The organism is Bradyrhizobium sp. MOS003 (assembly GCF_003020125.1).
Taxonomy (GTDB): Bacteria; Pseudomonadota; Alphaproteobacteria; order Rhizobiales; family Xanthobacteraceae; genus Bradyrhizobium.
This window is the reverse complement of the sequence record NZ_PYFW01000011.1, coordinates 115,344-172,507: the sequence shown is the minus strand read 5'-3', so window position 1 is coordinate 172,507 and position 57,164 is coordinate 115,344. Positions and strand designations below refer to the sequence as shown.

51 protein-coding genes and 2 tRNA genes (2 of these 53 cut by a window edge) are annotated in these 57,164 nt (G+C 64.3%); 38 read left to right on the top strand and 15 right to left on the bottom strand.

Features of this window, described 5'->3' with window-relative positions; translation table 11 throughout:
• The 7 genes from clpX to C7G42_RS31380 form a co-directional block, all read left to right on the top strand.
• A protein-coding gene (gene clpX / locus C7G42_RS31410; protein ID WP_094891775.1) for an ATP-dependent Clp protease ATP-binding subunit ClpX crosses the window boundary here: on the top strand, positions 1-854 show its 3' portion. The gene continues 418 nt to the left of window position 1, outside the view; the window shows 854 of its 1,272 coding nt (coding positions 419-1,272); the start codon falls outside the window, past its left edge; it ends in the stop codon at positions 852-854.
• Positions 855-1,179: 325 nt separating this feature from the next.
• Positions 1,180-3,603 carry an endopeptidase La gene (lon, locus tag C7G42_RS31405; protein ID WP_094977649.1) on the top strand — a complete coding sequence of 808 codons (2,424 nt, stop codon included), beginning with the start codon at positions 1,180-1,182 and terminating at the stop codon, positions 3,601-3,603.
• 73 nt (positions 3,604-3,676) lie between these two features.
• The gene (locus C7G42_RS31400; protein WP_106952751.1) at positions 3,677-4,081 is read left to right on the top strand and encodes a GFA family protein; all 405 of its coding nucleotides are present in this window, start codon (positions 3,677-3,679) and stop codon (positions 4,079-4,081) included.
• 49 nt (positions 4,082-4,130) lie between these two features.
• Positions 4,131-4,207, top strand: a tRNA-Val gene (locus tag C7G42_RS31395).
• Positions 4,208-4,407: 200 nt separating this feature from the next.
• Positions 4,408-5,268: a class I SAM-dependent methyltransferase gene (locus C7G42_RS31390; RefSeq protein ID WP_106952769.1), complete on the top strand. Its 861-nt coding sequence runs from the start codon at positions 4,408-4,410 to the stop codon at positions 5,266-5,268.
• Between the two features lie 89 nt (positions 5,269-5,357).
• Positions 5,358-6,383 (top strand): acyltransferase family protein, encoded by a 1,026-nt coding sequence (locus tag C7G42_RS31385; protein ID WP_106952750.1) that lies wholly within the window; start codon positions 5,358-5,360, stop codon positions 6,381-6,383.
• A gap of 158 nt (positions 6,384-6,541) precedes the next feature.
• A complete protein-coding gene (locus C7G42_RS31380) occupies positions 6,542-8,086 on the top strand; it encodes a hypothetical protein (protein ID WP_147250310.1) in 1,545 nt (514 codons plus the stop codon).
• Positions 8,087-8,092: 6 nt separating this feature from the next.
• Here the strand turns inward: C7G42_RS31380 and C7G42_RS31375 are convergent, their stop codons facing one another.
• From C7G42_RS31375 to C7G42_RS31355, 5 genes are read right to left on the bottom strand one after another with little or no spacing between them, the layout of a single operon-like run.
• A complete protein-coding gene (locus tag C7G42_RS31375) occupies positions 8,093-9,049 on the bottom strand; it encodes a cation diffusion facilitator family transporter (protein ID WP_199581237.1) in 957 nt (318 codons plus the stop codon).
• A gap of 2 nt (positions 9,050-9,051) precedes the next feature.
• Positions 9,052-12,282: an efflux RND transporter permease subunit gene (locus C7G42_RS31370; RefSeq protein WP_106952748.1), complete on the bottom strand. Its 3,231-nt coding sequence runs from the start codon at positions 12,280-12,282 to the stop codon at positions 9,052-9,054.
• Positions 12,275-13,249, bottom strand: coding sequence for a divalent metal ion exporter adaptor subunit IhpB (ihpB, locus tag C7G42_RS31365; RefSeq protein WP_106952747.1), 975 nt, complete (start codon positions 13,247-13,249; stop codon positions 12,275-12,277). Before ihpB ends, C7G42_RS31370 begins: the two co-directional genes overlap by 8 nt.
• Complete coding sequence (ihpA, locus tag C7G42_RS31360; RefSeq protein WP_106952746.1) at positions 13,246-14,520, bottom strand: divalent metal ion exporter subunit IhpA; 1,275 nt, start codon at positions 14,518-14,520, stop codon at positions 13,246-13,248. Before ihpA ends, ihpB begins: the two co-directional genes overlap by 4 nt.
• A gap of 55 nt (positions 14,521-14,575) precedes the next feature.
• Entirely contained in the window at positions 14,576-14,938 is a 363-nt protein-coding gene (locus C7G42_RS31355; protein ID WP_106952745.1) for a hypothetical protein, read from the bottom strand.
• A 396-nt stretch (positions 14,939-15,334) separates the two neighbouring features.
• Here C7G42_RS31355 and C7G42_RS31350 point away from each other — a divergent pair, with 396 nt between their 5' ends.
• Complete coding sequence (locus C7G42_RS31350; protein WP_106952744.1) at positions 15,335-16,225, top strand: hypothetical protein; 891 nt, start codon at positions 15,335-15,337, stop codon at positions 16,223-16,225.
• Positions 16,226-16,295: 70 nt separating this feature from the next.
• Here C7G42_RS31350 and pepT read toward each other — a convergent pair whose 3' ends face one another.
• The 4 genes from pepT to C7G42_RS31330 form a co-directional block, all read right to left on the bottom strand.
• Complete coding sequence (gene pepT / locus C7G42_RS31345; RefSeq protein ID WP_106952743.1) at positions 16,296-17,546, bottom strand: peptidase T; 1,251 nt, start codon at positions 17,544-17,546, stop codon at positions 16,296-16,298.
• Positions 17,547-17,648: 102 nt separating this feature from the next.
• The gene (locus C7G42_RS31340; RefSeq protein WP_106952742.1) at positions 17,649-17,963 is read right to left on the bottom strand and encodes an HU family DNA-binding protein; all 315 of its coding nucleotides are present in this window, start codon (positions 17,961-17,963) and stop codon (positions 17,649-17,651) included.
• A gap of 208 nt (positions 17,964-18,171) precedes the next feature.
• Positions 18,172-18,248, bottom strand: a tRNA-Asp gene (locus C7G42_RS31335).
• Positions 18,249-18,408: 160 nt separating this feature from the next.
• Positions 18,409-18,612, bottom strand: coding sequence for a hypothetical protein (locus C7G42_RS31330; protein WP_106952741.1), 204 nt, complete (start codon positions 18,610-18,612; stop codon positions 18,409-18,411).
• Between the two features lie 340 nt (positions 18,613-18,952).
• Here C7G42_RS31330 and C7G42_RS31325 point away from each other — a divergent pair, with 340 nt between their 5' ends.
• The 23 genes from C7G42_RS31325 to mtnK all read left to right on the top strand — a co-directional run bounded on the left by C7G42_RS31325 (position 18,953) and on the right by mtnK (position 42,224).
• The gene (locus C7G42_RS31325; protein ID WP_199581239.1) at positions 18,953-21,208 is read left to right on the top strand and encodes a TonB-dependent siderophore receptor; all 2,256 of its coding nucleotides are present in this window, start codon (positions 18,953-18,955) and stop codon (positions 21,206-21,208) included.
• Between the two features lie 562 nt (positions 21,209-21,770).
• The gene (locus tag C7G42_RS31320; protein ID WP_106952739.1) at positions 21,771-22,136 is read left to right on the top strand and encodes an NADH-quinone oxidoreductase subunit A; all 366 of its coding nucleotides are present in this window, start codon (positions 21,771-21,773) and stop codon (positions 22,134-22,136) included.
• Complete coding sequence (locus C7G42_RS31315; protein ID WP_408612855.1) at positions 22,133-22,714, top strand: NuoB/complex I 20 kDa subunit family protein; 582 nt, start codon at positions 22,133-22,135, stop codon at positions 22,712-22,714. The genes C7G42_RS31320 and C7G42_RS31315 overlap by 4 nt, the downstream gene beginning before the upstream one ends.
• A gap of 11 nt (positions 22,715-22,725) precedes the next feature.
• Entirely contained in the window at positions 22,726-23,340 is a 615-nt protein-coding gene (locus C7G42_RS31310; RefSeq protein ID WP_106952737.1) for an NADH-quinone oxidoreductase subunit C, read from the top strand.
• Between the two features lie 2 nt (positions 23,341-23,342).
• Positions 23,343-24,539, top strand: a complete 1,197-nt coding sequence (locus C7G42_RS31305; protein WP_106952736.1) for an NADH-quinone oxidoreductase subunit D — start codon at positions 23,343-23,345, stop codon at positions 24,537-24,539.
• Entirely contained in the window at positions 24,539-25,504 is a 966-nt protein-coding gene (locus C7G42_RS31300; protein WP_106952735.1) for an FkbM family methyltransferase, read from the top strand. The genes C7G42_RS31305 and C7G42_RS31300 overlap by 1 nt, the downstream gene beginning before the upstream one ends.
• A 12-nt stretch (positions 25,505-25,516) precedes the next feature.
• Positions 25,517-26,128 (top strand): NADH-quinone oxidoreductase subunit NuoE, encoded by a 612-nt coding sequence (gene nuoE / locus C7G42_RS31295; RefSeq protein ID WP_094977666.1) that lies wholly within the window; start codon positions 25,517-25,519, stop codon positions 26,126-26,128.
• Complete coding sequence (locus C7G42_RS31290; RefSeq protein WP_015685764.1) at positions 26,128-26,328, top strand: hypothetical protein; 201 nt, start codon at positions 26,128-26,130, stop codon at positions 26,326-26,328. The genes nuoE and C7G42_RS31290 overlap by 1 nt, the downstream gene beginning before the upstream one ends.
• Before the next feature lie 15 nt (positions 26,329-26,343).
• Entirely contained in the window at positions 26,344-27,669 is a 1,326-nt protein-coding gene (gene nuoF / locus C7G42_RS31285; protein ID WP_106952734.1) for an NADH-quinone oxidoreductase subunit NuoF, read from the top strand.
• Between the two features lie 5 nt (positions 27,670-27,674).
• Complete coding sequence (nuoG, locus tag C7G42_RS31280) at positions 27,675-29,750, top strand: NADH-quinone oxidoreductase subunit NuoG (protein ID WP_106952733.1); 2,076 nt, start codon at positions 27,675-27,677, stop codon at positions 29,748-29,750.
• Positions 29,751-29,756: 6 nt separating this feature from the next.
• Entirely contained in the window at positions 29,757-30,824 is a 1,068-nt protein-coding gene (gene nuoH / locus C7G42_RS31275; protein WP_106952732.1) for an NADH-quinone oxidoreductase subunit NuoH, read from the top strand.
• 8 nt (positions 30,825-30,832) lie between these two features.
• A complete protein-coding gene (gene nuoI / locus C7G42_RS31270; RefSeq protein WP_502694244.1) occupies positions 30,833-31,327 on the top strand; it encodes an NADH-quinone oxidoreductase subunit NuoI in 495 nt (164 codons plus the stop codon).
• Between the two features lie 9 nt (positions 31,328-31,336).
• Positions 31,337-31,975: an NADH-quinone oxidoreductase subunit J gene (locus C7G42_RS31265; RefSeq protein ID WP_106952731.1), complete on the top strand. Its 639-nt coding sequence runs from the start codon at positions 31,337-31,339 to the stop codon at positions 31,973-31,975.
• Positions 31,972-32,280: an NADH-quinone oxidoreductase subunit NuoK gene (nuoK, locus tag C7G42_RS31260; protein WP_008547737.1), complete on the top strand. Its 309-nt coding sequence runs from the start codon at positions 31,972-31,974 to the stop codon at positions 32,278-32,280. The genes C7G42_RS31265 and nuoK overlap by 4 nt, the downstream gene beginning before the upstream one ends.
• Before the next feature lie 8 nt (positions 32,281-32,288).
• A complete protein-coding gene (gene nuoL / locus C7G42_RS31255; RefSeq protein WP_106952730.1) occupies positions 32,289-34,379 on the top strand; it encodes an NADH-quinone oxidoreductase subunit L in 2,091 nt (696 codons plus the stop codon).
• The gene (locus C7G42_RS31250; RefSeq protein ID WP_106952729.1) at positions 34,380-35,888 is read left to right on the top strand and encodes an NADH-quinone oxidoreductase subunit M; all 1,509 of its coding nucleotides are present in this window, start codon (positions 34,380-34,382) and stop codon (positions 35,886-35,888) included. It begins immediately after the preceding gene.
• Positions 35,889-35,910: 22 nt separating this feature from the next.
• A complete protein-coding gene (nuoN, locus tag C7G42_RS31245) occupies positions 35,911-37,347 on the top strand; it encodes an NADH-quinone oxidoreductase subunit NuoN (RefSeq protein ID WP_106952728.1) in 1,437 nt (478 codons plus the stop codon).
• Between the two features lies 1 nt (position 37,348).
• Positions 37,349-38,155 carry a biotin--[acetyl-CoA-carboxylase] ligase gene (locus C7G42_RS31240; RefSeq protein ID WP_106952727.1) on the top strand — a complete coding sequence of 269 codons (807 nt, stop codon included), beginning with the start codon at positions 37,349-37,351 and terminating at the stop codon, positions 38,153-38,155.
• Complete coding sequence (locus tag C7G42_RS31235) at positions 38,155-39,825, top strand: ribonuclease J (RefSeq protein ID WP_106952726.1); 1,671 nt, start codon at positions 38,155-38,157, stop codon at positions 39,823-39,825. Before C7G42_RS31240 ends, C7G42_RS31235 begins: the two co-directional genes overlap by 1 nt.
• Positions 39,826-39,837: 12 nt before the next feature.
• The gene (gene mce, locus C7G42_RS31230; protein ID WP_106952725.1) at positions 39,838-40,242 is read left to right on the top strand and encodes a methylmalonyl-CoA epimerase; all 405 of its coding nucleotides are present in this window, start codon (positions 39,838-39,840) and stop codon (positions 40,240-40,242) included.
• Between the two features lie 8 nt (positions 40,243-40,250).
• Complete coding sequence (locus C7G42_RS31225; RefSeq protein ID WP_106952724.1) at positions 40,251-40,526, top strand: DUF1467 family protein; 276 nt, start codon at positions 40,251-40,253, stop codon at positions 40,524-40,526.
• Positions 40,527-40,557: 31 nt separating this feature from the next.
• Positions 40,558-40,905 carry a hypothetical protein gene (locus C7G42_RS31220; RefSeq protein ID WP_106952723.1) on the top strand — a complete coding sequence of 116 codons (348 nt, stop codon included), beginning with the start codon at positions 40,558-40,560 and terminating at the stop codon, positions 40,903-40,905.
• Positions 40,906-40,937: 32 nt separating this feature from the next.
• Entirely contained in the window at positions 40,938-42,224 is a 1,287-nt protein-coding gene (gene mtnK, locus C7G42_RS31215; RefSeq protein WP_106952722.1) for an S-methyl-5-thioribose kinase, read from the top strand.
• A gap of 130 nt (positions 42,225-42,354) precedes the next feature.
• On the opposite strand, the gene C7G42_RS31210 is transcribed toward mtnK, so the two are convergent.
• Positions 42,355-43,239 carry a hypothetical protein gene (locus tag C7G42_RS31210; protein WP_106952721.1) on the bottom strand — a complete coding sequence of 295 codons (885 nt, stop codon included), beginning with the start codon at positions 43,237-43,239 and terminating at the stop codon, positions 42,355-42,357.
• 269 nt (positions 43,240-43,508) lie between these two features.
• Between C7G42_RS31210 and C7G42_RS31205 the strand changes: the two genes are divergently transcribed.
• The 5 genes from C7G42_RS31205 (at position 43,509) to C7G42_RS31185 (ending at position 49,173) form a co-directional block, all read left to right on the top strand.
• Complete coding sequence (locus C7G42_RS31205) at positions 43,509-45,095, top strand: ABC transporter substrate-binding protein (protein WP_106952720.1); 1,587 nt, start codon at positions 43,509-43,511, stop codon at positions 45,093-45,095.
• Positions 45,096-45,155: 60 nt separating this feature from the next.
• On the top strand, positions 45,156-46,079 hold the full coding sequence (locus tag C7G42_RS31200; protein WP_106952719.1) for an ABC transporter permease: 924 nt from the start codon (positions 45,156-45,158) through the stop codon (positions 46,077-46,079).
• A 250-nt stretch (positions 46,080-46,329) separates the two neighbouring features.
• Positions 46,330-47,151: an ABC transporter permease gene (locus C7G42_RS31195; RefSeq protein WP_106952718.1), complete on the top strand. Its 822-nt coding sequence runs from the start codon at positions 46,330-46,332 to the stop codon at positions 47,149-47,151.
• On the top strand, positions 47,148-48,128 hold the full coding sequence (locus C7G42_RS31190; protein ID WP_106952717.1) for an ABC transporter ATP-binding protein: 981 nt from the start codon (positions 47,148-47,150) through the stop codon (positions 48,126-48,128). The genes C7G42_RS31195 and C7G42_RS31190 overlap by 4 nt, the downstream gene beginning before the upstream one ends.
• Entirely contained in the window at positions 48,121-49,173 is a 1,053-nt protein-coding gene (locus tag C7G42_RS31185) for an ABC transporter ATP-binding protein (protein ID WP_106952716.1), read from the top strand. Before C7G42_RS31190 ends, C7G42_RS31185 begins: the two co-directional genes overlap by 8 nt.
• A 143-nt stretch (positions 49,174-49,316) precedes the next feature.
• On the opposite strand, the gene C7G42_RS31180 is transcribed toward C7G42_RS31185, so the two are convergent.
• The 5 genes from C7G42_RS31180 to C7G42_RS31160 all read right to left on the bottom strand — a co-directional run bounded on the left by C7G42_RS31180 (position 49,317) and on the right by C7G42_RS31160 (position 54,255).
• Positions 49,317-49,733, bottom strand: coding sequence for a c-type cytochrome (locus C7G42_RS31180; protein WP_106952715.1), 417 nt, complete (start codon positions 49,731-49,733; stop codon positions 49,317-49,319).
• 403 nt (positions 49,734-50,136) lie between these two features.
• Positions 50,137-51,165, bottom strand: coding sequence for an ABC transporter permease (locus C7G42_RS31175; RefSeq protein ID WP_106952714.1), 1,029 nt, complete (start codon positions 51,163-51,165; stop codon positions 50,137-50,139).
• A gap of 12 nt (positions 51,166-51,177) precedes the next feature.
• Complete coding sequence (locus C7G42_RS31170) at positions 51,178-52,680, bottom strand: sugar ABC transporter ATP-binding protein (RefSeq protein WP_106952713.1); 1,503 nt, start codon at positions 52,678-52,680, stop codon at positions 51,178-51,180.
• Between the two features lie 6 nt (positions 52,681-52,686).
• Positions 52,687-53,709 carry a sugar ABC transporter substrate-binding protein gene (locus tag C7G42_RS31165; protein WP_199581236.1) on the bottom strand — a complete coding sequence of 341 codons (1,023 nt, stop codon included), beginning with the start codon at positions 53,707-53,709 and terminating at the stop codon, positions 52,687-52,689.
• Positions 53,710-53,850: 141 nt separating this feature from the next.
• Positions 53,851-54,255 carry a globin gene (locus C7G42_RS31160; RefSeq protein WP_199581235.1) on the bottom strand — a complete coding sequence of 135 codons (405 nt, stop codon included), beginning with the start codon at positions 54,253-54,255 and terminating at the stop codon, positions 53,851-53,853.
• Positions 54,256-54,720: 465 nt separating this feature from the next.
• On the opposite strand from C7G42_RS31160, the gene C7G42_RS31155 reads away from it, so the two are divergent.
• Both C7G42_RS31155 and C7G42_RS31150 read left to right on the top strand, forming a co-directional pair.
• A complete protein-coding gene (locus C7G42_RS31155) occupies positions 54,721-55,107 on the top strand; it encodes a DUF2946 family protein (RefSeq protein WP_106952710.1) in 387 nt (128 codons plus the stop codon).
• A 342-nt stretch (positions 55,108-55,449) separates the two neighbouring features.
• Positions 55,450-57,164, top strand: the 5' portion of a protein-coding gene (locus tag C7G42_RS31150; protein WP_106952766.1) for a TonB-dependent receptor family protein. The gene runs 427 nt beyond the window's last position; 1,715 of the gene's 2,142 nt are visible here — the first part of the coding sequence; its start codon is at positions 55,450-55,452; its stop codon lies beyond the right edge, outside the window.

The following is a 57,164-nucleotide window of genomic DNA, read 5'->3' as shown; positions in this document are numbered from 1 at the left end:
CGATGGCGGATGCGACGACGCTGACCGAGGCCGGTTATGTCGGTGAGGACGTCGAGAACATCATCCTGAAGCTGCTCCAGTCGGCCGACTACAATGTCGAGCGCGCTCAGCGCGGCATCGTCTACATCGACGAAATCGACAAGATCAGCCGCAAGTCCGACAACCCCTCGATCACGCGCGACGTGTCGGGTGAGGGCGTGCAGCAGGCGCTGCTGAAGATCATGGAAGGCACGGTGGCTTCGGTCCCGCCGCAGGGCGGCCGCAAGCATCCGCAGCAGGAATTCCTGCAGGTGGACACCACCAACATCCTCTTCATCTGTGGCGGCGCGTTCGCCGGCCTCGACAAGATCATCTCGGCGCGCGGACGGTCGACCTCGATCGGTTTCGCGGCCCAGGTGATGGCGCCGGAAGACCGCCGCACCGGCGAGATCTTCCGTCACGTCGAGCCTGAGGACCTCCTGAAGTACGGCCTCATCCCCGAGTTCGTCGGCCGTCTGCCGGTCGTGGCGACGCTCGAGGACCTCGATGAAGCCTCGCTGAAGAAGATCCTGACCGAGCCGAAGAACGCGCTGGTGAAGCAGTACCAGCGGCTGTTCGAGATGGAGAACATCGAGCTGACCTTCGCCGACGAGGCGCTTGGCGCGGTCGCCCGCAAGGCGATCGAGCGCAAGACCGGTGCGCGCGGGTTGCGTTCGATCCTCGAGGCGATCCTGCTCGAGACCATGTTCGACCTGCCGGGCCTGGAAGGTGTGGAAGAGGTCGTGATTTCGCGCGAAGTCGTGGAAGGAACGGCGCGTCCGCTCTACATCTACGCTGATCGGTCCGATCGCGCCGTCGAGAACGCCAGCGCCTGATCTTCGGCGCTGGAACGCTCCAATTGTACTCTTGAGGTGGGGCTGCGGAAGTGTATTTCCGCAGCCGGTGTTGCGTCGCTTACCGCGTTGCGTAAGCGCCTGATGGCGCGCGTCTTTCAATGACTTGACACCCCCCGGGTCGATAGCCACCTAATGTCGGCGGCGAGCAAAAATTCTCTACCAGATTCGCCTCAGTTCCGATCCGGCGAGCCGGTCCAACGCGCAAACGGACCGACCGGTTTTGCGGATCACCTCGGCACCTTGTGGCGGTTGCGCATGAGCATGGCGGGCTGCGTGCAAGGGGGCAAAGCAAAAGGAAAAGGCCATGACTAATCCAAAACCCCGGCCGACCATCGTTCATGGCGAGACACACGCCTATCCCGTGCTGCCGCTGCGCGACATCGTCGTCTTCCCGCACATGATCGTTCCGCTCTTCGTCGGTCGCGAGAAGTCGATCCGCGCGCTCGAAGAGGTGATGAAGAACGACGCGCTGATCATGCTCGCAACGCAGAAGAACGCGTCCGACGACGATCCGGCGCCTGACTCGATTTACGAGACCGGTACGCTTGCCAGCGTGCTGCAGCTCTTGAAGCTTCCCGACGGCACCGTGAAGGTGCTGGTCGAAGGGCTCGAGCGAGCGCGCGTGCAGAAATACACCGATCGCGCCGACTATTACGAAGCGACCGCCATTGCGCTGGCCGACACCGATGCGAAGTCGGTCGAGGCGGAAGCGCTGTCGCGCTCGGTCGTGTCCGACTTTGAGAGCTATGTGAAGCTCAACAAGAAGATCTCGGCCGAGGTCGTCGGCGTCGTTCAGGCGATCACCGATTTCGCCAAGCTCGCCGACACCGTTGCCTCGCATCTCGCCGTCAAGATCGCGGATCGCCAGGGCATCCTGGAGACGTTGTCCGTCACCACGCGCCTCGAGAAGGTGCTGGGCCTGATGGAAAGCGAGATCTCGGTGCTGCAGGTCGAGAAGCGCATCCGCTCGCGCGTCAAGCGCCAGATGGAGAAGACTCAGCGCGAGTACTATCTCAACGAGCAGATGAAGGCGATCCAGAAGGAACTCGGCGACGACGAAGGTCGTGACGAGCTCGCCGACCTCGAAGAGAAGATCTCCAAGACCAAGCTCTCCAAGGAAGCGCGCGACAAGGCGCAGCATGAATTGAAGAAGCTGCGCCAGATGTCGCCGATGTCCGCGGAAGCGACCGTCGTGCGCAACTATCTGGATTGGCTGCTGTCGATCCCGTGGAACAAGAAGTCCAAGGTGAAGAAGGATCTGGAGGCGGCGCAAGCCGTGCTGGATTCCGATCACTACGGGCTGGAGAAGGTCAAGGAGCGGATCGTCGAGTATCTCGCGGTGCAGTCGCGCGCCAACAAGCTGACCGGACCGATCCTCTGCCTCGTCGGCCCTCCCGGCGTCGGCAAGACCTCGCTCGGCAAGTCGATCGCGAAGGCGACGGGGCGCGAGTTCGTGCGCGTCTCGCTCGGCGGCGTGCGCGACGAGGCCGAGATCCGCGGTCACCGCCGCACCTATATCGGCTCGATGCCCGGCAAGATCATCCAGTCGATGCGGAAGGCTAAGTCGTCAAATCCGCTGTTCCTGCTGGACGAGATCGACAAGATGGGCGCCGATTTCCGCGGCGATCCGTCGTCGGCCTTGCTCGAGGTCCTCGACCCCGAGCAGAACGCGACCTTCAACGATCACTATCTCGAGGTCGATTACGATCTCTCCAACGTGATGTTCATCACGACCGCGAATACGCTCAATATTCCGGGCCCGCTGATGGACCGCATGGAGATCATCCGGATCGCGGGCTACACCGAGAACGAGAAGGTCGAGATCGCGCGCAAGCATCTGATCCCGAACGCGGTGTCCAAGCACGGCCTGGACTCCAAGGAGTTCTCGATCGACGACGACGCGTTGCTGCTTCTGATCCGCCGCTACACTCGCGAAGCGGGTGTGCGTAACCTGGAGCGTGAGCTCTCCACACTCGCCCGCAAGGCGGTGAAGGAGCTGATGATCTCCAAGAAGAAGTCGGTCAAGGTCACCGAGAAGACTCTCGAAGAGCTTCTGGGCGTGCCGAAGTACCGCTACGGCGAGATCGAGAGCGAACCGCAGGTCGGCATCGTCACCGGCCTTGCCTGGACCGATGTCGGCGGCGAGCTGCTGACGATCGAAGGCGTCATGATGCCCGGCAAGGGCAAGATGACGGTCACGGGCAATCTGCGTGACGTCATGAAGGAGTCGATCTCCGCGGCGGCGTCCTACGTCCGGTCGCGCGCGATCAACTATGGCATCGAGCCGCCGCTGTTCGACCGGCGCGACATCCACGTGCACGTGCCGGAAGGCGCGACTCCCAAGGATGGTCCGTCGGCGGGCGTCGCCATGGCCACCGCGATCATCTCGGTCATGACCGGCATCCCGGTCCGGCACGATGTCGCGATGACGGGCGAGATCACGCTGCGCGGTCGCGTGCTGCCGATCGGCGGCCTGAAGGAGAAGCTGCTGGCTGCGGCCCGCGGCGGTATCAAGACGGTGCTGATCCCCGAGGACAACGCCAAGGATCTCACGGAAATTTCCGATGCGATCAAGGGCGGCATGGAGATCATCCCGGTCTCGCGCCTCGACGACGTCGTCGCCAAGGCGCTGGTGAAGAAGCCGGTGCCGATCGTCTGGGAAGAGGACACCAAGGTGACGGTGAAGCCGGACGGCGACGAAGCCGCCGGCGGCCTGACCGCCCACTAGGCTTCAGCGAAAAGATGATAAAACGGCGCCTTCGGGCGCCGTTTTTGTTTTCGGCGGGCAAGGGAGGAGGCCGATGCAGATCGACGGGCAATGCCATTGCGGGAAGATCACCTTCGAGGCCGATGTCGATCCGGGGGAGGTCTCGGTCTGTCACTGCACCGATTGCCAGACGCTGACCGGCTCGCCATTCCGGGTGACCGCGATCTGCACCAAGGCCGACGTCAAGCTGACCGCCGGCACGCCCAAGGTCTACGGCAAGCGCGGCGACAACGGCCGGATGCGCTTCCAGCACTTCTGCGCCGATTGCGGTTCCCCGCTGTTCACCAGCGGGGAGGCCGACCAGGCCGACGATTGGGGCATCCGTTGGGGCTCGATCCGCCAGCGCGACAAACTGCGCCCCGTCAGGCAGATCTGGTGCCAGTCGGCGGCGGTGTGGATCGATGCCGTGCCGTTGCTGCCGGGGAGGCCGCAGGATTGAGGTCGGGCTTGCCGACCAAGGGCGGGTAGGGATAAAGAGGCGAGGCGAGGGGCGGTTAGCTCAGCTGGTTAGAGCATCTCGTTTACACCGAGAGGGTCCGCGGTTCGAATCCGTGACCGCCCACCAGCCTTCGCCCGCTTCGCGAGCTACGGCTCGGCAAGCCCGCGTAGCCCAACATCAGCTTCAGAGCCGCGCGTTCGGAGAAGCGGCGCACAAGCCGCTTTGGCTCCCGAAAAGGTGCGCTGGACATCCGGACGTGGTATCGCCGCGGTGTGGTTGCAGAGCTGCGACGAGCGGCATCGCGAATGGGAATGACCGGGGACACCATGCAACAGCCCAGCGGACACGAGCAAAACGCCGACCAGATCGCCTATTGGAACGGCCCGAGCGGCCAGCGCTGGGCCGATCGCCATGCGGCGCAGGAGAGCCTGCTCGGACCGATTGCCGAGGCGCTGATCGACCGCGCAAAACCGAAGCCAGGCGAGCGCGTCCTCGATGTCGGCTGCGGCTCCGGTGCGACGACGTTCGCGTTCGCCAAGGCGGTGGCGCCCGACGGGTTCGCGCTTGGCCTCGACGTCTCCGAACCGATGCTGTCGCAGGCGCGCGCGTTTGCGCCAAAAGGCCTGCCGCTCGATTTCGTGCTTGCGGATGCGACGGTGCATCCGTTCGAGCCGGCGAGCTTCGATCTGCTCGCCTCGCGGTTCGGCGTGATGTTCTTTGCCGATCCCATTGCGTCCTTCACAAATCTTCGCCGCGCGCTGAAGCCGACCGGGCGCCTCGCCTTCGCCTGCTGGCGCGAGCCCAAGGAGAACCCGTGGATGATGGCGCCGCTGATGGCGGTCTACAAGCACGTGCCGAAGATGCCGCCGGTCGGGCCGGAGGAGCCGGGCCCGTTCGCCTTCGCCTTGGAAGAACGTGTGATGCGCATCCTGAAGGGCGCCGGCTTCGTCGACATGGCGATGGAGCCCCATAATTTTCCGATGGACGTCGCGATCGGCGGCGGCCTCGATGCCGCGGTGGATGGCGCCTTGCAGATCGGCCCCGCCAGCCGTGCGCTGCAGGGACATCCGCCGGAGACGTACGCGGCCGCAAAAGCCTCGATTCGCGAGATGCTCGCGCCGTTCCAGAAGGGGCAGAGCGTCGCGTTGCAAGGCGCGATCTGGATCGTGACCGCGAAGGCGGCGTAGGGCTGCAGGGCCTCGGGAGTTCTCATGAGCGGCCAGGCCGAGTTGTGCCTCGTTGCGCGAGGTTGTGTGCGCTGCTAGGACGAGACGGGATGGGAAAGGCTCCGCTTCACGGTCGGCTGCCGGGCGTGCAGCTTGGGCGCGCGATCGCTGCTCTGGCGGTGTTCTACTTTCACACGCACCTCGCGCTGGTCTATTTCGACCCGTCGCAGCTAGCCACCTGGAAGTTTCTGGCAGCTCGCGGCGCCGACGGCGTTGACCTCTTCTTCGCTATCTCAGGATTTATTGTCTGCTACGTCTCGGCCGCGCCGGACTACACGAATTTCAGTTTCCTCGCCAAACGCTTCTTCCGCATCTACCCTCTCAATGCGCTCGCGACTCTGGTCATGATCGTGTTCTTTAGCCGCAGCATCGGAGGGCCGCCGCAGGAGATCGAGCTGGGACGGATAGTGTGGTCGCTGCTGATCGTTCCGCAGCCCGCCCCGATGAATGCCGTGGGCTGGACGCTCGAGTACGAGGTGATTTTCTATCTCGTCTCCGCCGTGCTCATCCCGCTTGGCGGACCCCGGCTGTTGTTCGTCTGGTGCATCGCCGCCACTTGGATCGGACGCGGCATCGAGCCGCAGCCGCCGATCATATCTCGTGTCGCCGACGGTCACTACGCCGACTTCGCCGCGGGCGTGTTCGCCTACATGATGGTCTCACGGCTGTCGCAGCGCTGGATCTCCAGTCTGGGGTTTCTCGCTCTGGCGAGCGTCGCCTACATTTTTGGTCCGCAACTGACGATATGGTCGACGCCGCTGGCGTGCTGTCTGGCCGTTGCCGGCTTGGCGCTCCTGCCATATGCGCCGCGCTTGTTCGTCTGGCTTGGGGACATCTCTTACGGCATTTATGTGTGGCATTGGCCTGTGTTCATGTTCCTGCCGTGGCTGGCTGCGTGGAGGCACTTCGACACGGCGAACGGCGAGGTCTGGCGCTGGAGCCTGCTGGTGCTGGTCCTCGTTATCGCGTCGGGGTCCTGGATCTTATTCGAACGGCCGATCAATCGTTGGGCAGCTCGCTGGCTGGCGCGCCGTTCAAAGGTCTCGTCCTCGCCAGCGAGCCAGGCTTCAGCATAACCTAACATCGCGGCAAGACTTATCGAGCGAATCGCTTGCGGAGATTGATAGTGAATCGAACACCGGGCCAGCGCCGTGGTCTTCTGCCTCCCTTGCTCGCGTGGGCAAACTCCGTCGCGTGGTTCTGGATCTGGGCGTGTGCAATCGGCTTGGCCCTGATGGTTCACTTGGCTTTCATGATGAACTGGCCGGATCACTTCATCCATGAGGACAGTGCGGCCTATATCATCCAGACCGAATCCATCCTGAGAGGACAATATCTCGAGGATGTGATGAAGCGGCCGTATGGCGTGGCCGCCTTCCTTGCGCTGCTATCGAAACTGTTCGGCCCGCACATCCTCGTGTTCGTCATCGCGCAGCACCTGATGAGCGTCGGCACCGCGCTTTTCGTTGCAGGGGTCGTGCGTTTTGCCGGCGCGCCGCGCTTCTTCGCGCTGCTGGCTTTTTGTCTTGCGGCGCTGCATGGGCGTATCGTCCATTACGACAATACGATCGGGGCGGAGACGATCTCCAACTTCCTGGTCAGTCTTGCGGCCTTCATCGCCGCGGGCGCGGCATTGAGGAAGTGGCCGGCGTTGCCCGCGGCTGCGGCCGTGGGCTTGACGCTCGGTGCCGTGATGACCTGCCGGTCGGCGGCGGTAGGACAGGCTGCCATCATTCTGTTGTGGCTGGTGGTGGTGCTGGACGCAGGGCTCCCGCGCCGGCTCGGCGTGCTTGCCCTGGCAGGCCTTCTCGCATCAGTCGTCTATCTGACGCCGGCGGCGATCAATCTGGCGATCAGCAAGCGCCCCGCCGGCAACGAGACCCTGGCCGTGATGGCCTTCGTGGTCGGCTATTCCGGCGATTTCGAGCACGGCGTTCATCTCGACCGGAAGGCGCAGGCGCGGGGGTACGTCGAGCAGATGCGTGCCGAAGACACGCCTCGGGGATGGCCCGACATCGAGGTCTATCAGTGGCCGTTCGGGGCGATGCACCGGCTGGCGAAGGCCGGCGACAGCGATACGGATCTCGAGAGGGTGGTGCGTGACATCTTCGTGGAAACGCTGACGACGCCGTCGACGCTCTATCGACACTTCACGAAACACTTTCTCCGGGAGATGTTCTTCCTGCTGTTCGACGCAAATTCGGTCGCGCGGCGGACGCCCAGTCCGCAGGGCTACGAGTTCTTCACGGAACGCGACAGGTTCCCGTTTTTTGGCAGCCCGACCGGGTTGAAGCCCGGACAGCTGATTCAGGACTATTACAAACCCTACGGGCCATTGTCGCGGCTGCTGCCGACCGCGGATCGGTTTCAGCTCAACCTGAACCGTCTCTTTGCGCGTGGCTACGCGCCGAGCTCGGATCTGGTCGCGCTGTGCTGCGGGTTGCAGGTTTCGACCGAATACGACGATTTTCCGGGTCTGATCTGGTGGCTGTCCTCGGCGACACTCGGCCTCGCTCTCGTGTTTCTGATTGGCGTCCCTGCGAGCCATGCGGGTTTGGTTCGGTGGCCGAGCGGCCGCCTCGTCGCCGGTGGCACATTAATGATCCTGCTGGCGATGGTCAGCGCCGCGTTTCCGACCTTTCTCATTTATGGGCTCAATCGCTACGCGTATTACGTCATTCCCTTCCTCGCCGGCTCGAGCGCGATCCTGGGGAGTGTGGTGTTCGATTGGCTCGGAGCCAGGGCCAGAGCCGGCCGGGCCGATCGCGACAAAGCCTAAGCGCGGTCACACCACATCATCCGGCGCCAGCGCGCAGCCATTGTCCGGATGGGTCTCGACCTGAAGCGTGGCGTGGCCGATGCGATGGATCGTCTTCAGCAGTTGCGCCGTCTCCATCAGGAAGGCATCGCCGGCCCCGGTGGGCATGACGAGGTGGCAGGTCAGGGCCGTCTCGGTGGTCGAGATCGGCCAGACGTGGAGATCGTGGATCGCGGACACGCCGGGACGCGCGAGCAGGAGGCCTCTGATCGCGGCAAGATCGGTGCCCCTGGGGGCTGCCGCCATCGACATGTCGATGGAGCCGCGCAACAGGCTGGTCGTGCTCCAGAGGATGGTGGCGCAGATGACGAGGCTGGTGAGGGGATCGAGCCAGAGCCAGCCGGTCCAGATGATCAACGCCGCGGAGACCACGACGCCGAGCGAGACCGCGGCGTCGGCGGCCATGTGCAGATACGCGCCCTCGATGTTGATGTCGTCCTTGCGCCCGCGCGCGAACAGCATGGCGGTAAAACCGTTGATGAGGATGCCGATCCCGGCGACCACCATGACAGTGACGCCTGCGACCGGCTCCGGCTCGCGCAGCCGCAGGATTGCCTCCCAGCCGATCGCGCCGGTCGCGACCAGCAGGAAAACCGCGTTCGCCAGCGCCGCCAGAATCGTGGAGGCGCGAAAGCCATAGGTGAAGCGGCCGCTCGGCGCCCGCCGCGCCGCGATCGAGGCGCCCCAGGCCACGACCAGGCCGAGCACGTCGGACAAATTATGGCCGGCGTCCGCGAGAAGCGCAGTGGAATTGCCGAGATAGCCGTAGATCGCTTCGGCCACGACCAGCGCGGTGTTGAGCGCAATGCCGATCGCGAACGCCTTGCCGAAATTCGCGGGCGCATGGACATGGCCTCGACTGTGGTCGTGACCGTGATCGCCATGATCATGGTGGTGATGACCGTGATGGTCGTGGCTGCCCACTTCTAGCGCTCCCCGGACGCCGCCAAATCAGGCGCCATTGTAGGCGTTTCGCGTGCCACGTCACGGCGGAACAACACGTAGAGCGCCGGCAGCACCAGCAATGTCAGGATGGTCGAGGAGATGATGCCGCCGATCACCACGGTCGCCAGCGGCCGCTGCACCTCGGCGCCGGCACCGGTCGCAAGCGCCATCGGCACGAAGCCGAGGGAAGCGACCAGCGCGGTCATCAGCACCGGCCGCAGCCGCGTCAGCGCGCCCTCGCGTACGGCCTCCGCGACGGGCCGCCCCTCGCTGCGCAGCCGCTCGATGAAGGCGATGATGACGAGGCCGTTGAGCACGGCGACGCCCGACAGCGCGATGAAGCCGACACCGGCGCTGATCGAGAGCGGAATATCGCGCAGCAGCAGCGCCGCCACGCCGCCGGTCAGCGCCAGCGGCACGCCTGAGAATACCAGCGCCGCATCGGCCACCGATCCCATGCCCATGAACAGCAGCAGGAACACCAGTAGCAGCGCCACCGGCACCACGATCGTCAGCCGCTTGGTGGCGGAAACCAGCTGCTCGAACTGGCCGCCCCAGCCGATCCAGTAGCCGGGCGGCAGCTTGACCTTCTCTGCCACCGCCGCCTCGGCGTCAGTGACGAAGGAGCCGAGATCGCGCGCGCGGACATTGGCGGTGACGACGATGCGCCGCTTGCCGTTCTCGCGGCTGATCTGGTTCGGCCCGGGCGTCGCGTCGACGGTGGCAACCGACGACAGCGGCACATAGCGCATCTGGGCGAGGGGAGAGGCGGCCAGCGCGGTGCGAATGGCCGTGCCGGTTGCGGCGTCCTCGCCGGGCGGCAGCGGAATCGGGATCGCCCGGATCGCCTCGAGATTGCCGCGCAAATATTCGGGCAGGCGCACCACGATGTCGAAACGGCGATCGCCTTCGAACAGCTTGCCGGCCGACTTGCCGCCGACCGCAATCTCGACGATGCCCTGCACCTCGCTGACGCTGAGGCCGTAGCGGGCGAGCGCCTGGCGATCGAGGCGGACGGTGAGGATCGGAAGCCCTGCGACCTGCTCGATCTTGACGTCGCTGGCGCCGCGGATACCGCGGATCGCGGCCTCGACCTGCTTGGCCGCGCCTTGCAGGATGTCGAGGTCATCGCCGAAGATCTTGACGCCGACGTCGGTGCGCACCCCCGAGATCAGCTCGTTGACCCGGAACTGGATCGGCTGGGAGATTTCGTAGGCGCTGCCGGGAATCTCGTCGGCGGCCTTGTCGATCGCCTCGATCACCTCCGTTTTCGATTTGCCCGGGTCGGGCCATTCGGCGCGCGGTTTCAACATGACGTAGCCGTCGGTCTGTGCCGGCGACATCGGGTCGGTAGCGATCTCGGCGGTGCCGATGCGGGTGAAGAACTCCTTCACCTCCGGAATCTGCATGACGCGCTTTTCCAGCGCCTTCTGCAGGTCCAGCGATTGCGTCAGACTGGTGCCGGGAATCCGGATCGAGGCCAGCGCGACGTCACCTTCGTCCAGGCTCGGAATGAACTCGCCGCCCATCCGCGACGCAGCGATTCCGCTTGCGACCACGATGAGTGCGGCCATGACGGCGACCGCGACCCGGTTGTCGATGGCGAAGCGGAGCAGGGGGAGATAGGCGCGCTTGGCCATCCGCATGAACAGATTTTCGTGCTCGGACACCTTGCCGGTGACGAAGATGGCGACCGCCGCCGGCACGAAGGTGACGGAGAACAGCACGGCCGCGCCGAGCGCCATCAGCACGGTCAGCGCCATCGGCGTGAACATCTTGCCCTCGACGCCGGTCAGCGTCAGCACGGGCAGATAGACCACCGCGATGATCAGCGTTCCGAACAGGCTCGGCTTGATCACCTCGCCCGACCCGCGCAGGATCGCGCGCAGCCGCTCAGAGGTCGTGAGCAGCCCGCCTTTCTCGCGTTGCGCCTCGGCCAGCATGCGCAGGCAATTCTCGACGATGATCACGGCGCCGTCGACGATGATGCCGAAGTCGATGGCGCCGAGGCTCATCAGGTTCGCGCTGACTTTTGTCTCGACCATGCCCGATATCGTCATCGCCATGGACAGGGGAATGACGCAGGCCACGACGAGCGCGGCGCGGATGTTGCCGAGGATCAGGAACAGCACGGCCACCACCAGGGCCGCGCCTTCCAGCAGGTTGTTCTCGACGGTGCGGACGGTGGCTTCCACCAGGTCGGTGCGGTCGTAGACGGTCCGCGTCACCACGCCGTCGGGCAGCGATTTGGCGATCTCGTCCAGGCGAGCGGCGACGCGGCGCGCCACCGTGCGGCTGTTCTCGCCGATCAGCAGCATGGCGGTGCCGAGCACGGTCTCCTCGCCATTGCGCGTCGCAGCGCCCGTGCGCAGGTCGCGGCCTTCCGTGACAGCAGCGACGTCCCTGATCCTGACGGGATTGCCGCCGCGCGAGCCGATCACGACGTCCTGGATTTCACTGAGGTTGCCGACCTGGCCCGGCGAGCGAACCAGATATTGCTCGCCGTTGCGCTCGATATAGCCGGCTCCGACATTGGCGTTGTTGGCGGCGAGCGCCGTCATGACGTCGCGGAAGCCGAGCCGGTAGGCCATCAGCTTGCCGGGGTCCGGCAGTACGTGGAACTGCCGCTCGAAGCCGCCGATGGTGTTGACCTCGATCACTCCGGGCACGTTGCGAAGCTGCGGCTTGATGATCCAGTCCTGCACGGTGCGCAGATCGGTCAGCGAATAGTCGTGGCCGCCTTGCGTCTTCGCGTCCGTCTTGTCGTCCCTCTTGGCTTCGACGGTGTACATGAAGATTTCGCCGAGCCCGGTCGAGACCGGCCCCATCGCGACCTCGACGCCGGCCGGAAGCTGGTCCTTGACCTGCTGAATGCGTTCGCCGACGAGCTGGCGGGCGAAGAAGATGTCGGTGCCGTCCTTGAAGACGACCGTCACCTGGCTGAGACCGTAGCGCGACAGCGAGCGGGTGTAGTCGAGCCTGGGCAGGCCGCCCATTGCGGTCTCGACGGGGAAGGTGATGCGCTGCTCGGTTTCGAGCGGCGAATAGCCGGGTGCGCGCGTGTTGATCTGGACCTGGATGTTGGTGATATCAGGCACCGCGTCGATCGGCAGGCGCTGGAAGTTCCAGGCCCCGAAAGCGACGGCGCCGAGCGCGAGCAGGAGGACCAGCCAGCGCTGTTGCAGCGAGGCGGCGATCAGGCGCTCAATCATGTTCGGCCTCGCCCTTGCCCATCTCCGCCTTCACGACGAAGCTGTTCTCGGCGACGTAATGCTCGCCGGCCGACAGGCCCGCCTTGATCTCGACATGGCGCGGATCGGAATCGCCAAGCTCGACCGGCCGCGCCTCGATCTTGTCGCCGTCCTCGCGGACGAACACGATGGTCCGGTTCTCCAGCGTCTGGATCGCGCTCCTGCGCACCGCGACCGCGACGTTGCGGGCGGTGAGGATCAGCTTGGCCGTGACGAACAGCCCGGGCCGCAGGCGCCCGTCGGGATTTTGCAACACCACGCGTGCCAGTGCGGTCTGGGTCTCGCTGGAGCCGATCGGCGCCATGTAGGAGATCGTCCCCTTGATCTCGCCGCGGCCGTCGTCGGGATCGATCAGCACCTCGTCGTTGAGGCGGACGCGCCTCAAGTCCTGCCGGTAGATCGATAGGTCGACCCAGATGGTGGAGAGGTCGGCGACGACGAAGGCCGGCTTCTGCTCGGAAGCGTATTCGCCGAGCGAGATCTGCCGCTCGATGATCGTGCCGGCAAGGGGCGCCTTCAGCTCGTAGACGGTGAGGCTCTGGTTGCTCTCGATTGCGGCGAGCAGATCTTCCTTGCCGACCTTGTCGCCGATGCGCTTCTGGATCGATTTGACAAGGCCCGGGAAGCGCGGCGTCACCTGCACCACGGCTTCCTGGTTGGCGCGCAGTATGCCGTTGAAGGCGAGCGTGTCAGTCAGCGTGACGCTCGCGGCCTCGGCAAGCGTGACGCCCGCGGCTGCGAGCTTGACGTCGGAGATGCGGATGCGGTCGGCACCATGCTCGTCCTGCTCGACATGGTCGTTCGGCTTCTTTTCGGAATGCTCGGTGTGCTCGTTATGCGCGGGCGTGGCGGGCGCCAGCAGCGAGTAGCCGTAGGCGCCGAGTGCGGCGGCAACGATGGCGACGAAAATGGTGGAGGACGTCTTCATCGTGCGCTCTCCCGCGCCAGCGTAAAGGGATTGCCGACGAGGCCTTCGATGGTCGCAACGCCAGCGTGGAAATTCTGGAGCGCCTCTTGCTCGCGCAGGCGCGCCTGGCTGACGCTGGCCTGGGCGTCGAGCACCTCGAGCAGGGTGAAGCGGCCCTGGCCGTAGCCTTGCGCAATCGCGTCGGATGCCTCCGTGGCCTTGGGGATGGCGGTCTCGCGCAGCACCGCGAGTTCGCGCAGCGAGCCCTGCAGAGAGTCGTAGGCGCGGCCGGCGATCACGATCAGCGTGTTGCGGTTGGCTTCGCGCTCGGCCCTGGTCTTGGCGAGGCTTTCCTGCGCCGAGAGGATGTTTCCCTGGTTCTGGTCGAACACGGGGATCGGCACCGAGAGGGAGAGCCTGACGGCATCGTCATTGGACTCGTTGAAGTGGCGCCAGCCGGCTGCGATCCGCACGTCTGGATAGGGCTTGAGCCGTGCCAGCAGCAGCTCGGCATTGCGCTGGGCATAGACCGCCGTCCAGCGCACCAGCTGCGGATTGGCATCGATGGCGGCGACCACCGACTGGAACGTCGGCGTTTTGCCCAGGATGTCGAGCCGGCCGGAGACTTCGCCGAATTTGGCGTTGGGATCGCCCATCAGCACCGCAAGCTCGCGTCGGGCGCTGGACAGAATTGCCTTGAAGCGCTCGCGGTCGGCCTTCACCAAGGCGGAGGCGACTTCGGCGCGGCCGGTCTCGGCCGGTGAGGAGGCGCCGGCCTCGACGCGGCGGCGGAGCAGCGGCGTCAGGCGGTCGATCGCCTCAATCTGCTCGTCGAGGATATGGATGCGCCGCTGCGCGCCGAGCACGCCGAGGAAGGCGATCGCGGTTTCCGACAGCACCTCGAGCCTGATCGCCTTGCGCTGGATCGCGGCGACCTCGATGCCGGCAGCGCCGGCCGCGATCCGCGCGTCGCGCTTGCCGAACAGCTCGAAGGCCTGGCTGATCTGGAGCGTCGTCTCGGCCGATCGCGTCCCGCGGTACTTGCCGGAGCCGAATGAATCGTCCTGCTCGTACGAGAGTTCCGGATTGAGCAGGGCGCCCGCCTGGATGCGCTGGCCCGTGGCGATGCCGACGTCACGCTCCGCCGCCGTTAGCCGCGGGCTCGCGGCCAGCGCGCGCGACAACGCGCTCCGCATCGTCAAAGTCTGGGCGTGAGACGGCGCAATCGCCGATCCCGCAATCAGACACGCTGCCGCGCACGCCAGGCGCGCGGCCATTCCCCTGCGAAACATGAAACCGACCTGTGAAGGATGAACCTAATGGGCGCTGGACGCCCGACCAATCCGTTCAGGCAATAGGTTTGGGAGGGGGAGAGTCGGTATCGGGGACAATTCCGGCGAGCCGGGGCGCACGATGCGGACTCGATGCGGATGCAAGCGCGACCGTTACGGCCGCCGGCGCCGGCTGTGTCACCGTCAGGGAGAAGCAGCCGTGGCAATGATGTCCGCCGATCGCCCAGTGGTCACTGTGGTCCGAGGGGCCATCCAGGACCGCGGCGATCTCCGAGCCGCCCCCGGGCGTGGTGACATCGATGTCGTGCGAGCCATGCAGCACGCCCGCGAGCAGGTAGATGACAGCGATCAGCACGGACAGCAGCCCGCGCCAGTCACGCCGGCGGCAAGTTCCTGAGGGCTGGCGGTTCGCGGGCACGACGTCACTCTGGTTGCGGTCTATGCCCGGCCTAGCATGGGGGCGGGAATAGTGTCGACCCGCAACATTGTTACGTCCGCGAAACAATTGCGGCAGCAGTAGGCCACGGCCGCCTCTTACTGGCGGGCGCGGCGCAAACGGAAAGGCCCCAACCCGGACGGACCGGGCTGAGGCCTTCATGCTCACGATCTTCATCCTTGGGACTCGAACCGGCAACGCCCTGTCGGCCCATTCGTTCCAGCAGTTTCGTCCAGTTTGGAACGTTCCTCATTCTTCGTGATTAGCGACGAGGAACATTGAGGAGGACGGACTATGGATGGACTGATTTATCTGATCGGCTTGATCGTCGTGATCATGGCTGTTCTGTCGTTCTTCGGCCTGCGTTGAGAAGCCGCGATGACGATTGAAACTGTCATGCGGGAAGAGATCGTGGAAGGCGGCCTGGAGGCCAACGGAGGCCGGACCATTCAATGGAGTTCGGTGTTCGCAGGCGCGCTTGCCGCTGGCGCCATGTCGTTCATCCTGATCGGCTTTGGCGTCGCGGTCGGCCTCGGCGTCAGCTCGGCCTCGCCGACTTGGCGGGATTCCTCTGCCGCGCTAGCCCTGCTGTCAGGGCTGTATCTGATCATCCAGGCGATCATCAGCTTCGGCTTCGGCGGTTACATCGCCGGTCGGACAACGCGGCCGGCGCCTGCGTTGACGACGATCGAGGACGACGTCGAGCGGCGGGATGGCCTTCAAGGGCTGACGTCCTGGGCGCTGGCGGTGCTGTTCGGCGCCGCTCTCCTCGCAATGCTTGGCGCATCGGCGATCGACCGTTCGCCGATGCGAAGCTCGGCCAGCAATACGTCCGCCGCCGAGCCACTGTTGAGCTACGAGTTGGACAAGCTGTTCCGCGCGCCGCGCCGACCGCCTAACACCGACCTCCGGGAGGCCCGCGCCGAAGCAGGACGCATCCTGATGACGTCATCGAGCCATAGCGGGGTCAGTACCGACGATCGGGTTTACCTGATCCAGCAGGTGGCGGCCCTGACGGGGCTGGCAGCGCCCGACTCAGAGCGTCGCGTGGATGCACTGATCGCAGACGCGAAAACGGCCATCAATCGCGCGCGGCGCAACTCGATCATCGTTGCGTTCTCGGTGGCGGCGGCGACCTTGATTGGAGCCGTGGTGGCATGGGCGGCAGCGGTCGCCGGTGGGCGGCACCGCGATGGTGCGCCGTTGCCCAACTGGATGGCGAGTTCGAATCGCTTCCACCGCAGTCCGCGCGCAATGCCGGTGCCGTAAACCTTCAAGCCAATGGACCTTCAAGCAAATGGCCGGGCGCAAGCCCGGCCATTTGACGATTGTGGAGGCCTTAAGCTTTCTCCTCCCAGATCATCGCGAGATGCACGATGGTCTGCACGGCCTTTTCCATGTCCTGTCGGCTGACCCATTCGAGCCGCGAGTGAAACGCGTGCTCGCCGGCAAAGATGTTGGGGCAGGGCAGACCCATGAAGGACAGGCGCGAGCCGTCGGTGCCGCCGCGGATCGCGGTGCGCATCGGGCGCAGGCCGGCGCGGCGGATCGCTTCGATGGCATATTCGAGCACGTGCGGGTGACGGTCGATCACCTGCTTCATGTTGCGGTACTGCTCCTTCACCTCGAACGCGTAGGTTGAGCGCGGATAGTCCTTCATCACGTCCTTGACGATCGTCTCGAGCAGAACTTCCTTTTCCTTCAGCCCTTCCTCGGTGAAGTCGCGCACGATGAAGGAGAGCCTTGCCTGCTCCAGCGCGCCCTCGATGCCGATCGGATGCAGAAAGCCCTGCTTGCCCGAGGTCGTCTCCGGTGAGCAGCCTTCCTTCGGCAGCCGCTCGACGATCGCCGCTGCGATCTTGATCGCGTGCTCCATCTTGCCCTTGGCGTAGCCGGGATGGGCGCTGACGCCGTTGATGGTGATGGTGGCGCCGTCGGCCGAGAAGGTCTCGTCCTCGACGCAGCCAGCGCTCTCGCCGTCCATGGTGTAGCCGAAATCGGCACCGAGCTTCTTGATGTCGACATTGTCGACGCCGCGGCCGATCTCTTCGTCCGGCGTGAACAGGATCTTGATGGTGCCGTGTTTCACGTCGGGATTGTTGATGAAGAACTGCGCGGCATCCATGATCTCGGCAACGCCCGCCTTGTTGTCGGCCCCCAACAGCGTGGTGCCGTCGGTGGTGATGATGTCGTTGCCGATCTGGTTCTTCAGCGCCGGGTGTTCGGCGAAGCGGATGACCTGGCTGGTGTCGCCCGGCAGCGTGATGTCGCCGCCGCGATAGTTCGTCCAGACCTGCGGCTTGACGTCCTTGCCGGTGACGTCGGGCGAAGTGTCCATGTGCGAGCAGAAGCAGATCACCGGCACCTTCTTGGTCGTGTTGGCCGGGATCGTTCCGTAGACGTAGCCGTAATCGTCGAGATGCGCGTCGGCGACGCCGATGGCTTTCAGCTCGGCGGCCAGCACGCGCCCGAGATCCTTCTGCTTCTCGGTCGAGGGCGAGTGAGGAGATTCCGGATCGGACTGGGTGTCGATGGTGACGTAGCGCAGGAAGCGCTCGGTCACGGTATGCGAAAAGGTGAGGGAGGACATTTCTGGTCAAACCGCCGGGGTCAGGGGAGCAGCCGGTATACCAGAAAAGCGGGCCGCGTTGCGGCAGCAAGGTCGTGGGATCAGGCTTAACGAAAGGTAGCCTCAGATCGCCTCTTTCAGTTCCTTGACCGGACGGAAGGTGACTTTCTTGCTGGCCTTGATGTGGATCGGCTCGCCGGTGGCGGGATTGCGGCCGGTGCGGGCGGCGCGCTTGCGGACCTGGAGGATGCCCAAGCCCACGATGCGGACCCGGTCGCCCTTCCTGAGGTGCCTGGCGATCAGATCGACCATGTCGGTCAGGACCGCCTCGGCGCGCTTTTTCGACAGGTCCTGGCTCTCGGCGATATCGGCAGCGAGCTGCTTGAGCGTGATGGTGGCGGGAGCGGCTGCCTTCTTAGCCGAATCCTTCTTAGACATGGCTGGCCTCCTCGGTTGTCCAATGACAGGGAATCCCTGAAAAAGCCGAGAATGCGCGGGGTCCCTCTAAGTCCTTTGAGACCTAGACGATTCGGGCGCGGGCTGACACCGCCGCAGGTCCCCGGCCGTACGAACGTCGTTCACGGCTCGCCGCAGTTGCCGCAGGCCTCAAGGAGTTCAAGCTAACACTATGAAGGGATTGCCAAAATGGCGCGAGAGACGGGGCTCGAACCCGCGACCTCCGGCGTGACAGGCCGGCGCTCTAACCAACTGAGCTACTCCCGCGTGGTTCGCTCGATGCGCGCGGAACGAGGGGGGAATTAAAGGCGGGGCTGAGTGAAGTCAAGGACGTTGCGCTGACACGGTGTATCTCGGCTAAGTATTGCTCTGGAAAATGAAAAAGGCCGCCCGGAGGCGGCCATCGGTCAGCCCGGACTAGGACGTCTCAGCGAATCTCGGACGCCCCCGCGCTTGTCACCACCACCGGCTTGCCGGCCTTGATCACGTGGCTGGACTGGGCGGTCTGGCTGTAATCGGCATTGGTGCGGGCTGCGATCCCGAAGCCGGCCACCATGATGCCAGCCACCAGCGCCACCACCACGATCTTCAGGTGGGTCGCACGATCAGCAGAGTGTATTGAGTGGTTCATCTGAGCCTCCCGACGGGCTTTGCCGCCGTCTATGGCTCTGTCTTACGGACCGTCTGTTTCCGGATCGTTTCGCGGGTTCCGCAAAATGGTTTCGTCTTGCCGCCTGGCTGGTTTCGCCGGTGGCTGTCGGAACGTCCCTCAGCCCGGCTGTGTCATGCCGCGAGGCGCAGTTCCCGCAGCAATCTCCGGACATGTGGAGTGCCTCTAAGAGCGCCTCTAAGAGGCTTTCAATTAGGGAAATCGTGCGCCTCTGCATAAGCCTCTCCCCAATGCAGCCGTCACGGGACTGACGGCATGACACATGCAGTTTGGTTTGGGGTGGCACGTGAATAGTCTTGGAATGCTGCGGTCGGTCGTATTGGCGACCGCGTCCGCTTGGATTTTGATGCCGCAGGCATCGCTTGCACAATCTGCCCCGCAAGGTGGTGCAACGAGCCTGCCGCCGGTGACCGTCACCGCACCGGAAGCGCGCCGGCGCGCCGCTACGGCTCCTCAGCGCCGCGCACCGCGCTCGTCGGAGCAGGGCGCCGACAGGAACAGGCCGCAGCCGCAGCGCAATGTCGGCTTCGTCGAGACGCCGCGCGGCCCGGTGAAAGGGTACGTCGCGGGCCGCAGCTCGTCCGGCACCAAGACCAACACGCCGATCATGCAGACGCCGCAATCGGTGTCGGTCATCGGCGCCGAGCAGATCCGCGACCAGAAGCCGAACAAGCTCGACGAAGTTCTGCGCTACACCGCCGGTGTGCGGGCAGGGACGTTCGGCACGGACACCCGCAACGACTGGTGGCTGATCCGCGGCTTCAAGTCCGAGGATATCGGTCTGTTCCTCGACGGCATGCAGCTGTTCTACACATCCTATGCGAGCTGGAAGCTGCAGACGCCGAACATGGAGCGGGTCGAGGTGCTGCGCGGTCCATCCGCGGTGCTCTATGGCGGATCGAGCCCGAGCGGCATCGTCAACGTCATCAGCAAGCTACCGCCGGCCGAGCCGATCCGTTACGTCGAGACCGGCGTGAACAATTTCGGCAACGCCTATGTCAGCTTCGATTTCGGCGGGCCGGTCGCGACCAGCCCCGAGAACGGCAAGCTGCTTGCCCGTGTGGTCGGCCAGGTCCAGAACGGCGGCACACAGGTCAACTTCACGCCTGACAACAACTACTTCATCGCACCGTCGCTCACCTGGAAGCCGGATGCCGACACGAGCTTCACGGTGCTGGCCTCGGCCTCGAAGCAGGACACCCGCGGCATCAACTTCCTGCCCTATCAGGGCACGGTGACGAACGCGCCGTTCGGCAAGATTCCGACCAGCTTCTTCGTCGGCGATCCCAGCGTCGACAAGTTCACGCGCGAGCAGGAGATGCTTGGCTATCAGTTCGCGCGTAATCTCACCGAGGACCTGACGTTCCGTCAGAATGCCCGCTTTGCGCATGTGGACATCACCTACCGCGGCTATGTCGGCAACGATTGGGCCAACGTCAACACGGCGACGCTCAATCGGTACAATTGGTATGCGAAGAACACCGCCAATCAGGCCAATCTCGACAACCAGCTCGAGTATCGCTTCGACACCGGCCCGGTGAAGCACACGGTGCTGTTCGGGGTCGATCTGAAGGGCTACCAGATCGACGACTATCAGGCCTTCGGCTTCGGCGTGTCCTCGATCAACGTCTTCAATCCCTCCTATGGTGCGGCCGAGGTTCCGCTTCCAAGCGCCCCCTTCCGGAATTTCCAGATTACACAGAAGCAGGCCGGGACCTATCTTCAGGACCAGATGAAGCTCGGCAATTTCACGCTGGTGCTGAGCGGCCGCAACGACTGGGTCGAGACGACGCAGGACGCGCGTGACACCGGTGCCACCGTCGGAAGCCGCGAGGACAGCAAGTTCAGCGGCCGCGCCGGGCTGATCTACAATTTCGACAACGGCATTGCGCCCTATGTCTCCTATTCGACGAGCTACAATCCGATCATCGGCCTCAACGCCCAGAACCAGCTGTTCCTGCCGGAGACCGGCAAGCAGGCCGAAATCGGCGTCAAGGTCGCGCCGAAAGGCTTCGACGGTTATTTCACGGTCTCGGCTTTCGACCTGGTCCGGCAGAACGTCGCGACGACATTGCCGGGCAGCGTTCCGGTCCTGCAGAACCAGACCGGCGAGGTGACTTCGCGCGGTATCGAGCTCGAAGCGGTGGCCAATGCCACCAGGGAGCTGAAGTTCATCGGCTCCTTCACGGCCTATCATCTCTTCAACAGCCGGGATCTCGATCCGTCGCTGGTCGGCAAGACGCCGACCAACACGCCTGAGCTGCTGGTGTCGGGCTGGGCCGACTACACCTTCAAGGACGGGCCGCTGGAGGGCTTTGGTTTCGGCGGCGGCGTTCGCTACATCGGCGCGTCCTGGGCCGACACCGCCAATACCCTCGAGGTTCCCGCGGTGGTGCTCGGCGATCTCGCGGTCCACTACGAATGGCAGAACTGGCGGACGGCGCTCAACGTGATCAACCTGACCGACCGGATCTATGTCGCGAGTTGCGCCTCGGCCACGTCCTGCTTCTACGGCGACCGCCGGCGCATCACCGCCAGCGTTTCCTACAAATGGTGAGGACGGGTGAGGGCGGCGACATCGCGGGCGGCCGATCCTCCGCCACGAGATAGATGAGCATCCGGGCTATGCCCCCCGGCCCGAAGCTCATCCGGGCGCGGCGCGCGCGACGGACCTCCACGTCGCCGCCGCCGCGCTCGCGACCGGTCGGGCTGCAAGATATCGCAGGAGCCGGGGGCTCGGCCTCGTGTGATGCATGGCTCGTGCTCACTCTGCCTGTGGATAGGCGGCTCGGAGCGGCTCGGGGCTTGTTCGGCCGGATTGCCGCCGACCGGGGCCTATCCTCCTTGTAATGTGGATTTTGCTGCGGCGCGGCCTACATAAGGTGGGCTTTCCCAGACAACGGACGTCACTGCCGCAAGCGCGGACCGCCCTTGCTGGGTTTGGCGATCTGCTCCATACCAGCGCGGGGTGATTCCGGGATTTTCATACTGCTGGGGGCGGCAAAGGGCCTAAAAAGAGCGTGTCTTGCGCCCATTGGTGCACTGCGCTAAGGCTCAGAATAATTCCAAATCGGACGAATCCGTGGCTGTCCCGAGGCTGCGGGAAAAAGGGCTCGCCAATGAGCGGCATTCTGCAGAACTATCTTCCACTCGTCGTCTTCATAGCGGTAGCGGCTATCATCGGCCTGGTGTTGTTGATCGCGCCCTTCATCGTGGCGTTCCAGCAGCCGGACCCGGAAAAACTGTCGGCGTATGAGTGCGGTTTCAACGCCTTCGACGACGCGCGCATGAAGTTCGACGTCCGCTTCTATCTGGTCGCCATCCTCTTCATCATCTTCGACCTCGAGGTGGCGTTCCTGTTTCCCTGGGCGGTGGCGTTCGGCAAGCTTGGCGCGACCGGCTTCTGGTCCATGGTGGTGTTCCTCGGCGTGCTGACGGTCGGGTTCGCCTATGAATGGAAGAAGGGAGCACTGGAATGGGATTGAACCCTGCGCCGTCCACAGGTCCGGCGATCGCGCCGGCCCCCAAGGGCATCCTGGATCCGTCGACCGGCCGGCCGGTCGGAGCCAATGATCCGTTCTTCCTCGAGGTCAATTCCGAACTGTCCGACAAGGGCTTCTTCGTCGCCGCGACCGACGACCTCATCACCTGGGCCCGTACGGGCTCGCTGATGTGGATGACCTTCGGTCTCGCCTGTTGTGCGGTCGAGATGATGCAGGTGTCGATGCCGCGCTACGACGTCGAGCGCTTCGGCTTCGCGCCCCGTGCCTCGCCGCGCCAGTCCGACGTGATGATCGTCGCGGGCACCCTGACCAACAAGATGGCGCCTGCGCTGCGCAAGGTCTACGACCAGATGCCCGAGCCGCGCTACGTCATCTCGATGGGCTCCTGCGCCAATGGCGGTGGCTATTATCACTATTCCTATTCGGTCGTACGCGGCTGCGACCGCATCGTGCCGATCGACATCTATGTGCCGGGCTGCCCGCCCACGGCGGAAGCGCTGCTCTACGGCGTGCTGCTGCTGCAGAAGAAGATCCGCCGCACCGGCACCATCGAACGCTAAGGTTTTACGTCATGGACGACGCCAAGCTCGACGCCTTGGGGCAGACGATCGTTAGCGCGCTTCCGGGCGCCGCTCTCGGTCATTCGGTGGCCTTCAACCAGCTCTCGGTCGATGTCGAGGCCAGCAAGATCGTCGAGGTGGTCAAGTACCTCCGCGACGATCCGAACTGCCGTTTCATCAACTTCACCGACATCACGGCCGCGGACTATCCGTCGCGCGAAAAACGCTTCGACGTGATCTATCACTTCCTGTCCCCGACGCTGAACGCGCGGATCCGGCTCAAGGCGCAGGCCGACGAGACCACCCAGGTTCCGTCGCTGATCGAGGTGTTCCCCGGCGCCGACTGGTTCGAGCGTGAGGCCTACGACCTCTATGGCGTGTTCTTCGTCGGCCATCCCGACATGCGGCGCCTGCTGACCGATTACGGTTTCGAGGGCCATCCGCTGCGGAAAGATTTCCCGACCACTGGCTTCGTCGAGGTCCGCTACGACGACCAGGAGAAGCGGGTGGTGTACGAGCCCGTCCGGCTCAACCAGGAATTCCGCAAGTTCGACTTTTTGTCTCCGTGGGAGGGAGCCGATTATCCGGTCCTTCCGGGTGACGAAAAAGCGGGACCGAAGGTCTGATCATGAACGAGCAACCCGAAAACCTTCGCAACTTCACCATCAACTTCGGGCCGCAGCATCCGGCGGCCCACGGTGTGTTGCGTCTTGTGCTCGAATTGGATGGCGAAGTCGTCGCGCGTGTCGACCCCCATATCGGCCTGCTGCATCGCGGCACCGAGAAGCTGATCGAGCAGAAGACCTATCTGCAGGCGATCCCGTATTTCGACCGGCTCGACTACGTCGCGCCGATGAACCAGGAGCACGCCTTCTGCATGGCGGCCGAGAAGCTGCTCGGCATCGAGGTGCCGCGCCGCGGCCAGCTCATCCGCGTGCTCTATTGCGAGATCGGCCGCATCCTGTCGCATCTGCTCAACGTCACCACGCAGGCGATGGACGTCGGCGCGCTGACCCCGCCGCTGTGGGGTTTCGAAGAGCGCGAAAAGCTGATGGTGTTCTACGAGCGCGCCTCGGGCAGCCGTATGCATGCGGCCTACTTCCGCGTCGGCGGCGTGCATCAGGATTTGCCGCAGAAATTGGTCGACGACATCGAGGCCTGGTGCGATCCGTTCCTCAAGGTGGTGGACGATCTCGACCGCCTGCTCACCGCCAACCGCATCTTCAAGCAGCGCAACGTCGACATCGGCGTGGTGCCGCTGAAGGAAGCCTGGGAGTGGGGCTTCTCGGGCGTGATGGTGCGCGGCTCGGGCGCGGCCTGGGACCTGCGCAAGTCGCAGCCCTATGAATGCTACGCCGAGATGGATTTCGACATCCCGATCGGCAAGAACGGCGACTGCTACGACCGCTATCTGATCCGCATGGAAGAGATGCGCCAGTCCGTGCGCATCATGAGGCAGTGCATCCAGAAGCTGAACGCGCCCGAGGGGAAGGGACCGGTCGTCGTCGAAGACAACAAGGTCGCGCCGCCGCGCCGTGGCGAGATGAAGCGCTCGATGGAAGCGCTGATCCACCACTTCAAGCTCTACACCGAAGGCGTCCACGTCCCCGCCGGCGAGGTCTACGCCGCGGTCGAGGCGCCCAAGGGCGAGTTTGGCGTCTATCTGATCTCCGACGGCACCAACAAGCCCTACAAGTGCAAGATCCGCGCGCCGGGCTTTGCGCATCTCCAGGCCATGGACCACATCTGCCGCGGCCATCTGCTCGCCGACGTCTCCGCCATCCTCGGCTCGCTCGACATCGTGTTCGGAGAGGTCGATCGGTGATGGGGCAGCAGGCGCCAATCCAGTTCGACCGCGCCTCGGGGGCCCTGGAAGGGGCCAACCTGTGGGAGCGGACGGCTGCCTTGGCGCTGGTGACGGGATCGAAGATCTCCTCGCACTTCTCGCACATGGGCTACATCGCCTGCGCGAATTTGCTGCGGAAGACGCTGCCGGAGCGCAACATCGCGATCCGGCTCAATCCCGACGCCGTGTTCGAATTCCCTTACGGCGACGGCTATTGGAGCAAGCTGCTCAACCGGTCCTACAATTACGAGGACGAGCTCGAGCTGCTGTTCGCCGATAGCGTCGACGTCGACTACACGCTGCTCGATTGCGGTGCCAATTACGGCTATTGGTCGGTGCTGGTGTCGAGCAAGCCGTTCGGCTCGCACAAGGCGATCGCGATCGAGCCGTCGGGGCAGAACTACCCGAAGCTCGCCAACAACGCCCGCGTCAACGGCAATCGCTTCGAGACCATGAAATGCGCGATCGGTGCCAGCCGCGGCACCGCGCGTCTGTCGGGCACCAAGCACGAAGCCTTCAGCATCGCTGGCGCTCCGTCCGCGGGCGGCGAGGAGGTGCCGGTCATCGCACTCGACAATCTGATCGAGGACGGCAAGGTGGCGAGCGCCGGCAAGTACCTGATCAAGCTCGACGTCGAGGGCGTCGAGATCGAGGCGATCAAGGGCGGCGCGCGTCTGCTCCAGGCCGACAGCGTCATCATGTGCGAGGAGCACGGCAGCGACCGCTCTCATGCGGTGTCGCGCTTCATCCTCGAACAGACCCCGCTGAAGCTGATCGTGTTCGATCCGCGCAGCAATCGGATGGAGACCGTGACCGAGCTGTCGATCCTCGACCGCATCAAGGTCTCGACCCACGTCGGCTACAACGTTTTCGGCACCGCAAGCGCATTTTGGCAGGACAGGATCGAAGCCCTGAATGCGAAATCCGCGCGCCGCATGCAGTGAGAGATTGAAGAGATGTCCGTTCGCCGATTAGCACCGAAGGAAGTTCAGCCCGCGAGCTTTGCGTTCACGGAGGAAAACCTCGCTTTCGCCAAGCAGCAGATCGCGAAATATCCGGCCGGCCGCCAGGCCTCCGCCGTCATCGCCATCCTCTGGCGCGCGCAGGAGCAGCACGACGGCTGGGTCTCGGAAGCCGCGATCCGCGTCATCGCCGACATGCTCGACATGCCCTATATCCGCGTGCTGGAAGTCGCGACCTTCTACACGATGTTCCAGCTCGCCCCCGTCGGCAAGAAGGCCCACGTCCAGGTCTGCGGCACCACGCCGTGCCGGCTGCGCGGCGCCGAGGATCTGATCCACGTCTGCGAGCACCGAATCCATCACGAGCCCTTCCATCTGTCCAAGGACGGCAATTTCAGCTGGGAGGAGGTCGAGTGCCTCGGTGCCTGCGTGAACGCGCCGATGGTCATGATCGGCAAGGACACCTATGAGGACCTGACCAAGGAAAGCTTCGGCAAGGTGCTCGACGGTTTCGCTTCGGGCAATCCGCCCAAGCCCGGTCCGCAGAACGGCCGCCAGTTCTCGGCGCCGATGGGCGGGCCGACCACGCTGAAGGAGAGCACCTGATGGGTGATCTCCCCGCAATTGGAGGGAACGAGGCCGTGAAGAAATGGGGCTTCGTCGCCATGCACGCCGCGGTCGCGGCCGCCTTCATGTTCCTGCTGCAGCGTTTCATCATGAACGCGACGCAGGAGACCAGTCTGCTCTGGGCGCTGATCTTCGCCGTCTGCGCCGCCGGACTTGCCTACAAGCAGTCCATTCGTTGATCGGAAAGCACTGATATGCTCGAGGACAAGGACCGCATCTTCAAGAACCTCTACGGCCTCCATGATTGGGGGCTCGAGGGTGCGCGGCGCCGCGGCGCCTGGGATGGCACCAAGAACATCATCGACAAGGGCCGCGACTGGATCATCAACGAGATGAAAGCCTCCGGCCTGCGCGGCCGCGGCGGCGCCGGCTTCCCGACCGGCCTGAAATGGTCCTTCATGCCGAAGGAATCCACCGACGGCCGTCCGAGCTATCTCGTCGTCAACGCCGACGAATCCGAGCCGGGCACCTGCAAGGATCGCGAGATCATGCGGCACGATCCGCATCTCCTGATCGAAGGCTGCCTGATCGCGAGCTGCGCGATGAACGCGCATGCCTGCTACATCTATGTCCGCGGCGAATTCATCCGCGAGCGCGAGCATCTCCAGGCCGCGATCGACCAGGCCTATGAGGCCAAGCTCGTCGGCAAGGATAACGTCAACGGCTGGCCGTTCGACATCTACGTCGCCCACGGCGCCGGCGCCTACATCTGCGGCGAGGAAACCGCGCTGCTCGAAAGCCTCGAGGGCAAGAAGGGCCAGCCGCGGCTGAAGCCGCCGTTCCCGGCCAATGTCGGCCTGTTCGGCTGCCCGACCACCGTCAACAACGTCGAGTCCATCGCGGTCGCGCCGGACATCCTGCGCCGCGGCGCGGGCTGGTTCGCCGGCATCGGTCGTCCCAACAACGTCGGCACCAAGCTCTTTTGCATCTCCGGTCATGTCGAGCGGCCCTGCAACGTCGAAGAGGCCATGGGCATTCCGTTCCGTGAGCTGATCGACAAGCATTGCGGCGGCATCCGCGGCGGCTGGGACAACCTCAAGGCCGTGATCCCCGGCGGCTCGTCGGTGCGCATGGTGCCGGCCGAGCAGATCATCGACACGCCGATGGACTTCGACAGCCTCAGCAAGCTGCGCTCGGGCCTCGGCACTGCGGCCGTGATCGTGATGGACAAGTCGACCGATCTGATCCGCGCGATCGCCCGCATCTCCTATTTCTACAAGCATGAGAGCTGCGGCCAGTGCACGCCGTGCCGCGAGGGCACGGGCTGGATGTGGCGCGTGCTCACCCGCATGGCCGAGGGCCGCGCCCACAAGCGCGAAATCGACATGCTGCTCGAAGTGACGAAGCAGGTCGAAGGCCACACCATCTGCGCGCTCGGCGACGCCGCGGCATGGCCGATCCAGGGCCTGATCGCGCATTTCCGTCATGAGATCGAAGCGCGCATCGACGAGTATTCGCACAAGTCCGACATCGACGATATCGGCGTCCGCGATCCCGTGAACATGGTCGCGGCGGAGTAAGAGACATGACCAAGCTCATCATCGACGGCAAAGAGATCGATGTCCCCGCCGAATACACGCTGCTTCAGGCGTGCGAGGCGGCTGGTGCCGAGATTCCGCGCTTCTGCTACCACGAGCGGCTGTCGATCGCCGGCAATTGCCGGATGTGCCTCGTCGAGGTGAAGGGCGGCCCGAAGCCGGTCGCAAGCTGCGCCTGGGGCGTGCGCGACTGCCGTCCGGGCCCCAAGGGTGAGCCGCCGGAAATCTCGACGCGTTCGCCGATGGTAAAGAAGGCACGCGAAGGCGTGATGGAATTCCTTCTGATCAACCATCCGCTGGACTGCCCGATCTGCGACCAGGGCGGCGAGTGCGATCTGCAGGACCAGGCGATGGGCTATGGTGTCGACACCAGCCGCTTCGCAGAGAACAAGCGCGCGGTCGAGGACAAATATCTCGGCGCGCTGGTCAAGACCTCGATGAACCGCTGCATCCAGTGCACGCGCTGCGTCCGCTTCTCGGCGGAAGTCGCAGGTGCCCCCGAGATGGGCGCCACCGGCCGCGGCGAGGACATGGAGATCACGACCTATCTCGAGCACGCGCTGACCTCTGAATTGCAGGGCAATCTCGTCGACATCTGCCCGGTCGGCGCGCTGACCTCGAAGCCTTACGCGTTTGCCGCGCGCCCGTGGGAGCTCGGCAAGACCCAGTCGATCGACGTCATGGACGGCGTCGGGTCCGCGATCCGCGTCGACACCCGCGGCCGGGAAGTGATGCGCGTGCTGCCGCGCATCAACGAGGCCGTGAACGAGGAGTGGATCTCCGACAAGACCCGTCACATCGTCGATGGCCTGCGCACCCAGCGGCTCGACCGGCCCTATATCCGCGAAGCCGGCAAGCTGCGCGCGGCGAGCTGGCAGGAGGCCTTTGCCGCGATCGCTGCGAAAGCGGCGCGCACCGACGGCAAGCGCATCGGCGCGATCGCAGGCGACCTCGCCGGCGTCGAGGAGATGTTCGCGCTGAAGGATCTGCTCGCCAAGTTCGGCTCGAGCAATCTGGCGGTGCAGGGCGGCGATGCCTTCGATCCCGCGCTCGGCCGCGGCTCCTACATCTTCAACCCGACGCTGGCCGGCGTGGAGCAGGCGGATGCGCTTCTCATCATCGGCGCCAACCCGCGGAAAGAAGCGGCTGTGTTCAACGCCCGCATCCGCAAGCGCTGGCGCAGCGGCGGCTTCAAGGTCGGCGTGATCGGCGCCAAGGCCGATCTGACCTACGATTACGATCACCTCGGCGCAGGCACCGAGACCCTCGGTGAGCTCGCCGCCGGCAAGCACTCCTTCATGGACGTGCTGAAGAACGCCAAGAACCCGATCATCCTGGTCGGCGCGGGCGCGGCCTCGCGTCACGACGGCGCCGCCATTCTCGCCAGCGCCGCCAAGCTCGCGCTCGATGTCGGCGCGCTCAAGGACGGCTGGAACGGCTTTGGCGTGCTGCACGAGAGCGCTTCGCGCGTCGGTGCGCTCGACATCGCCTTCGCCGCAACCGGCGGGGGCTTGAACGCCGCGCAGATGACGACGTTCGGCACGCTGGACCTGCTGTTCCTGCTCGGTGCCGACGAGATCAACGCGCCTGACGGCACCTTCGTCGTCTATATCGGCACCCATGGAGACCGCGGCGCGCATCGCGCCGACGTCATCCTGCCGGCCGCCGCCTACACCGAGAAGTCCGCGATCTACGTCAACACCGAAGGCCGGGTCCAGATGACGGGACGGGCCGCGTTCCCGCCGGGCGAAGCCCGCGAGGACTGGGCGATCATCCGCGCGCTGTCGGAGGCGCTCGGCAAGAAGCTCGGCTACGACTCGCTTGCGGCGCTGCGCCAGGCGATCTTCAAGGCCGTGCCGCATTTGATCCGTCTCGACCAGATCGAGGCCGGCTCGGCCGACCAGATCAAGAAGCTGGCGGGGAAGGGCGGTTCGCCCGAGAAGGCGCCGTTCAAGCCGCGGGTCGAGGACTTCTATTTGACCAACCCAATCGCGCGCGCGTCCGCCGTGATGGCGGAATGTTCGCGGCTTGCCTCCGGGCAGATGCTGACCGCAGCGGAGTGAGCTAGAATGGAATTCTTCGAAAGCGCATTCTGGACCGGTTTTCTCTGGCCGCTGATCATCATGATCGCGGAGAGCGTCCTGGTGCTCGTCGTCCTGCTGATCGCGATCGCCTACATCCTGCTCGCCGACCGCAAGATCTGGGCGGCGGTGCAGATCCGGCGCGGCCCGAACGTGGTCGGCCCCTGGGGCCTGCTGCAATCCTTCGCGGACCTTTTGAAGTTCGTGCTGAAGGAGCCGATCATCCCGGCCGGCGCCAACAAGGGCGTGTTCCTGCTGGCGCCGCTGGTGTCGTGCGTGCTCGCGCTTGCGGCCTGGGCGGTGATCCCGACCAATCTCGGCTGGGTCATCGCCGACATCAATGTCGGCATCCTCTTCATCTTCGCGATCTCGTCGCTGTCGATCTACGGCATCATCATGGCCGGCTGGTCGTCGAACTCGAAGTATCCGTTCCTGGCCGCGCTGCGCTCGGCGGCGCAGATGGTGTCCTACGAAGTTTCGATCGGATTCGTCATCATCACGGTGCTGCTCTGCGCCGGCACGCTGAACCTGTCGGCCCTGGTCGAGGCCCAGCACGTCCGCGGGCTGGCCAGCCTGATCGGACTGCCGCAGCTGACCATTCTGAACTGGTACGTCTGGCCGCTGTTCCCGATGTTCGTGGTGTTCTACGTCTCGGCGCTGGCGGAGACCAACCGCCCGCCGTTCGACCTCGTGGAAGCGGAATCCGAGCTCGTTGCCGGCTTCATGGTCGAGTACGGCTCGACCCCATATCTGCTGTTCATGCTCGGCGAGTATGTCGCGATCGTCACGATGTGCGCGATGGCCACGATCCTGTTCCTCGGAGGCTGGTTGCCGCCGGTCGACCTGCCGCCCTTCAATTGGGTGCCGGGGATTATCTGGTTCTCGCTCAAAGTCTTCTTCATGTTCTTCCTGTTCGCGATGGCAAAGGCGATCGTGCCGCGCTACCGCTACGATCAACTGATGCGCCTCGGCTGGAAGGTGTTCCTGCCGCTGTCGCTGGCGATGGTGATCGTGGTGGCCGGCGTGCTGCAGTTCGCCGGCATCGCGCCGAAGTGAGGGCCGTCATGGGTATCAACGTCAACGCCACTGCACGCTCGCTTCTGCTGTCGGAATTCGTCTCGGCGTTCTTCCTCGCCATGCGCTATTTCTTCCAGCCGAAGCCGACGCTGAACTATCCGTTCGAGAAGGGCCCGATCTCGCCGCGCTTCCGCGGCGAGCATGCGCTGCGCCGCTATCCGAACGGCGAAGAGCGCTGCATCGCCTGCAAGCTCTGCGAAGCCGTCTGCCCGGCGCAGGCCATCACCATCGAGGCCGGCCCGCGTCGCAACGACGGCACCCGCCGCACCGTGCGCTACGACATCGACATGGTGAAGTGCATCTATTGCGGCCTCTGCCAGGAGGCCTGTCCGGTCGATGCCATCGTCGAAGGTCCGAACTTCGAGTTCGCGACCGAGACCCGCGAAGAACTGTTCTATGACAAGGCCAAGCTGCTCGCCAACGGCGACCGCTGGGAACGCGAGATCGCGAAAGCGATCGAGCTCGAAGCGCCGTACCGGTGAGATGAGAGCATGATCCTTCCCGCGCTGTTCTTCTATCTCTTCGCCGGCGTCTGCGTCGCCTCGGCGGTGATGGTGATTGTCTCGCGCAATCCCGTGCACTCCGTGCTGTACCTGATCCTGGCCTTCGTCAACGCCTCCGGCCTGTTCGTGCTGATGGGCGCCGAGTTCCTCGGCATGATGCTGATCGTCGTCTATGTCGGCGCGGTCGCGGTGCTGTTCCTGTTCGTGATCATGATGCTCGACGTGGATTTCGTCGAGCTGCGCGAAGGTTTCATCCAGTATTTGCCGGTCGGCGTCGTGATCGGCGGTATCTTCCTGTTCGAGCTGCTTCTGACCGTCGGCGCCTGGGTCATCAATCCAGGTATCAGCAAGACGATCACGGCTCCGATCCCGACTAATGTCAGCAACACCGAGGCGCTCGGCCTCGTGCTCTATACCAAGTACATCCACTACTTCCAGCTTTCGGGCATGGTCCTGCTGGTCGCCATGATCGGCGCTATCGTGCTGACGCTGCGCCACAAGGCGAGCGTGAAGCGGCAGGAAATCAACGTTCAGAACGCGCGCACGCCCGAGATGGCGATGGCGATGCGCAAGGTGGCGCCGGGGCAGGGGCTCCAGGACTCTGACGCGGCGGAGTGGGTGAAATGACGATCGGGCTCGGACATTATCTGGCGGTCGGCGCGATCCTGTTCACGCTCGGCATCCTCGGCATCTTCCTGAACCGCAAGAACATCATCGTCATCCTGATGTCGATCGAGCTGATCCTGCTCTCGGTCAACATCAACCTCGTGGCGTTCTCGACCTTCCTCGGCGACATCGTCGGCCAGGTCTTCGCGCTTCTGGTGCTCACTGTCGCGGCTGCCGAAGCCGCGATCGGTCTCGCCATCCTGGTGGTCTATTTCCGCAACCGCGGCTCGATCGCGGTTGAGGACGTCAATCTGATGAAGGGCTGAGCTCTCAAATGGTTCAGGCAATCGTTTTTCTGCCTCTGCTCGGCGCCGTCCTCGCCGGCCTGATCGCGCTGTTCGGCGCGCATGCCCGCAACCCCTCGGGCGACGAGCTCGATCATCACGGCGACCACGGTCATGGCGACGCGCACGCCTCTGCAGCCCATGGATCGCATGGACATGACGACCATGGCCACGACGATCACGCCCACGACGACCACCACGTCTCCGAGCCGCCGGCGGCGGGCTCGCGCGGCGCCGAGCTGATCACGACCGCGCTGCTGTTCGTGTCGGCCGCGCTGTCCTGGATGACGCTGGTCGACGTCGGATTCATGCACCACGACATCAGGATTCCGCTGCTGCCGTGGATCGTGTCCGGCGACCTCCAGGTCTACTGGACGCTGCGGGTCGACACGCTCACCGCCGTGATGCTGGTGGTGGTGACGACCGTGTCCTCGCTCGTGCACCTCTATTCCATCGGCTACATGGACGAGGATCCGAACCGGCCGCGTTTCTTCGGCTATCTCAGCCTGTTCACCTTCGCGATGCTGATGCTGGTGACCGCGGACAACCTCGTGCAGCTGTTCTTCGGCTGGGAGGGCGTGGGTCTGGCCAGCTATCTCTTGATTGGCTTTTGGTACCAGAAGCCGTCGGCGAACGCGGCCGCCATCAAGGCCTTCGTGGTCAACCGCGTCGGCGACTTCGGTTTTGCGCTCGGCATCTTCGCGATCTTCCTGCTGGCAGGCTCGACCGATTTCGAGACGATCTTCCACGCTGCGCCCGGCCTGACCGGCAAGACCATCGACTTCCTCGGCTGGCACGCCGACGCGCTGACCCTGACCTGCCTGCTGCTGTTCATGGGCGCGATGGGCAAGTCGGCGCAGTTCCTGCTGCACACCTGGTTGCCGGACGCGATGGAAGGCCCGACGCCCGTGTCGGCGCTGATCCACGCCGCGACCATGGTCACCGCCGGCGTCTTCATGGTGGCACGCCTGTCGCCGCTGTTCGAGCTCGCCCCCAACGCGCAGGCCGTCGTGATGTTCTTCGGCGCCACCACCGCGTTCTTCGCAGCGACCATCGGCCTCGTGCAGAACGACATCAAGCGCATCGTCGCCTATTCGACCTGTTCGCAGCTCGGCTACATGTTCGTGGCGATGGGAGCAGGGGCCTATTCGGTCGGCATGTTCCATTTGTTCACGCACGCCTTCTTCAAGGCGCTGCTGTTCTTAGGCAGCGGCTCGGTGATCTACGCGATGCACCACGAGCAGGACATCCGCAACATGGGCGGCCTCTGGAAGAAGATCCCCTACACCTATGCGGTGATGGTGGTCGGCACCCTGGCGCTGACGGGCTTCCCGCTCACGGCCGGCTACTTCTCCAAGGACGCCATCATCGAAGCGGCCTACGCCTCGCACAATCCATTTGCGACCTACGGCTTCCTGATGACGATCGTGGCCGCCGGCCTGACCTCGTTCTACTCCTGGCGCCTGATCTTCAAGACCTTCCATGGCGAACCGCATGACGAGCATCACTACGAGGCCGCGCATGAAGCCCCGATCTGGATGCTGATCCCGATCGGCGTGCTTGCGGTCGGCTCGATTCTCGCCGGCTTCCCGTTCAAGGAGGTCTTCACCGGACATCACGGCGTGGAGGAATTCTTCCGCGAGTCCGTGAAGATGAATCCGCACATCATCGAGGACATGCACCACATCCCCGAGCACATCGCCTTCCTGCCGACGGTGATGATGGTGCTCGGCTTCCTGGTGTCGTACCTGTTCTACATCCGCCGGCCCTATCTGCCGGTCGAACTCGCGAACACGCAGCCGATGCTGTACAAGTTCCTGCTCAACAAGTGGTACTTCGACGAGCTCTACGACATCATCTTCGTCCGTCCGGCGAAGTGGATCGGCTATCAGCTCTGGAAGAAGGGCGACGGCTTCATCATCGACGGACTCGGTCCCGACGGTGTCTCGGCCCGCGTCCTGGACGTCACCCGCAACGTCGTGAAGATCCAGACCGGCTATCTCTATCACTACGCATTCGCCATGCTGATCGGTGCCGCCGGCCTGATCACCTGGTTCATGTTCGGCTTTGGAGGCCAGTAAATGATCACCTGGCCCATCCTATCGGTCACGACGTTCCTGCCGCTGGTCGGCGCGCTGATCGTCTATCTCAGCCGCGGTGATGACGAGGCCGCCCGGCGCAATTCGCGCTGGATCGCACTCTGGACCACGCTGATCACCTTCGCGGTGTCGGTGATCCTGGTCATGCGCTTCGACGCCGGCAATCCCGACTTCCAGTTCGTCGAGAAGGCGAACTGGCTTGCCACCGGCATCACCTACCACATGGGCGTCGACGGCATCTCGCTGCCGCTGGTGATCCTCACCACCGCCGTGATGCCGTTCTGCATCATCGCGAGCTGGAAGGCGATCACCAAGCGCGTCCGCGAATACATGATGGCGTTCCTGATCCTGGAAACGCTGATGATCGGCACCTTCTCGGCGCTCGATCTCGTGCTGTTCTATCTGTTCTTCGAGGGCGGCCTGATCCCGATGTTCCTGATCATCGGCGTCTGGGGTGGTCCGCGCCGGGTCTACGCGTCGTTCAAGTTCTTCCTCTACACGCTCCTCGGCTCGGTCCTGATGCTGCTCGCCATCATGGCGCTGTACTGGAACGGCGGCACCACCGACATCCCGACGCTGATGCACACCGCCGTGCCACGGTCTTTGCAGACCTGGGCGTGGCTGGCCTTCTTCGCGTCCTTCGCGGTGAAGATGCCGATGTGGCCGGTGCACACCTGGCTACCCGACGCGCATGTCGAAGCGCCGACGGCGGGCTCGGTAGTCCTGGCCGCGATCATGCTGAAGATGGGCGGCTACGGCTTCCTGCGCTTCTCGCTCCCGATGTTCCCGCTGGCCTCGCACGACTTCGCGCCGCTGATGTTCACGCTCTCGGCCATCGCCATCGTCTACACCTCGCTGGTGGCGCTGATGCAGGAGGACATGAAGAAGCTGATCGCGTACTCGTCGGTCGCGCATATGGGCTTCGTCACCATGGGCATCTTCGCCGGCACCATGCAGGGCGTCGCCGGCGGCGTGTTCCAGATGATCTCGCATGGCATCGTCTCCGGCGCGCTGTTCCTCTGCGTCGGCGTCGTCTACGACCGCCTGCACACCCGCGAGATCGCGGCCTATGGTGGCCTCGTCAACCGGATGCCGCTTTACGCGCTGACCTTCATGGTCTTCACCATGGCCAATGTCGGTCTGCCCGGCACCTCGGGCTTCGTCGGCGAGTTCATGACGCTGCTCGGCACCTTCAAGGTCTCGATCCCGACCGCGTTCTTCGCCACCTTCGGCGTGATCCTCTCGGCGTGCTACGCACTGTGGCTCTACCGCAAGGTCGTTTTCGGGGCGCTGGTCAAGCCGTCGCTGGCGAGCATGAAGGATCTCACCTTCCGGGAGTGCCTGACGCTGTTCCCGATGATCGCGCTGACGATCCTGTTCGGCGTCTATCCGAAGCCGGTGCTCGACATGTCGGCCGCCTCGGTCCAGCAACTCGTCAACAACTACAACACCGCTGTGACGGCCGTGAAGGCCGCCGCACTGCTCCAGTGATCGGGCAGGTCAGGATATCGCCATGAACTTTGTGACTGCAGGTTACCAACTGGCGCCGGTGCTGCCCGAGATCGTGCTCGCGATCGGCGCCATGGCTCTGCTGATGCTGGGCGCCTATCGCGGGCAGGGGACGACCGGTGCCGTCACCTCGCTGGCGGTCGTGCTGCTGGTCGTGGTCGGCGTGCTCGAATACATGCTGCCCGCGGGCAAGCAGGTGACCTTTGGCGGCAGCTTCATCGTCGACGACTTCGCCCGCTTCATGAAGATCCTGGCCCTGATCGGCTCGGCGGTGACGCTGGTGCTGTCGACCGAGTTCCTGTCGGACCCGTCGCGCCGCATCTTCGAATACGCCATCCTGGTGCTGCTCTCGACGCTCGGCATGATGGTGCTGATCTCGGCCGGCGACCTGATCTCGCTCTATCTCGGCCTCGAACTGATGTCGCTCGCGCTTTACGTCGTGGCGGCCTCGAACCGCGACAACGCCAAGTCGACCGAAGCCGGCCTGAAGTATTTCGTGCTCGGCGCACTGTCCTCGGGCATGCTGCTGTACGGCGCCTCGCTGATCTACGGCTTCACCGGCACGGTCAGCTTCACCGGTATCGCGGCGGTCGCGACCGTCTCGAATGTCGGCCTCGTGTTCGGTCTGGTCTTCCTGCTCGTCGGCCTCTGCTTCAAGGTCTCGGCGGTGCCGTTCCACATGTGGACGCCTGACGTCTATGAGGGCGCGCCGACCCCGGTCACCGCCTTCTTCGCGTCGGCGCCGAAGGTCGCAGCGCTCGCCGTGTTCACCCGCGTCACGCTGACCGCTTTCCCGGGCATCGTCTCGCAGTGGCAGCAGATCCTGGTGTTCGTGTCGATCGCCTCGATGGCGCTGGGTTCGTTCGCCGCGATCGGCCAGAGCAACATCAAGCGCCTGATGGCGTATTCCTCGATCGGCCACATGGGCTTCGCGCTGGTCGGCCTTGCCTCCGGCACGGTCGAGGGCGCGCAGGGCGTGCTGATGTACATCGTGATCTATGTCGCGATGACGCTCGGCTCGTTCTCGATCATCCTCGCCATGCGCCGCAACGGCCACGCGGTCGAGCAGATCAGCGATTTCGCCGGCCTGTCGCGCACCAACCCGCTGCTCGCCTTCATGTTCGCGATGCTGCTGTTCTCGCTCGCGGGCATTCCGCCGCTCGCGGGCTTCTTCGCCAAATGGTACGTCTTCGTCGCCGCCATCAAGGCGAATTTGTTCACGCTCGCCGTCGTCGGCGTGCTGACCAGCGTGGTCGGCTGCTACTATTACCTGTCCATCGTCAAGACGATGTATTTCGAAGAGCCGGCCGGTCAGGTTGATCCTGTCAGGGTCGAAGTGAAGACGGTGCTGGCGGTGTTCGGCCTGTTCAACATCCTGTTCGCGTTGTTCGCGGGTCCCGTGGTGAGCGTCGCTTCCGCCGCCGCAAAGTCGCTGTTCTAGGATGGCTTTCGCGCTCGGTCCTCGCGCAGCATCCGCGGGCTACAGGCTCGCGGCCTACGAGCGGACCGGCTCGACCAATACCGAGGCGATCGAGCGCGCGAGGCGCGGCGAGCGCGGCCCGATGTGGTTCGTCACCTCGGAGCAGATTGCCGGCCGCGGCCGCCGTCAACGCGCCTGGATCGCGCCAAAGGGCAATCTCGCGGCCAGCATCCTGGAGGTCCTGGACGTGGCGCCTGCGGTTGCCGCCACCATCGGCTTTGCCGCCGGGCTCGCCGAAGAGGCTGCGCTCGAGAAAGTCAGCCTCGAAGCCGCCCTCCGGCTCGGCGAGGGTCGTCCCCGCTACGCCCTGAAATGGCCCAACGACGTGCTGGCGAACGGCAAGAAGCTCGTTGGCATCGGCCTGGAGGCTGAGGCTGTCGGCGACCGTCTCGCCATCGTTGTCGGCATCGGCACCAATGTCGTCGCAGCGCCCGAGGGCACGCCGACGCCTGCCATTTCACTGGCCGCGCTCGGCGTTCAGATCAGTGCGGAGGAGCTGTTCTCGGCGCTATCCGACGCCTGGATCGAGTTCCGGGGCATGTGGGACAATGGCCGCGGCTTTGCCGATATCCGAAAACTCTGGCTGGAGCGCGCCGCCGGTCTCGGCGAGCGGGTCGCGATCAACACGGGAGCGACGACGCTGGACGGCATTTTTGATACGATCGACGACACCGGCTGCCTGATCGTCCGCACCGCGGAGGGCCGCCGGGTGCCGGTCGCCGCGGGCGAGGTGTTCTTTGGCCCAGTCGCCTCCGTAGGAGCTGCGTGATGGCGAAACCTGACGAACTGGTATTTGCGCCGCTTGGCGGCGTCGGCGAGATCGGCATGAACCTGTCGATCTACGGCCTCGGCAACCGCCAGCAGCGTGCCTGGATGGCGGTCGATCTCGGCGTCTCCTTCGGCGATGAAGAGCATCTGCCGGGCATCGACCTGATCATGCCCGACATCAGCTTCCTGGAGAAGGAGCGCAAGAACCTGATGGGCCTCGTGCTGACGCACGCCCATGAGGATCATTTCGGCGCCATCATCGATCTCTGGCCGAAGCTGAAATGCCCGATCTACGCAACGCAGTTCAGCGCGGCGCTGTTCGAGGCCAAGCTTGCGGCCGAGCGCAATGCGCCGAAGATCCCGGTGACGGTGGTGCCGTCCGGCGGGCGCATCGATGTCGGCCCCTTCAACGTTGAGTTCATTCCGGTTGCGCATTCTATCCCAGAGTCGCATGCGCTGGCGATCCACACCTCGGCCGGCATCGTGCTGCACACCGGCGACTGGAAGATCGACCCGACCCCGATCATCGGCCGCCCGACCGACGAGAAAAGGCTGCGCGAGCTCGGCGATGAGGGCGTGCTCGCGCTGATCGGCGATTCTACCAACGCCGTACGCGACGGCCGCTCGCCGTCCGAAGCCGAGGTGGCCAGGACCATCACCGAGCTGGTGAAGGCAGCAAAGGGCCGTGTCGCGGTCACGACCTTTGCCTCCAACGTCGCGCGCCTCAAGGCCGTCGCCGATGCGGCGCGGGCCGCCGATCGTGAGGTGGTCGTGGTCGGCCGCGCCATGGAGCGCGTGTCGCAAGTCGCGCGCGAGACCGGCTATTTTGACGGCGTCCAGAACTTCCGCTCGACCGATGTCTACGGCCATCTGCCGCAGGACAAAGTCCTGGCGCTCTGCACCGGCAGCCAGGGTGAGGCGCGTGCCGCGCTGGCGCGCATTGCCAATGACGACCATCCCGAGATCACGTTGAACCGCGGCGACTGCGTCATCTTCTCCTCGCGCACCATTCCCGGTAACGAGAAGGCCGTAGGCTCCATCATCAACAATCTGGTCCTCCAGGGCGTCGAGGTCATCACCGACCGCGATCATCTCGTTCACGTCTCCGGCCATCCGCGCCGCGACGAGCTGCGCGACATGATCTCCTGGGTCAGGCCGCAGCTCCTGATCCCCGTCCATGGCGAGGCCCTGCATCTGCACGAGCATGCCAAGCTGGCGCGCGCCGCCGGCGTTCCGCGTGTCCTGGTCATTCGCAACGGCGACCTCGTCAAGCTCGGCCCCGGCGATCCCGGCGTCATCGGCGAGGTGCCCTCCGGTCGTCTCTACAAGGACGGCACGATCCTGGAGGATTCCAAATCCCGCGCGGTGGTCGAGCGCCGCCGCATGGCCTTCTCCGGCTGCGCTTTCGTCGCCATCGCCATGACCGAGCAGGGCGAGCTGGCCGACGATCCCGAGGTCGATCTCGTCGGTATTCCCGAGAAGACCAGGGAAGGCGAACCCTTTGACGACCTCGTCTTCGATGCCGTGGTCTCCACCATCGAGGGCCTGCCGAAGGCGCGCCGCCGCGATGCCGATGCCTTGGGCGAGTCGGTGCGACGTGCTGTCCGGGCCGTGATCAACGAACATTGGGGCAAAAAGCCTCCCTGTCTGGTACACGTACTGACAGTGTAAGGGAGAAGACACATGCTGGGCCGGCTCAACCATGTCGCGATCGCGACCAAGGATGCGGTCAAGGCTGCCAAGATCTACGGCACGGCGTTCGGCGCCCAGATCTCGGAAGCCGTACCGCTGCCCGAGCACGGCGTCATCACCGTGTTCGCGACGCTGCCCAACACCAAGATCGAGTTCATCGAGCCGCTCGGCGAGACTTCGCCGATCGCGAAATTCGTCGAGCGAAACCCCGACGGCGGCATCCACCACATCTGCTACGAGGTCGTCGACATCATCGCCTCGCGCGACAACCTGGTGAAGGAGGGCGCGCGGGTGCTCGGCGACGGCGTGCCGAAGATCGGCGCCCACGGCAAGCCGGTGCTGTTCCTGCATCCGAAGGATTTTTCCGGCGCGCTGGTCGAAATCGAGCAGGCATAGGCCGCGGCATGGCCATCCAGATCTCAACCGCCATCGCAATCTACTTCGTCATCTGGTGGGTCGCGCTGTTCGTGACGCTGCCGTTCGGCGTGCGCAGCCAGCACGAGGACAACGTCGGTGCGCCCGGCACCGACCCCGGCGCACCGATCCTGACGCGGATGAGGAGCAAGCTGATCTGGACCACGGTCATCTCGGCGATCATCTACGGCCTCGCCATGGTCGCCTTTCACGCCGGCTATCTCTCGATCGAGCGCCTGTCGAAATTGATGGGAATGCCGTTCTAGATTTTCTTGATATCGTCTTTGAGGGGACCGAATGACTTTTCAGAGGATCGTCATCGCGCTTCTGGTGCTGATCGTCGCCGGCCTCGGTGCCATCGGCTATTTCGAATGGAAGATGGCCGTGCAGGTGCGCACCCTGAAGGCGTTCGTCGAAGGCTACGTCTTCAACGAAGCCGTGATGGCCTGCGAGCACGCCAAGAGTTCGACGCCGTTCAAATGGAATGGCGGCAAGAGCACCTCGGTGATCGGCCTGAACTCCGTCAAAACAGACAAATACAGCGTCTATGCCAACTACACGCTGGTGGCGGATCTCGTTTATTGTGATTACGATCCGATCAAAAGAAAGGCCGAGATCGGCTCGAGCTTCCTTGAGCGAGAGTAACGATCCGGCCCAGCAGATGGGATGGGATCGTCATGGCGCAGGAGCAGGCCGGGGATTATCGTATTCTGCATGAGGCGGCCTTGCGGGATTATCTCGCAGGCCTGCCGGACCTGAAAGCGCTGCTCGGCGATCCCGCCGGCTGGGAGATCACCGAGGTCGGCGACGGCAATCTCAACCTCGTCTTCATCGTCAAGGGCGCAAGTGGCGGCGTCGCCGTGAAGCAGGCGCTGCCTTACGTGCGCCTCGTCGGCGAGAGCTGGCCGCTGCCGCTGTCGCGGGCCCATTACGAATATCTCGCTCTGTCCCGGCAGGCCCAGCTCGCGCCCGGCCTCGTGCCGGCTTTGCTGCATCACAACGACGAGCTGGCGCTGACGGTGATGGAGCTGCTCGAGCCCCACATCATCATGCGCAAGGGGCTGGTTGCGGGAACGCAATATCCCGGCTTCGTGGACGACATCACCACGTTCATGGCGCGAACGCTGTTCTTCACCTCCGACCTCGCGCTGCCTGCGGCCGAGAAGAAGGAGGGCATCGCCGCGTTCGCCGGCAACCATGCGCTCTGCAAGATCACCGAGGATTTGATCTTCACCGATCCCTACCGCATCGCCGAGCAGAATCGCTGGACCACGCCATATCTCGATGCACTTGCTGCCAGCCTGCGAGACGACATGGAGCTGCACGTTGCCGTCTCCCGGCTCAAGCTGAAGTTCATGGCAAGCCCAGAGGCGCTGCTGCACGGCGATCTCCACACCGGATCGATCATGGTCACCGACAGCCAGACGCGGGTGATCGATCCCGAATTCGCGTTCTATGGCCCGATGGGGTTCGACGTCGGCGCCGTGATCGCCAACCTCCTGATGGCCTATTTCGCCTCCGCCGGTCATGAGCGCGCGCCGGGCGAGCGGCAGGCCTTCGAGGCCTGGGTGCTGGCGACGGTCGAGAACGTCTGGAACGAGTTCGCGCGCAAATTCCTCGATTTCTGGCGTGCCGGCGCCTCAGGGGATGCCTACCCGTTGTCGCTCTTCGTTGGAGATAAGGGCGCTGCGCGGCTGGAGGTCGAGCGGCAGGCCTACATGCAGCGGCTGTTCGCCGATACTGTTGGTTTCGCCGCGGCGAAAACGATCCGCCGCATCTTCGGTCTCGCCCATAACATCGACTTCGAACTGATCGAGGATCCGAACAAGCGGGCCGTCAGCGAGGCGCGCGCCGTCCGGCTCGCGCGGGCGATGATGGTGGAGGCGGCGGCGTTTCGGACGATCGCCGAGGTCGCCGGCGCCGCGCGAAAGCTGCGGGATTGGCAGCCGGAATTGTCTGGCTGACTTGTGGCGAGCAACATCCCACACCACACTCCGTCATTGCGAGCGTAGCGAAGCAATCCAGACTCTTTCGGCGCCTGCAGTCTGGATTGCTTCGTCGCTTCGCGCCTCGCAATGACGAGGTGAGGGGCAGTCAAAACAGCCGTAGCGGCAGCAGAGTGCCCTCGGGCCCGACCAGCAGCCCCCAGGTCTCGTCGGCCGCGACCTCGAGCTCCCGGCTCGTGGCCGCGTTGCCGTCGAGCTTTAAAGTGACCCTGTACCTGCCCGACGGCAGATCCATTTTCTGGCTGTCGGGCAATTTGTCCGCGGCGGCATCGGAGTCGATCAGCTTTTCTCCGGCGTGAGCCGCCAGTTTGATGGTTCGTTCATTGACGGTGATGTCGGCCGCCTCATCCGTCTTGTTGCCGAGCAACAGCTTCGCCTGTCCTGGCGCCGGCCGGATCAGGGCCGTGGCGGCCAGGGGCTTGCGCAGCGCGAGATCGGCGATTGTCATGCGGTCCTGGCGGACCAGCCGGAGCAGCGCGGGCCCGTCTGGCGTCGTGAAGGCGATAACGGCCCGATCAGGCGCGACGACCGCATCGTCGTTTTCGGTCCAGCCGCGGCTTTCGAGCGCAGCGCGATAGGAGCCGAGCACGGCCGCGATACCGAGCGGCGTCTCGATGTGCGCCGACCTGATGAAGGGGGAGTTCTTCGCGGTCATCAGGCCCCAGCGATCGGCCAGCGGCAGGCCCATGTCATCGGACACCTTGGCTTCGAATGTCCGGCTGGTGGCCCGTGCCAGATACCCGACGGCGTCGCAGAGCAGGCGCTCGCCAAGATAGTCCGGCGCGCAACGTCCCCTGGTCGCCCACCAGGTATCGTCGACATACCCGTTTGACCCCGTGGTGTGGGACCATCCGATCTTGATCGTGTTGGTCGAGCTGTCGCGGGCGGGGTCCGGCGTGACGGGGATCGCCATCGCTGCCGTTGCGGCGAACAGGCTGCCGGCGAGCAAGACATATGGCGTTCGGCGTCTCATTTTTTCTGCGGTCCCTGGGCCTTGGACAACGATCCTGAGCTTGGTCGCGTCGATCACGAAAAATGTTCACTGTTCCCGTCGCTTGATGGCGCACCGCGTCATTCGGCAGTCTGCATTGCTGGGCGGATGCAACCGGCTTCCAATGGTGGTCGCCGGACGGTCGCCGTCCGGAACTGACATTGGTCTGCATCCAAATCGAAGCTTGCATTCGACAGGCTGCGAATGATCAAATCCCTGATCGGAATGACTGCGCTGGTGGGGGACACAAGATGTTCAGGATGATGGTGGTCGTCGCGGGCCTGGGACTGGCGCTCGCCGGATCGGCGGAGGCACAGAGCCCACGCAAGGGCGGAACCATCCGCATGACCGCGCCCTACGGCTCGAGCTTCACCAGCCTCGACATTCACACCACCCAGCGCGCCCAGGACGAGATCTACGCCAAGGCGCTACACCGGTCGCTCTACATCTGGAATTCAGCGGAGGGTAAGCCGGTTCTGGAACTCGCCAAGGAGGATGTCGTCTCGGGCGGAGGACTCGTTCACACCTTCAAGCTGCGCGACGACGCTTATTTCCACAACGGCCGCAAGATGACGGCCGACGACGTCATCTGGTCCTACACCCGCATCATGGACGGCACCAAGGCCTATCCGGGCGCCCGCTTTGTGCGCGTCATCGAGGGCGCGGCCGCGGTCGAGAAGGGGCAGGCCAAGGAGATCTCCGGCCTGAAGAAGATCGACGATTTCACCGTCGAGATGAAGCTGACCGAGAAGGTCGAGCCCGGCTTCTACTTCTTCACCGCGCTGACCTCGATCTATCCCGCCGACGAGGGCGCCAAGGAGAGCTTCATCCAGAAGCCGATCGGTCTCGGACCGTTCAAATTCGTCGAACACGTGCCGGGATCGCGCATCGTGCTGGAGCGGTGGGACCGGTTCTACAAGCCCGGCAAGCCCTATGCCGATAAGGTCACCGTGTCGATCATGGCCGAGGCCGCGGCGCGCGACGTCGCCTTCCGCAACAAGGAGATCGACACCTCGGTGCTCGGGCCCGCGCAATATGTGGCCTACCAGTCCGACGCTGGTCTCAAGGGCACCATCGTCGAGGTCGCCGAGGTCTTCACGCGCTACATGGGGATGAATCCCTCATTCAAGCCGTTCGCCGACAAGCGCGTCAGGCAGGCGATCAACTACGCGATCGACACCGATTTGATCATCAACAAGCTGGTCAAGGGCAAGGCCTACCGCGCCACCAGCTGGCTGCCGCTGACCTCGCCCGCTTATGACAAGGCGATGAAGCCGTATGCTTACGATCCTGCCAAGGCCAAGCAACTGCTTACCGAGGCCGGCTATCCCAACGGCTTCGAGTTCGAATGGACCACCAGCCAGAACGAAAGCTGGGGCCTGCCGATCGTCTCGGCCGTGATCCCGATGCTGGACAAGGTCGGCATCAAGGTCAAGGTCAAGCAGGTCGAGACGGCGGTGCTGGCAGAGGTGGTTCGCAGCGGCGAGTACCAGGCCTTCATCTATTCCCAGGCGAGCGGGCCGGATCCGCTGGCCGCCCTGAAATGCTTCCATTCGTCGACGCCGCAGCCGGCGTGCAACTACATGACCTACAAGAACGCCGAGTTCGACAAGATCATCGACGAGGCCGGAAAGGCCGACGATGCTGCGAAGCGCACCGAATTGCTGCAGAAGGCCAATGCGCTGCTCTATGAGGAGGCTCCGGTCTGGTTCTTCAACTACAACAAGGCCGTCATGGCGGTGCAGCCCTGGCTCCACGGCGTCCAGCTCAACGCTACCGAGCTGACCCATCAGAACGTCGAAGACATCTGGGTCGACGAGACCTCGCCCGCGAAGTGACATACGCTCTCGCGCTCCCTTCATCGCTTCAAGCGGTGGAGCGAGAGAGGAAAAGTGCCGATGCTTTCCTTTTTGTTTCGCCGCCTGCTGCAGACCATCCCGACCGTGCTTGCCGTCGTGGCTCTGGTATTCGTGCTGTTCAGCGTCGCTCCCGGCAGCATCGTCTCTTCCATGAGCGACGACAGCGATCCGCAGGTCGAGCTGCGCATGAAGCAGCAGCTCGGCCTCGACCAGCCCGTCTATGCGCGCTTCGGCGCCTACATCGCCAAGCTCGCCACCGGTGATTTCGGGACCTCGTTCCGGACCCGAGAGCCGGTCACGACCATGATCGCCAAACGGATCTGGCCGACGCTGCAGCTCGTTTTCGCGGCCATGGCGTTGGCAGTGGTGATCGGCGTGCCGCTCGGTTTCGTCGCAGCGCTGAAGCCCGGCGGCATCGTCGATACGCTCGCCATGGTCGTGGCAGTGTCGGGGCTGTCGATCGCCAAATTCTGGCTCGGGCTGGTGCTGATGTACTTCTTCGCGTTGAAGCTCGGCTGGCTACCGAGTTTCGGCTATGGCGATGGGGGATTGAAGTACTTGATCCTGCCGGCGGTGACGCTAGGCGTCTCGCCGATGGCGCTGTTCGCCCGGACGACGCGCGCCGCGGTCCTCGAGATCATGACCGCTGATTTCGTCCGTACCGCGCGCTCCAAGGGCATGAGCGAGACGCGGGTCGTGAAGTGGCATGTCATGCGCAACGCGCTCGTCATCATTCTCACCACCGTCGGCCTGCAATTCGGCGCGCTGATGGGGCAGGCTGTCGTGGTCGAGAAGCTGTTCTCGTGGCCGGGTATTGGCTCGCTGCTGGTCGACAGCGTCCTGCAGCGCGACATCCCGGCGGTCCAGGGCTCCATTCTCGTCGTGGTGCTAGCCTTTCTCGCGATCAATCTGCTGATCGATTTGCTCTACGGCGTGATCGATCCCAGGATCAGATACGCATGAACGCGGGCTTGCAGTCGCATATGGGGCGCGCGTTGTGGCGGCATCGGCACTGCGCTCCCTCTCCCGCTTGCGGGGGAGGGCTGGGGTGGGGGTGCCTCCCCATCGGGGGTCCCTGCGTGGCGAGAGCCCCCACCCGCTGCGCTCTTCGAGCGCATCGGCCTCCCCCGCAAGCGGGAGAGGCGAAGCGAGCCAGCGGCCAGTCCTCGACAACATCACGCGTGATTGTCTTTTCGGCGACGGAGCAGTTGCGATGAAGCTCCGTGCCAATCTCGTCATCGGCGGCGCGCTATTCGCGCTCGCGATTTTGGTCGGCCTGCTGGCGCCCTGGCTGGCGCATACCGATCCCGTCATGGACGCCAATCTGATGAACGCGGAGGAGCCTCCGAGCTGGACCTGGTGGTTCGGGACCGACGATCAGGGCCGCGACATCTATTCCCGCGTCGTCTACGGCGCGCAGGTTTCGCTGACGGTCGGTATCGTCTCGCAGCTGATCAACAGCGTCATCGGCGTGGCCTTGGGGTTGAGCGCCGGCTATTTTGGCGGCTGGTGGGACGATGTCGTCAACGCCCTGACCAACCTCATGCTCGCGATCCCCTCGCTGATCTTCGCGCTGGCGATCATGGCGGTGCTCGGACCCGGCCTGACCAGCCTGCTGATCGCGCTCGGGCTGACCAACTGGTCCTTTACATGCCGGATCGCGCGAGCCTCGGCGCTGTCGCTGAGGAGCCAGGGCTATGTGCAGGCCGCCACCGTGCTCGGCTACGGCGATCTGCGCATCATGATCACGCAGCTGCTGCCGAACATGCTGGGCCCCATCATCGTCATCGGCACGCTGGGCATGGGCAGCGCGGTCTTGTCCGAAGCCGCGTTGTCGTTCCTCGGCCTCGGCGTCCGCCCGCCGTTTCCGAGCTGGGGCAGCATGCTGTCGGAGGCACGCGAGCAGATCACGACGGCACCATGGCTCTCGGTGTTCCCGGGCCTCGCCATCTTCCTGACGGTGCTCGGCCTCAATTTGCTCGGCGACGGCCTGCGCGACATTCTCGATCCGCAATCGCGGAGCCGGCGGACATGACCGGCGCGCCGTTGATCGAGGTCAGGGACTTGCGCATCGATCTCGATTACGGATCGCGGCGTGTCGCGGCGGCGGAGGGCGTTTCGTTCCGCATCGACCGCGGCGAGACGTTCGGCCTCGTCGGCGAATCCGGTTGCGGCAAGAGCATCACGGCGCTCGCCTTGATCGGGCTGTTGCGGCCGCCGCTCTCGATCGGCGGCGGCGTCATCCGGTTCGAGGGACAGGAGGTCCAGCACCTGTCCGCCGCCAGGCAGCGGGAGCTGCGCGGCAACCGCATCGCCATGATCTTCCAGGAGCCGATGACGGCGCTGAACCCGGTCTCGCCGGTGGGCCGGCAGATCGCCGAGATGTTCGTGCTGCACAAGGGCAAGGGCTGGCGGGAAGCCAACAAGTTGGCGGTCGAGGCGCTCGCCAGCGTCCGCGTGCCCGCGCCCGAGCGCCGCGTCCACGATTACCCGCATCAGCTCTCCGGCGGCATGCGCCAGCGCGTGATGATCGCGATCGCGCTCGCCTGCGGTCCGGATCTCCTGATCGCCGACGAGCCGACCACCGCGCTCGATGTGACCGTGCAAGCCGAGATCATCGAGCTGATGCGGAATTTGTGCGCGGAGCGGGGAACGGCAATCCTAATGATCAGCCACGATCTCGGCCTGGTCGCCAATGTCTGCCGCCGCGTCGCCGTGATGTATGCCGGCCGCATCGTCGAGGAGCGCGGCTCGGCCGATATTTTCCGAGCGCCTTCGCATCCCTATACGCAGGGCCTGGTCGCCTCGCTGCCGCGGCTCGGCAGCCGCGCTGCGCTCGGCCGCAGCAGGCTCAAGGAGATCGCAGGCGTCGTCCCGGCGATTACGAATTTTCCCGATGGTTGCCGGTTCAACCCACGTTGCGCGCAGGCGACCGAGATCTGCCGGACAATTGTGCCGGAGACGGATCGGCTGGACGCCGGCGGTCTGGTCAGGTGTCATCACCATGCATGAGCCGCAAAACATGCTGGTCGAGCGGAGGCCGGACGACGATCTCATCCTCAGTGTCGAGGATCTCGCGGTTCATTTCCCGCTCGGTGGCGGCTGGCTCGGCCGCGGCAAGCGGATGCTGCGGGCCGTCGATGGCGTCGATCTCAGGCTGAAGCGCGGCGAATGCCTTGGCCTCGTCGGCGAGTCCGGCTCCGGCAAGTCGACGGTTGCATTGTCGATCCTTGGCCTGCTGACGCCCACGCGGGGCCGCGTCGTGCTGGACGGGCAGGTGGTCGCGAGCCGGCAATCCGGCGACCGGAAGGCCTTGGCGCGCACCGTGCAGATGGTGTTTCAGGACCCTTACGCCTCGCTCAATCCGCGCCAGACCGTGCGCCGCACGTTGGAGGATCCCCTGCGGGTCCACGGCGTCACCGCGAAGAGCGAGATCGAGGATCGCGTCGCGACCATGCTGCGGCATGTCGGCTTGCGGCCCGAACAGTCGGGCCGCTACCCGCACGAATTCTCCGGCGGCCAGCGCCAGCGCATCGGCATCGCCCGCGCGCTGATCCTCAACCCCAAGATCGTCATCTGCGACGAGCCGGTCTCGGCACTCGACGTCTCGATCCGAGCCCAGATCATCAACCTCCTGCTGGAGTTGAAGGACACGCTCGGCCTGTCCTACATCATGATCAGCCACGATCTCGGCGTGGTCGAGCACATGAGCGACCGCGTCGCCGTGATGTATCTCGGCCGCATCGTTGAGAACGGCCACTGGCGCGAGATCTTCGAGCGCCCGTCGCACCCCTATACGCAAGCCCTGATCGCTGCGATCCCCGATCCGCTGCGCCATGCCCCGCTGGCGACCACAGGCGGCGACCTGCCCAACCCGCTCAATCCGCCGAGCGGATGTGCGTTTAGTCCAAGATGCCGTTATGCGGAGGCGGTGTGCCGCTGCGAGCCGGGACCGTCGCTGGAGACGCGGCACGACGGGCATGCGGTGCGGTGCTGGCGGAGCGAGGAGATTGCGAGGCGGGGTGAGTTCACCGCGACCGAAGGCGGATATCTCTAAGACAGAGCGCGAATTTCCTGCTCGCAAAACGCGCGAAGTGAGACAAGTTAGGAAGGCGATCGGAAGGATCTTCCGGTCGCTGTGGGCTCGACCGCCTGCCGACACGACGGCGCTAGCGATGTGAGAGGCCGATAGGGACTGCGTTACTGTTGAATGCGGTTCAGATAGTCGACGATGGACAGTGCTTCGGCGCGGATGTAGGCCTCTTGATCATAGGGCGCGTCGAAATAGTGCTCTGCTGCTTTGACGGCCCACCGTCTGCCCCAGATCGGCATGTCGCGCGAGCCGTGGGCGGAGATTTCTGTGCGTCCGTCGATCACTTTCATGACGCGATCGACCGGAAACACTCCGCCGTTCTTCTTGGACAATGAGCTCAAATCCGATGGCGCGACTTTGAGGCTGGTGACGTAAGGGCCGTGTCCCTTGGCGTCCAGCCCATGACAAATGGCGCATTGGACCTCATACGCTTGCTTGCCTGTATCGACCGGCTTGCCTGGCTGGGCGAAGGCGGCGATCTGTGTGGTGGCGAGAATGATGGCGGCAATTGAAAGTTTCTTCACGGGCGTCCTCCTACTTTCAACGCCCTATTTCTCGATGGCATTTTGGAGAGCAGCCATGATCTAAATCAATGCAGCCGTTGTGACGAGTAAGGCTCGTGAACGTACTTGCCAGCCGAGCGATGGAGCGATTGTCGTCCGATATCGGGTCGAGATAGCGCCCGCAGAGCAGACCAGCCGCTGGGGGACATGACAGCGAAGCTCGAACGGGGGCGTGGCGGTCCCACCCGCCCAGCGTCGGCTATTTTGAACCAAATCGATCGAGCGCCTTGCTCCTGTTTTGCCCGACGTGTCACACGCCGGCGAAGTGGCGCTTCAGGCAATTTTTGATCTGTTAAGCGATTTGAATTTCCGCACAATTTTTACTGTGCATGGGTTGTTTTCGCAATTTTCACTCTGGGGCCGTCTACTCCACCGCCTTTTCCCTCAGCCGCTGCGCATAGACGTTGATGACCAGCGCCGCCAGCAGGATCAGGCCGCGGATCAGGATCTTCAGGAAGCTGTCGATGTTGACGTGGTCGAGCCCGTTGTTGAGGACGCCGAGCACGAACAGGCCGACGATGGTGTTGCCGATGCCGCCGCGGCCGCCGAACAGGCTGGTGCCGCCGACCACCACGGCAGCGATGGAGTCGAGCAAATAAGTGTCGAACTCGTTCTGCTGCGCGCTGCCGAAATGGGCGACGCCAAGCATGCCGCCGATGCCCGAGCACACCGCCGAGATCACCATGACGGCGCCCAGGATGAGCTTGACGTTGAGGCCGGAATATTCGGCCGCCTCGCGGTTGCCGCCGACCATGTAGACGTAGCGGCCGAAGCGCGTGTAGGTCAGAACCAGATGGCCGCCCAGCAGCATGATGGCCGCGACGATGACGAGCCAGGGGATGCCGCCGATCGAGCCCGAGCCGAGCGTCGTGATCAGGCTCGGCACCTTGTAGGCGATCTGGCCGCGCACCAGCAGTGCCGACACGCCGGCCGCGATCTGCATCATCGCCAGCGTCATGATGAAGGAAGGGATACCGATCACGGTCAGCCCCAGCGCGTTGACGAGGCCGAGCAGCGCGCAGAGCAGGATCGACAGCAGGATCGCGACCGCACCAGGCAGGGGGATGTTGGCGATATTGACGTAGGAGTCCTGCAGCGTGAAATAGGCGACGGCGATGCCGGTGACGTTGGCGATGCTGGCGATCGAGAGGTCGATCTCGGCGCAGAGGATCACGAAGGTGAGGCCGACGGCGATGATGCCGGTGACCGATACTTGCGTCAGGATGTTGCCGAGATTGTCGAGCGTCGCGAAGGAGGGGCTGGCCAGGGCGAAGAAGCCGGACAGGAAGATCAGGGTGAGGAACGGGGCGATGTTGCGCATCTGCGAGCGCAGGAAGGGCGCCAGCCCTCGTGCCCGTTGCCCCGCCGCCAAAGCCGTCTCACTGCTCGCCATGGTGCTTCTCCGTCACGCCGCTTCCAGCAGGCGGTCCTTGCTGACCGGCTCGTTCTTGAACTCCCGCACCAGTGCGCCGCGCTTGAGCACGAGGATGCGGTCGGCCAGCGACAGCACCGTTTCCGGCTCGGTCGACAGCACGATGATGGCGAGCCCCTTGGCGCGGAGGTCGCGGACGATGTTGATGACATCGTTCTTGGCGCCGACATCCATGCCGCGTGTCGGCTCGCACAGCACCAGCAGCTTGGGCGGATAGGTCAGCCATTTTGCCAGCGCCACCTTCTGCTGGTTGCCGCCGGAGAGCATGCCGAGGTCGAGGCCGACTACCGGCGGCCTGATCTGCAGCTGCTCGACCTGGCGCTTGGCGATATCGCGCTCCTGTGCCGGCTTGAGGAGCAGCGACGAGATGCGGTCGAGAATGCTGATCGAGATGTTCTTGTAGACCGGCTCCTGGTGAAACAGCATGTCACGGCGGCTCTCGGGCACCAGCGCCACGCCGGCGCGCCGCGCTGCCGCCGTGCTGGCAAAGGTCTTCGGCGTACCCTCGACGGCAAGCGTGCCGGCGTCAGGCTTCAGCTTGCCGAACAGGATGCGCGACAACTCCTGCTGGCCGCAGCCCATGAAGCCGTAGATGCCGAGCACCTCGCCGGCGCGGGCCTCGAAGGAAATGTCCTTCAGGCTGCGCGCCAGCGAGAGCTGGTCGACTTTCAGAACCACCGGGCTGTCGCTCGGCGTTGGCAGCATCAGATCGTCGCTGTAGCTGTGCTCGAGCGCTTCGCCGCCGCGGCCGATCATGGCCTCGATCAGCGCGCCCTTGCTGGTGGCGGCGCTCGCGGTTTCCGCGACTTTCCGCCCGTTGCGGAACACGGTCACCGTGTCGGACACGCGCAGGATGTCCTCGATGAAATGCGAGATGAAGACGATGGCAGTGCCCTCTTCGCGCAGCCGCCGCAGCGTCGTGAACAGCCGCTCGACCTCGGGCGGGGATAGGGCGGAGGTCGGCTCGTCCAGGATGACGATGCGGGCGCCGGAAAACAGCACGCGCGCGATCTCGATCAGCTGCTGCAGGCCGATCGAGAGGTCGCCGAGCCGGCTCATCGGATCGACGTCGAGACCCAGACGTGCCAGCTGCTCGCCGGCCTCGCGCGCCATCCGCCGCCATTGCACGAGACCGAGGGCGTTGGTCGGCTGGTTGCCGAGGAAGACATTCTCGGCGACGGTAAGGTCGGGTGCGACGGAGAGTTCCTGATGCACCATGGCGATGCCGGCCGCATGCGCATCGCGCGCCGAGCGGAAATGCCTCTCCTGGCCGTCGATCAGGAAGCGGCCGGAGAATTCGGTGTGCACGCCGGCGATGATCTTCATCAGCGTGCTTTTTCCCGCGCCATTTTCGCCAACGAGACCGTGAATCTCGCCGGCGTGGAGCGCGAAGTCGACACCACGAAGCGCCTCGACGCCGCCGAAGCTCTTCGTGATGCCCTGCAGTTCAAGGATGGGCGAACGATCCTCGCGCATGAAGGTTCAGATCAGGAAGTGATCCTGCATCCACTGCATCCCGGCGGCGTTGGCCTTGGTTACGACCGGGCCGTCGGTGACGACGTTCTTGGGAATGCCCTGACCGCTCTTCTCGCCGCCGACCACGGCGGAGACGCCCGCGATGATGGCGCCGCCATGGATGCGGCAGGAGGGATTGCGGACGGTCGCGAACATGCGGCCTTCGCTCACCGCCTGGATCGCCGGCGGCATGGCATCGACGCCGCCGATCAGGATATTGGTGCGGCCCCGCGCCTTCATGATGTTGGCGGCGGCAAGCGCCATGTCGTCATTGTGGAAGAACGCCGCATCGATCTGCGGGTACTTGGTCAGATAGGTTTCCCAAAGCCGGGCCGTCTTGGAGACGTCCCAGTCGGCCGGCTGGGTGTCGAGCACCTCGATGCCGGGGAATTGCTTCACCGTGTTGGTGAAGCCTTTTGCCCGTCCTTGCGCGCCTGTATGGCCGAGCGCGCCCTGCGTCATGATGATCTTGCCCTTGCCGCCCATCGCATTGCAAAGCGCCTGGGTCACCGAGGCGCCCATGAACTCGTTGTCGGGGGCGAGGAAGGAGTGGACGTTGATCTGGTCGAGCGGTGCGATCAGCGTGTCCATGTCGATCACGGGCGTGCCGGCATCGATCATCTTCTGCACGGGCTGGGTGAGGGTGCCGATGCCGAAGGCCTGGATCGCGACGAAGTCCCATTTCTGGGAGGCCATGTTGTCGATCGCCGCGCGCTGCTTCACCGCGTCGAGCTGGCCGTCGAACCAGGTGACTTCGACATTGAAGAGCTTGCCCCAGAATTCGGCGGCTTGCTTGCCCTGTGCGCACCAGGTGGCCTGAAGGCCCGCATTGGAGAACGCCGCCTTCAGCGGCTTCTCGCTTCGGCCGACCTCGGCCGCCAATGCGGGGCTTATGCCCATGCTGCCGAGCAGGGCAGCTCCGGCGCCGGCGGTCGCAGCCGCCTGAAGAAGATCGCGCCTCGTCGTCGAGAAATCTTTCGTCCCGGACATCGCTCGCTCCCATATATTTTGTCGTCGGCGCGTCATTGATTGCGCGACCGATGGCCGAAAGTGTCTCACAAGAGTTGACGCCACTCAATCTGCAATCACTCGCTGCGCTCGCGGCAAGACGCGTTGGTGCAGCGCAAAGCGTCAGGCCGTCGTGCCGGCGAGTGCGTCGATGTCGACGAGCAATGTGTCCCAGGCCTGCGCGATCTCGATCGACCATTCATCGCCGAGCAGAACGCGCAGCGTATCCCTGATGACCGCGAAGAAGGCGATGAACAGCTGGCGCGACGTGCCATAGGCGTCGTGCGAGGCAAGCTCGCAGGCAATCAGCCGGAAATGCCCGCGGCGCTCACCGGCGAAATCGAGAATCGCCTCGATCGTCAGCGCGAGCATCGATCCCCTCACGAGGTCGCCGCCCTGCGAGCGGAACATCGCCTGCGTTTCGGGATGCGCGTCGAACAGGCGCTGATAGACCAGCGGCGTGAGATCGGTGCAGCGCAAGGCAGCGAGCTCAAAGCTGAGTTCGACCGGATTAGGGGCCTTATTCATCGGCAAAAGTGCCATGCGGACAAAAAAAGAGCGGGGCCCTAGCCCCGCTCGAAAATTGTGTCGACCCTATTATCCCCGATTCTAAGATTTGCTCTTGATTGACGGGGCGACGCTGCGTTTTGCGCGCCAGGGGCTCCTCCCGAGACTTGGACCACCAGACTTCGACCTCGCGGCCAGCCTGAGCAAGAGGGATGCTAGATCAACTTTTCTCACTTGTCATCATTTTCAGCAACGAATGTTCAAAATTCGAGCAATAGACGAAATGATCGGGCTTTGGTCCCCCAAGTATATGACAAATATAAGAAATCTGGGGTGCTCGATCCTTTGATCTGCCTCAAATGGCGGACCCCATGGCGTAGCGGGATCGTCGGATCGCTGTTTTCGACAAATTTGCGCTGGACCAAGAAGGCGGCGGAACTGATCTCGACTTGAGCCCGGCGCGGTGTTTAGTTAGCCGGCGAACGAATGGTTCGGCGGATGCACGCGCGGCTACAGAAATTCCTCCCCCTGGTCCTGCTCGCCCTGGTGATGCAGGTGCTGGCGCCGATTGCCGCGTGCTGGGCGACCGGGCGGGCCGTCGCCGATCCGCTGTCTGCCGCTGTCATCTGCCACAGTGCGAGCGAGCAGGGCGGCCTCGACGGTCGGACCGGCTCCCCGACCGTGCATGCGGGCGCTTGCGCCCTGTGTTGCCTGGCTCAGGCGGGCGCCTCGCTCGATTCGCCGGCGCATGCGGGACTCTCGATTCCGTTCCGCCATGCCGAGCGCGTGGTGTGGCAGCCGGCGGATAGTTCGGCCATCGCCGCCCCCAAAGGGTCGCGTGCCCAGGCGCGCGCCCCACCTCAATTTTCCTGACGTCACGACAACCGAGCCGTTGGTGCGCGCGATTGTCGTGCCGACGCGTGCTTCATGGACCGGCCGCAGTGCCGGATGTCAGGAATCCAAGAGATGTTACGCATACGTGCGATGGGGCGCGCCGGCTTGCCCCTGTTTTTCGGGCTGGTGTCCCCGATCGGTTCAGACGCGCTCGCCCAGGCTTCCCCGGAATCAATTCCCGCGGTGACGATCGAGGCGCCCAAGGCATCCCGTCCCAAGCCAGTCACCCGTCCATTGCGGCAACGCTCCGCTTCCGCGGCGCGGGCAGCGAGGCAGGTCGCGCCGAATGCGACCGATGGTGCCCAGGGACAAAACAACACGATGTCCGCCGGCGCGGCGCGGGCCGGTCTCAATCAGGCGCCGGCCGGCCAGACCGCGACCACCATCGATCGTAGCCAGTTCGATAACCGTCCTGCGATCTCGGTCGGCGACGTCTTGCGTGACAGCCCGGGCATTTCGATCAAGCAGGGCAACGGCCCCCGCGACTTCGGCATCTCGATTCGCGGATCCAACGCCCGGAACGGTTTCGCCATCCGCAATCTCGTGATCTTCGACGACGGCTTCCCCGTGACGCAGCCGGACGGCCTGTCGCGCAGCGACCTGATCGATCCCCACGCCTATAGTGCGATCGACGTGATCCGCGGCCCCTCGTCGGCGCTCTATGGCAATTATGCGACCGGCGGCGCGCTCAATTTCCGCACACCGCCGGGCGGCACGATCGACGGCATCGAATATGGCGTCGACGGCGGCAGTTACGGCTACCTCAACAATTACCTGGCGGCCGGCAAGAAGGTCGGGAATTTCGAGGCCTCGCTGTTCGCGAGCGACACCCGCGGCGACGGCTATATCGGCAATAGCTGGTTCAATACCCAGACCGTCAACTTCCTCGGCACACTCAAGGCGACGCCGGACGACCGCTTCACGGTGAAGATCATCAACAACGATCTCAGCGCGCGGCTACCGCTGCGGCAATCGCTGAACCAGTTCTACACCAATCCTTTCCAGCAGGGTTGTACGACCGGCACGGGGACGGCGGGATGTCCCACCGTGTCTCTTTTCAACAACGGCTTTAACGGCGGCAGGGACACCGAGACAGCCACGCAAGCCGGGCTCGGGCGAAACGATCGCCGAACCATCGTCGGCGGCCGGTGGGAGCACGACTTCGACAACACGACGACCTGGCGCAACCAGTTCGTGTTTGACGACCGGAACATCAGTCAGCCCACCGGTCAGACCAGCGCGATCGGCGATTTTCCGTCGTATAATTACATGAGCGATCTCACCAAGCGCGGCGAGATCCTGGGTCTGGAGTCCACGGCGTTCTTCGGCGCCTTCTACAACACTCTGACGGCGTCGAGCGACACGCGAAACGTGATGCCCGGAGGCAACGCGACGCTCGGCAGGCTGTCGAGCAACCTCTACAGCGAAACGACCAATTATGGTGTGCGCGCGAGGGAAGAGCTCAAGCTCACGTCGGCGCTGACGGCGATCGCCGGCATTGGCTGGGAGACGACCCTGCTAAAGGGCATCAACACGGCGTATGCCTATGCCGGCCCCGGCGGCATCACCACAACGACGCTGACGACGGCAGACCGGCAGTTTCAAAATGCAGCGCCAGAACTGGCGCTGCTCTACAATCTCAACAACGAATGGCTTTTCCGCGGGCGAGTCGCCACGGGATATGGCACTCCGCAGGTTTCGAATCTCTTTGTCCTTCCGACTGGCTTGTCGGGCAACAATACCCAGCTCCAGGTCCAGAAGAATCTGGGCTACGATCTCGGTTTCGACTGGACTCCCAACACCACGCTCAAGCTGAGCGCGACCGGCTTTTACGAGTTCTTCCGCAACGAGATCGTCAGTCAGGCGACCCCGATTGCCGGCGTTTCCTATACGTTCAACGCGCCGCGCTCGGAACACCGCGGCATCGAGCTTGCCGCCGACTGGAAGTTCTATCCGGGCTGGCGGTTCATGGCGGCGTATACCTATCTCGACGAGGTCTACACCGAGTATGTCGAGAACATCACCAACGGCGCCGT

Coding starts and splice junctions, on each gene's coding strand:
- C7G42_RS31185 (WP_106952716.1), top strand. CDS start 48,121: ATGCATGAGCCGCAAAACATGCTGGTCGAGCGGAGGCCGGACGACGAT.
- nuoL (WP_106952730.1), top strand. CDS start 32,289: ATGGTTCAGGCAATCGTTTTTCTGCCTCTGCTCGGCGCCGTCCTCGCC.
- C7G42_RS31240 (WP_106952727.1), top strand. CDS start 37,349: ATGGCTTTCGCGCTCGGTCCTCGCGCAGCATCCGCGGGCTACAGGCTC.
- ihpA (WP_106952746.1), bottom strand. CDS start 14,520: ATGTTTCGCAGGGGAATGGCCGCGCGCCTGGCGTGCGCGGCAGCGTGT.
- C7G42_RS31200 (WP_106952719.1), top strand. CDS start 45,156: ATGCTTTCCTTTTTGTTTCGCCGCCTGCTGCAGACCATCCCGACCGTG.
- C7G42_RS31320 (WP_106952739.1), top strand. CDS start 21,771: ATGAGCGGCATTCTGCAGAACTATCTTCCACTCGTCGTCTTCATAGCG.
- C7G42_RS31190 (WP_106952717.1), top strand. CDS start 47,148: ATGACCGGCGCGCCGTTGATCGAGGTCAGGGACTTGCGCATCGATCTC.
- C7G42_RS31290 (WP_015685764.1), top strand. CDS start 26,128: ATGGGTGATCTCCCCGCAATTGGAGGGAACGAGGCCGTGAAGAAATGG.
- C7G42_RS31350 (WP_106952744.1), top strand. CDS start 15,335: ATGACGATTGAAACTGTCATGCGGGAAGAGATCGTGGAAGGCGGCCTG.
- nuoG (WP_106952733.1), top strand. CDS start 27,675: ATGACCAAGCTCATCATCGACGGCAAAGAGATCGATGTCCCCGCCGAA.
- C7G42_RS31385 (WP_106952750.1), top strand. CDS start 5,358: ATGGGAAAGGCTCCGCTTCACGGTCGGCTGCCGGGCGTGCAGCTTGGG.
- mtnK (WP_106952722.1), top strand. CDS start 40,938: ATGGCGCAGGAGCAGGCCGGGGATTATCGTATTCTGCATGAGGCGGCC.
- C7G42_RS31300 (WP_106952735.1), top strand. CDS start 24,539: ATGGGGCAGCAGGCGCCAATCCAGTTCGACCGCGCCTCGGGGGCCCTG.
- C7G42_RS31195 (WP_106952718.1), top strand. CDS start 46,330: ATGAAGCTCCGTGCCAATCTCGTCATCGGCGGCGCGCTATTCGCGCTC.
- nuoE (WP_094977666.1), top strand. CDS start 25,517: ATGTCCGTTCGCCGATTAGCACCGAAGGAAGTTCAGCCCGCGAGCTTT.
- C7G42_RS31400 (WP_106952751.1), top strand. CDS start 3,677: ATGCAGATCGACGGGCAATGCCATTGCGGGAAGATCACCTTCGAGGCC.
- C7G42_RS31160 (WP_199581235.1), bottom strand. CDS start 54,255: ATGAATAAGGCCCCTAATCCGGTCGAACTCAGCTTTGAGCTCGCTGCC.
- nuoI (WP_502694244.1), top strand. CDS start 30,833: ATGGGTATCAACGTCAACGCCACTGCACGCTCGCTTCTGCTGTCGGAA.
- C7G42_RS31305 (WP_106952736.1), top strand. CDS start 23,343: ATGAACGAGCAACCCGAAAACCTTCGCAACTTCACCATCAACTTCGGG.
- C7G42_RS31250 (WP_106952729.1), top strand. CDS start 34,380: ATGATCACCTGGCCCATCCTATCGGTCACGACGTTCCTGCCGCTGGTC.
- pepT (WP_106952743.1), bottom strand. CDS start 17,546: ATGTCCTCCCTCACCTTTTCGCATACCGTGACCGAGCGCTTCCTGCGC.
- C7G42_RS31390 (WP_106952769.1), top strand. CDS start 4,408: ATGCAACAGCCCAGCGGACACGAGCAAAACGCCGACCAGATCGCCTAT.
- nuoH (WP_106952732.1), top strand. CDS start 29,757: ATGGAATTCTTCGAAAGCGCATTCTGGACCGGTTTTCTCTGGCCGCTG.
- C7G42_RS31340 (WP_106952742.1), bottom strand. CDS start 17,963: ATGTCTAAGAAGGATTCGGCTAAGAAGGCAGCCGCTCCCGCCACCATC.
- nuoN (WP_106952728.1), top strand. CDS start 35,911: ATGAACTTTGTGACTGCAGGTTACCAACTGGCGCCGGTGCTGCCCGAG.
- lon (WP_094977649.1), top strand. CDS start 1,180: ATGACTAATCCAAAACCCCGGCCGACCATCGTTCATGGCGAGACACAC.
- C7G42_RS31265 (WP_106952731.1), top strand. CDS start 31,337: ATGATCCTTCCCGCGCTGTTCTTCTATCTCTTCGCCGGCGTCTGCGTC.
- C7G42_RS31205 (WP_106952720.1), top strand. CDS start 43,509: ATGTTCAGGATGATGGTGGTCGTCGCGGGCCTGGGACTGGCGCTCGCC.
- C7G42_RS31370 (WP_106952748.1), bottom strand. CDS start 12,282: ATGATTGAGCGCCTGATCGCCGCCTCGCTGCAACAGCGCTGGCTGGTC.
- C7G42_RS31210 (WP_106952721.1), bottom strand. CDS start 43,239: ATGAGACGCCGAACGCCATATGTCTTGCTCGCCGGCAGCCTGTTCGCC.
- C7G42_RS31325 (WP_199581239.1), top strand. CDS start 18,953: ATGCTGCGGTCGGTCGTATTGGCGACCGCGTCCGCTTGGATTTTGATG.
- ihpB (WP_106952747.1), bottom strand. CDS start 13,249: ATGAAGACGTCCTCCACCATTTTCGTCGCCATCGTTGCCGCCGCACTC.
- nuoF (WP_106952734.1), top strand. CDS start 26,344: ATGCTCGAGGACAAGGACCGCATCTTCAAGAACCTCTACGGCCTCCAT.
- nuoK (WP_008547737.1), top strand. CDS start 31,972: ATGACGATCGGGCTCGGACATTATCTGGCGGTCGGCGCGATCCTGTTC.
- C7G42_RS31155 (WP_106952710.1), top strand. CDS start 54,721: ATGGTTCGGCGGATGCACGCGCGGCTACAGAAATTCCTCCCCCTGGTC.
- C7G42_RS31310 (WP_106952737.1), top strand. CDS start 22,726: ATGGACGACGCCAAGCTCGACGCCTTGGGGCAGACGATCGTTAGCGCG.
- C7G42_RS31330 (WP_106952741.1), bottom strand. CDS start 18,612: ATGAACCACTCAATACACTCTGCTGATCGTGCGACCCACCTGAAGATC.
- C7G42_RS31170 (WP_106952713.1), bottom strand. CDS start 52,680: ATGCGCGAGGATCGTTCGCCCATCCTTGAACTGCAGGGCATCACGAAG.
- C7G42_RS31225 (WP_106952724.1), top strand. CDS start 40,251: ATGGCCATCCAGATCTCAACCGCCATCGCAATCTACTTCGTCATCTGG.
- C7G42_RS31380 (WP_147250310.1), top strand. CDS start 6,542: ATGGTTCACTTGGCTTTCATGATGAACTGGCCGGATCACTTCATCCAT.
- C7G42_RS31175 (WP_106952714.1), bottom strand. CDS start 51,165: ATGGCGAGCAGTGAGACGGCTTTGGCGGCGGGGCAACGGGCACGAGGG.
- C7G42_RS31165 (WP_199581236.1), bottom strand. CDS start 53,709: ATGTCCGGGACGAAAGATTTCTCGACGACGAGGCGCGATCTTCTTCAG.
- mce (WP_106952725.1), top strand. CDS start 39,838: ATGCTGGGCCGGCTCAACCATGTCGCGATCGCGACCAAGGATGCGGTC.
- C7G42_RS31220 (WP_106952723.1), top strand. CDS start 40,558: ATGACTTTTCAGAGGATCGTCATCGCGCTTCTGGTGCTGATCGTCGCC.
- C7G42_RS31235 (WP_106952726.1), top strand. CDS start 38,155: ATGGCGAAACCTGACGAACTGGTATTTGCGCCGCTTGGCGGCGTCGGC.